This is a genomic window from Sphingobium sp. TomTYG65 (genome assembly GCF_055395525.1).
In genome coordinates, this window is record NZ_AP027330.1 from 1,115,126 (window position 1) to 1,168,915 (window position 53,790).

Below are 53,790 nucleotides of genomic sequence, written 5' to 3' on the forward strand. Positions count from 1 at the left end.
GATGTCGGGTGGCAGTCCGGCCCTGTATCACATCATGTCGCGCAAGACCGGGGAGAATGTCATGACGGCCCCGCTTGCCGCACAGCTTGCGGTCATCATCGCCGATCCGGGTGCCTATGTTCGAGCGCTTTCTTCGAGTGTCGTAGAGCGCGCGCCGGTTTATGTGTTGCAGATTGTGGGGCGCTTTGGATGGAACGCGGTCCTGCTGCCGCTGGCTGCCTATCCCCTGGCGGCTGTGATGGTGGGAGCCGGCGTTTTGAGCGGGTTGGGCGCGAGGATCAGCATCGGCCGTCGGTTGTGGTGGCTGGCCGTTGCGGGCGGCATCGCGCTGCTGATCGAAACGGCCATGTATCTGACGGCGACGCCGCTGGGCGCTGATTTCATCCAGGGCACGCAGGGGCGCTATTTCCTTCCGCTTTTGCCGCTCGCCTTGCTGACGATCATGCCGGAACGGGGTGTTAATATGGCACGGCCGGTCTTTGCAGGTGCGGCGGCGCTGTTGCTTTTGGTGGCGATCGCCACCGCCTATGACAGTTTCTGGGTCCACGGCTTCGTCACTGCCGATGGCATGCCGCCGCATCAGCGGTTAGGCAACGCGCTGCTGCTCCCGTCGCCGCGCTGGTAGCCAATGATAGCAAAGGCATAGCCAGCCCAGGCCGTTGATCCAGCCCGCCAGCACATCGCTTGGCCAGTGAACGCCGAGCCAGACGCGGCTGACGCCAATCAGGGCGATGGCGAGGCCCGCCAACACATAGCCTATGCGTCGGCGCGACAGCATGGCCAGCGCGCCGAACAGCATCATGTTGTAGGCCGCATGGCCGCTCGGGAAGCTGTAGCTGTGGACGATGTCCAGATGCGGCAGAAGATCGGGCCGGGGAGCGGCGAAGATCTGCTTGAGCACGAAGTTCAGCAATGTGCCGCCCGCCATGACGAGCGCGAACCATAGTGCCGAAGGACGCTTGCCCCGCCACAGGAGGATGCCGATTGCGGCCGCAGCGATCACCCAGCGGCCGATATTGCCGCCGATGAGCGAGGCAGCCAACATGACGGGCGTGACGCCGGACAGCTTGTCCCTCGCCACCCCAGCCGCCTTCATCGCCGAGATGTTGACTGCGTCAAACCACCCCGACCGCTGCAGCAACGCGATCAGGAGAACGCCGAGGAGCGCGAGCACGAAAGCCCCCGCGCCCCCGAGCCAGGATCGGCGATCAGATATGTAGCGCGCGCCCATAGGCGGCAAGCACGCTTTCGTGCATCGATTCCGAAATGGTCGGATGCGGGAAGACCGTGTGCATCAGTTCCGCTTCGGTGGTTTCCAGCGTCTTGCCGACGGTAAAGCCCTGGATCATTTCGGTGACTTCAGCGCCGACCATGTGCGCGCCCAGCAGTTCGCCGGTCTTGGCGTCGAACACGGTCTTGGTGAAGCCTTCCGCCTCGCCGAGCGCGATCGCTTTGCCATTGCCGATGAAGGGGAACATGCCGACCTTCACCTCATAGCCCGCTTCCTTCGCCTTGGCTTCGGTAAGGCCGACGCTGGCGATTTGCGGGTGGCAATAGGTGCAGCCTGGAATATTGCGCGGGTCCATGGCGTGCGGATGCTCGCCCGCGATGGCTTCGGCGGCGATCACGCCTTCATGGCTGGCCTTGTGCGCAAGCCATGGCGGCGCGGTGATATCGCCGATCGCCCAAAGGCCATCGACATTGGTGCGGCACATTTCGTCGGTCTTCAGGAAGCCGCGATCGTCCACCGCGACGCCCAGTTCCTTGAGGCCGATATTTTCCGTGTTGGGCACGATGCCGATGGCGACGATGACATGGCTGTAATCGCCGTTGACGACCTTCCCATCCTTGCCCTTGATCGCGGCCTTTACGCCGTTTGCGCCGACTTCCAGCTTTTCAAGGCCAGCGCCGGTCATGATGGTCATACCCTGCCTCTTCAGCGCCTTCTCGAGGAAGGCGGAGACGTCCGCATCCTCGACCGGCACAACGCGGTCCAGCATTTCGACAACGGTGACGTCCGCGCCCATGTCATTGTAGAAGCTTGCAAATTCGATACCGATCGCGCCCGATCCGATGACCAGCAGCTTGGTTGGCATTTCGGGCGGGGTCATGGCGTGGCGGTAGGTCCAGACGCGCTTGCCGTCCGCCTTGGCGAAGGGCAGATCGCGGGCGCGAGCGCCGGTGGCGACGATGATGTTCTTCGCCGTCAGTTCCTCGGTCTTGCCGTCCTTGGTGACGCTGAGCTTGCCCTTTCCAGTGAGCTTGCCCTCGCCCATGTGGACAGTGATCTTGTTCTTCTTCATCAGGTGCGTGACGCCCTGATTGAGCTGCTTGGCGACGCCGCGCGAGCGCTTCACGACCGCGTCGATGTCGGCGCTGATCTTCTCGGCAGCCAGACCATAATCCTTGGCATGCTGCATATAATGATAGATTTCGGCCGAACGCAGCAGCGCCTTGGTCGGGATGCAGCCCCAGTTCAGGCAGATGCCGCCCAGATTTTCGCGTTCGACAATGGCGGTCTTGAGGCCAAGCTGCGAGGCACGGATCGCGGCCACATAGCCGCCAGGGCCAGAACCCAGAACGATGACATCGTAATTCTCAGCCATGATCAGTCTTTCTTGTCAGATTCCGCCGGGAGGGGCGGCACGGAACGGGGCTGGCGATCCTCACCGATCGCCACGAAGGTGAAGGTGGCCTGTGTCACGCGATAGGAACGGTCGTCATGGCGTGTACGGCGCCAAGCCTCTACCGCGATGTTCATCGACGTGCGACCAACGGATTTGAGGGTTGCGAACACCGATACTTCATCGCCGACCACTACCGGGCGCAGAAATGTCATGCCCTCCACAGCGATGGTCACGGCGCGGCCATGACTGTGCCGGGCGGCGACGGAACCAGCCGCCGAGTCCATCAAGCTCATCAACCAGCCGCCGAAAATATCCCCATAGGGGTTGGTATCGGCGGGCATGGCGATGACGCGCACCGCGGGGCTGGCTTCCGGCGGCTGCTCGTCGGTGTAGGCCATCAGGCGAGCATGCCGAGCGGATTTTCGACCAGCTCACGGAAGACTTGCATCAGGCGAGCGCCATCCGCGCCGTCGATCGCCCGATGGTCGAAGCTGCCGGTCGCGGACATGACGGTCGCGATCTGGAGCGAGTCATCGACGACGAAGGGCCGCTTCTCGCCTGCGCCGATCGCCATGATCATCGCCTGAGGCGGGTTGATGACGGCTTCGAACTGCTTGATGCCGAACATGCCCATGTTGGACAGCGACGCGGTGCCGCCCTGATATTCTTCAGGCTTGAGCTTGCCGTCCTTGGCGCGGGCGGCGAGGTCCTTCATCTCGGTCGAGATGGCGGCGACGCCCTTGCTGTCGGCGCCGGTGACGATCGGGGTGATGAGACCGCCGGGAATGGACACGGCGACGGAAATGTCCGCGCGCTTGAACTGAAGCATCTGGTCGCCAGCGAACTGGACGTTGCATGCGGGCACCTGGATGAGGGCGACGCCCAGCGCCTTGATCAGCAGGTCATTGACCGACAGCTTGACGTTGCGGCTGGCGAGGCCCGCGTTCAGTTCGGTACGCAGCTTCAGCAGCTTGTCGAGCTGCACATCGACGGTGAGGTAGATGTGCGGCACCTGCTGCTTGGATTCGGTGAGGCGGCGGGCGATCGTCTTGCGCATGCCGCTGAGCTTGATGACTTCATGGGGGATGCCAAAGTCCTGCGCGGCGTGGGCGACAGGAGCGAGCGCAGCGGGCGCGGCAGCAGCAGCCTGGCTGGGTGCTGCGGCGGGAGCAACGGCGGCGCCCTCAAGGTCCGCCTTGACGATGCGGCCGTTGGGACCCGAGCCGGTGACGCTGGCGAGATCGAGGCCCTTCGCCTCGGCGAGACGACGGGCGAGCGGGCTGGCCTTTACGCGATCGCTGGACTTGGCGGGAGCGGCGTCGGCCCTGGGCGCGGGCGTTTCGGCCTTTGCGGGGACTGGATCGGCCTTGGGCGCCCCGGCAGGCTTGGGTGCGGGCGCGCCGCCACCTGCGGCTGCTGCGGCAAGGTCCTCGCCCTCTTCCGCGATGATTGCGATGACGGTGCCGACCTTCACGCCTTCGGAACCTTCGGAGACCAGGATCTTGGCGATCTTGCCTTCGTCGACAGCCTCAAATTCCATCGTCGCCTTATCGGTCTCAATCTCCGCGAGCAGGTCGCCGGAGGAAACGGTGTCGCCTTCCTTCACAAGCCATTTCGCCAGCGTCCCTTCCTCCATCGTGGGGGACAAGGCGGGCATTTGGATGTTCTTGCTCATGCGTGAAGGCCTCTCTTCTTTTCCCGAGCGGACGGGCAGCGTTGAGAGCCGTTTTCACCCTTTGAACCGAGGGGTCAAGGCTGCGGCTTGCACCAGAGCCGATAATCAGCCACATTTCACCAGACTGGTTCACAATTCACCAAATTGGTTCAAGGATGCAGGGCAAGAGCCGGTTCGCCCGCCAAATCCGGCAAGGAATGTGACAGCCATGCGCACTTATCTGGTTGTAGTGGACGAATCGCCCGAGGCCGAAACGGCCCTGCGCTTCGCAGCGCGGCGTGCCGCCAAAACAGCGGGTTCCATCCGCATCCTGGCGCTCGTGCCTCCTGCGGAGTTCGTGCAATGGGGCGGCGTTCAGGCGACGATGGAGGATGAAGCCCGCCAACGCGCCGAGGCATTAGTGACGAATGCGGCGGGAACGCTGACCGAGGAGTCGGGCATTCGGCCGAGCATCACGGTACGGCAAGGCGATCCAGTCGCGGTGGTCCGCGAGACGCTGGACGAAATGCCCGATGTGGCCGCGCTGGTGCTCGGTGCGGCGGCCAGCGGCCATCCGGGGGCGTTGGTTTCGCACTTTGCGGGCGCCGATGCGGGCAAGCTGCCCTGCCCTATCATGGTCATTCCAGGTGGGCTTGGTATCGAGGCTATCGACCGTCTAAGCTGAGGCGGAAGACAGGGGAGCGCCGTTCCACAAGCTCAAGGCGAACGGGATTTGGATTCGCCTCGATTGGGGGAGGTCTACCGCTTGTGCCGCCCCCGCTTTGCGCCGATGTGGCGGATATTGGCGGGGCGGCCGCGTTTGGCGCCGGGGCGCACCCGATCTTTCTTGAAGCTGGGGCGCTGCGGCGGCGCGTCGGGGAGTTCGAAGCGCAAGCTGCCGTTGACCGGGTCGGCTTCGGCCAGGCGCAGCTGGAGATGCTGCCCAACCGTGTAGCGGTTGCCGCTCTGCACACCTTCAAGCGCCCGGCCAGCCTCGTCGAAGAAGAAGCGCTCATCGCCCATGGTGGAAACGGGGACGAGACCATCCCCGCCGAGACCTTCGACCGTGGCGAAGAAGCCGAAATTCTGAACCCCGGTGATGCGCGCGTCGACCAGTTCGCCGACATGCGCGGCGAGATAGGCGGCGACATAACGGTCGATTGTCTCCCGCTCCGCTTCCATGGCGCGCCGTTCATGCTGGCTGATCATCTCGCCGACGCGGCCCATATTCTCATAATCATCGCCGCTGAGCGAGGTCCGGTCGGGCAGCACGCCACCCTTGGGAGCAGGTAGTTCGAGGGCATAGGCCCCGACCAGCGCGCGATGGACCAACAGGTCGGCGTAGCGGCGGATGGGCGAGGTGAAATGCGCGTAAGAGCCAAGCGCCAAGCCGAAATGCCCCATGTTCTGCGGGGCATAATAAGCCTGGGTCTGGCTGCGCAGTATCTGCTCCATGATCTGCGGCTTTTCCTCCGCCTCTCCGATACGGTCGATCAGGCGGTTGAAGGTGGAGGGCTTGATGACCTGTCCCAGAGCGAAGTCGATGTCGAAGGTGGCGAGATAATCCTTGAGCGCCACCAGCTTTTCACGGCTCGGCGGTTCGTGGACGCGATACATGACAGGCGCCCTCTTCGCCTCCAGCGCCTTGGCGGCGGCGACGTTGGCGGCGATCATATAGTCCTCGATCAGCATATGCGCGTCGAGGCGTTCCCGCACGGCCACGCTGACGATCTTGCCGTTTTCGTCCAGGACGACACGGCGTTCCGGGAGGTCGAGGGCGAGAGGATCGCGTTTGTCGCGGGCTTTGCGGAGGAGTTTCCAGCAGGCCCAGAGGGGTTTCAGGGCGGTTTCGAGAAGCTCGGCCTGGAGCCCTTCCTCCCCCCCATTCCCGTCAATAGCGGCTTGGGCGTGCTCATAGGCGAGGACGGCGGCCACGCGGATGATGGCGCGGGTGAAGCGCCACTCCGTCACCTTACCCTGCGCATTGACGACGAGATGACAGGCCATGGCGGCACGGTCCTGCCCCGCGCGCAGCGAGCACATGTCGGAGGACAGCTGGTGCGGCAACATCGGCACGACGAGGTCGGGGAAATAGACGCTGTTGCCGCGCTTACGGGCTTCCTTGTCGAGCGCGCTGCCGGGACGGACATAATAGCTGACGTCGGCGATCGCGACGACGGCGCGATAGCCGCCGGGATTGGCGGGGTCTTCGTCCGGGGCGGCCCAGACCGCATCGTCATGATCGCGCGCATCGACCGGGTCGATTGCGATGATGGGAAGGTGGCGCAGGTCCTCGCGCTTGTCCTCATGCAGGGCGATCTCTGACGCTGCCACCGCCTCATCTTCCACCTTCTCCGGGAAGACGTGCGGGATGCCATGTTTGTGGATGGCTATCAGGCTGAAGCTGCGGGGAGCGAAGGGATCGCCCAATATGTCGGTGACGCGCGCGCTGATACGCGGCGGACGGCCGACCGGTTCAGCCAGGACAAGGTCGCCGGGCTTTGCATTGCCGGCATCGCTGATCGGCGTATCCTTGCGGATGCGCTTATCCACGGGACGCAGCCACAGCTTGCCGCCCTCGCCCGCTTCGACCACGCCAAGCAGTTCCTCGCTGGCCTTGGCGAGCTTCTTCATCGGGTGAGCGACCCAACCGCGTCCCGCCTCTTCCGTGCGTGCAAGGATGCGATCGCCGATCGTCAGCGCGCCCCTCTTCCCGCGTTCCACCACCCGCAAGCGCGGCGCCGGCTGCCCTTCCGCCTCCCACCGTTCGGGCGTGGCGATGAGGGTCGTGCCATCGACGTCCACGATGCGCAGCACCGTCACCTTGGGTACGCCGCCCATCTTGTGGAAAGCGCGCGCCGGGCCGATGTCGAGCAGCCCCTCGTCCGCCATGTCCTTCAGCAACGCCTTCAGCGCGATCTTTTCCTGCCCCTTGAGGCCAAACGCCTTGGCGATCTCCCGCTTGCCTGCCGGCTGATCGGAGGAAGTGATGAAGTCCATCACCTGGTCGCGGGTCGGAAAGCCGGCGGGCCGGACTTTGTCGGGTTTCTTCTGCTTTTGGGTCGATGCCATGGTTCAGCTATAGGGAGCAGTCCGCCGCCACACCAGATGGACTGGCGGAAGATTTGGTCTCACCCGCCTACTCCGCTAGTTTTCGCGCCCGGTCGCGCCAAGCCTCGGCCAGCACCGGCATACCCGCGAGCGCACGCACCGCATCGGGCTCAGCCTTGTGACCGCCGCCGATCAGCAGGCGGAAGACACGCGCGATCGGCCATTGCGGCAAAGGCCGGTCGAGCAGGTCCATTCGGCACTTCGCCTCCGCCTCTCCTTCGCGCAGAACGCGAAAATAGAGGCCAGACCGTCCGGTTTTCACGATTGTCGCGAGCACATCGCGCGTGCCGAAGCGATGATCGAGCTTCCAGCAGGGCTGACGGCCGTGACTGACCTCCACGATGGCGCTGCCCAGGGAGAAGCGATCGCCAAGGCAGATCTGCTCCTCGGTCATGCCGTGCGACGCGATATTTTCCCCGAACGCGCCCGGCCCGGCGAGCAGCGGATGATCCGGCTTGCGCTCGCGCCACCAGGGGTAATGGTCTTGCGGGTAAAGATGGATCGCCTTGTCCCAGCCGCCATGGTGAACGGGATCGGCCACCGCGTCACCTTCCAGGCCGAGCCAGTTGATCCGGACAACGCCGTCCAGCGGCCGCTTGGCTATGGCGCTATAGTCATTGTCCCGGAAAGGAACCGGCGTCCCGGTCAGCAATGCTTCGACGACAAGATGATCAGCCATGCGGCCCTATGGCAGGAGCGCAGGCGGTTGGCGAGAGGGTGGATTATACTGCCGCGCATGGGGCGGTGGACGCTGAAACAAGTTCAGCATGATGAGCCTGGTCAGTGATGTGGCGCCTTCAGGCGCGGCTGAGTTCAGAGCCCAGCTTCAGCACTTCGCTGCCATTGTCGGTCTGGACGAGATAGGCGGGATTCTTGGCCGATCCGTTGCGCCGGATCAGCGCGCCTTCGATCGTCCGTTCGACATGGCGGTCGAACTTTTCAGCTACGCGGCCACGGCCGATGCCCTGGCCCCAGTTCCACTTCACCCGCATGCCTTTGCGGAAGCTGTCGGTCATTTCTTCCTCTCCTGCGGCACCTTGATGGTGACCGCTTTCCCACCATCGCAGTGACAAAAAGCCCGTTGCCGCATGCGGTTCCCTTGGGTTTTTTGTTCGCCTGGGTTAAGGGGCGGCGGATGGATGTCACTGGCCTTCGCGTCGCGCTCTTTAGCGGCAATTACAATTATGTGCGCGATGGCGCCAATCAGGCGCTCAATCGTTTCGTCGGCTATCTGCTGAGCCAGGGCGCGGCCGTGCGCGTCTATTCGCCGACCATCGCGACCCCTGCATTCGAACCCACGGGCGACCTTGTCAGCGCGCCATCCTTCTCTGTTCCGGGTCGCAGGGAATATCGCATCCCCTATCGCATGTCGGGCGCCGTACGGCGGGACCTGAAGCGCTTTCGTCCAAATCTCGTCCATGTCTCCAGCCCCGATCCGCTTGGTCATCGGGCAGTGAGTTGGGCACGGAGCGGAGGATTGCCCGCAGTCGCATCGGTTCACACGCGGTTCGAGACCTACCCGCGCTATTATGGCCTGGCGTTTCTGGAGCCCGCGATCGAATCCCTGCTGCGCCGTTTCTATCGCCGGTGCGACGCGATCGTCGCTCCATCCGAATCGATGGCGCAACTGCTGCGCGAACAACGGATGAGCTATGACGTGGGCATCTGGACGCGCGGCATCGACCGGCAGATCTTCAATCCCAGCCGGCGCGACCTGACATGGCGGCAGGCGCTTGGCATCGACGATAACGAACCCGTGATTGGCTTTATCGGCCGCCTGGTGATGGAAAAGGGGCTGGACGTCTTTTCCGACACGATCGACCAATTGTCGCTGCGGAATGTGCGGCACAAGGTGCTGATCGTGGGCGAAGGCCCCGCCCGCGAATGGTTCCAAAATCGTCTGCCGAACGCCGTCTTCACCGGTTTTCAGAAGGGCGCAGACCTCGGCCGTGCGGTCGCCAGCATGGATATGCTGTTCAACCCGTCGATCACCGAGACCTTCGGCAATGTGACGCTGGAGGCGATGGCCTGCGCGCTGCCCACTGTTGCGGCGCGGGCGACGGGCAGTGAAAGCCTGGTTACCGACGGTGTGACGGGACGCCTGATTCGTCCCGGTGCGATCGGCGCTTTTGCCGACGCGCTAGCGGCCTATTGCAACGATCCGAACGCGCGTGCCAGCGCGGGCGCGGCCGCCATGGCTGAAGCGGAGCGATATGGCTGGGATCAGGTGAACCAAGCGCTGGTCGACACCTATCTCCGCGTCATTCGCCAGCGATCGCAGGGAGCCTTGCTGCGCTCCAGCCCGGTTCCTTAACGGCGGTGCCTTCCCTATATCGGGGTCGATGGCTGATCTTTTCGCTTCCGACGCAGATATGACCGGCGAGCCTGCGGAAAATGCACCGCTGGCCGATCGGCTGCGCCCTCGCACCCTGTCCGACGTCGTGGGCCAGGATCATCTGACCGGGCCGGAAGGCGCGATCGGTCGGATGGTGGCGGCGGGACGGCTTTCCTCGATCATTTTGTGGGGACCGCCCGGTACAGGCAAGACAACCATCGCGCGCTTGCTGGCGGACGCGGTGGACATGCGCTTCGAACCGATCTCCGCAGTGTTTTCAGGCGTCGCCGACCTTAAGAAAGTTTTCGCCGCGGCCAAGGATCACGCCCGGCGTGGCGGCAAGACGCTGCTGTTCGTGGATGAGATCCATCGGTTCAATCGCGCACAGCAGGACAGCTTCCTGCCCTTTGTGGAGGATGGAACGGTCACGCTGGTCGGCGCGACAACGGAAAATCCGAGCTTTGAACTGAACGCGGCGCTGCTGTCGCGGGCGCAAGTGCTGATCCTGCACCGGCTCGACGCTGCGGCTCTCGACCTGCTGCTGAACCGGGCGGAAGAGCTGACAGGGCGGCCCTTGCCGCTGACCGACGCGGCGCGGGACGCCTTGCTCGCGAGTGCGGATGGCGATGGGCGCTTCCTGCTGAACCAGGTCGAGACGCTTTATTCGATCGACCTGGCGGAACCGCTGGATCCGGCGGGGCTCTCCGCCCTGCTCCACCGGCGCATGGCAGTGTACGACAAAGACCGGGAAGGGCATTACAACCTTATCTCCGCGCTGCATAAATCTCTGCGCGGGTCCGATCCACAGGCGGCGCTCTATTATATGGCGCGGATGCTGACGGCGGGAGAGCAGCCGCTGTACGTGCTGCGGCGTCTGGTCCGCTTTGCCAGCGAGGATATCGGCCTCGCCGACCCGCAAGCGCTGGTGCAATGCCTTGCAGCCAAGGATGCGTATGACTTTCTGGGGAGCCCGGAGGGTGAGTTGGCGATCGTTCAGGCATGCCTCTATTGCGCCACCGCGCCCAAATCCAATGCCGCTTATGGGGCCATGAAGACCGCCTGGAAGTCGGCCCGCGACACAGGATCGCTGGTGCCGCCCAAGAATATCCTGAACGCCCCGACACGGCTCATGAAGTCGATCGGCTATGGCAAGGGCTATCAATATGACCATGATAGCGCCGAAGGTTTTTCAGGGGACAATTATTGGCCTGAGGAGATGGAGCCTCAGAACTTCTACGCGCCCACCGATCGCGGGTTCGAGGCGCGGGTGGCCGAACGCATGGCTTATTGGGACCGGCTGCGAGCAGAGCGCCGCCAAGATTCGTGACTCCGCGCTTCGAACGTTATGCCGCGATTGATTGGTCGGGCGCGAAGGGCGTGCGACACAAGGGGATCGGGGTTGCTCTGTGCGAGCGTGGCGAAGGCGTGCCTAAGCTTGTTCATCCACCCGACGGCGGATTCTGGTCGCGATCGGCCGTTGGCGAATGGCTGGTCACGGCTGCGGCGGAGACGCCCACGTTATTCGGGTTCGATTTCAGCTTCGCCCCGCCATTCATCGCGCGAAATGCCTATTTGCCTGGCGAGGATACGCCAGTGAATGGGCCGGACTTCTGGGCCTATGTCGATCGGGTTTGCGACGATCCTGATCTCGGCGCGGCCAGCCTGTTGCATGTCACGCACCGCCGCCATTTCTATTTCGGAAAAGCGGACGGCGTGAAGGCCGACTATATGCACAATCGGGTATGCGAAGCGCATTATAACGCGGGCGGCGGCGGCAAGCCGTCGACCGTCTATGATGCGATCGGCGCGGCGCAGGTGGCCAAAGCGAGTTTTGCGGGGATGCGATTGCTGCACCTTGTTCGGCCTCATGTGCCCGTCTGGCCCTTCGATCCGCCCTCGCGCGAAAGCTCGCTGGTCGTCGAAATCTATACCAGCATCGCTGCCAGGGCGGCTGGACGGCCGAAGGGGCGGACGAAGATGCGCGATCTCGCCGCGCTAAACGATGCGCTGTTCGCCCTTGGTTCTGCGCCTCACGAAGGATTGCCGCCCGACGATCATGGCTCAGACGCAATCGTGACCGCCGCCTGGCTGCGCAATGCCGCGCCCCGGCCAAGCCTATGGACCCCGGCCCCGCTCAATCCGCAGATTGCCGCAACGGAGGGCTGGACGTTCGGCGTCATCTGATAGTAAGGCGCTTCACCGTCCGTACGGACACGCCGGATTAGCACAGTGGTAGTGCAGCGGTTTTGTAAACCGAAGGTCGCGGGTTCGAATCCTGCATCCGGCACCAGCCTTCCTAAATGAAACCCGCCGCCCTAGGCTAAGCTCATGGCGATGATCTGGCAGAGGCTGCGGGCGTGGACGAAAGGCATGAAGGCCGATATTCTGGCCCTGTGGATTGCAGCGCGCGACAGTAGGACCCCGGCTCTGGCGAAGCTGATCGCAGCACTTGTCGCTGCTTATGCGCTCAGTCCCATCGACCTGATCCCCGATTTTATTCCTGTCGTGGGCTATGTTGATGATCTTCTGATCGTCCCCTTCGGCATCTTCCTGGCCGTCCGGCTTATTCCCCGGCCACTGATGGCGAAATATAGGGTTGAGGCCCGGCGTCGGGCGGAGCGGCCTTCCAGCAAGGCCGGTGCAGCGTGCGTCATCATCCTGTGGTTGGCTGCTGCGGGAGCGATGTGGCTATGGCTCTGGCCGAAAAAATGAGGCTGTTTCCACAAGCCCTCAATGCAAAATGGGGGCCGGCATTGCTGCCGGTCCCCACTTCCGTCGTGTCTCAGGATCCGCTTCCCGTTCAGGATGCGATCATCGGACTCGGCGCGCGATGCTGTCACCTGAAAGGCTTTGCATCGTGTTGGCTCCGGTTGTCCGGCTTGTTCAGCCATATCCCGCAGCCTGTCTTCAAAATTTCGATGCCCAACGTTCGCTTTCGCGCGTACATGACATCGTCCATTGAAGACCATCCGGCTTTTGTTCGATCCTTTCGGTTCCAACATCCGCCTGATGATCGAAACACCCGTCAAATCATTGATTTCTCTTTGATTTGAAGATCCGGATTTCTCCGTTTCGTCGTTCGTTTCGATAGGACGATGGTCTCACCAAAAGCGAGTCGCTCAAAGCGGAATCTGACAAGATGAAGACGACCACAGCCTAAAGCTGTGGATAATTGTGGATATTTTTTCAGGTCCAAATGGATGACATGGAGGCCGCTTGTTCAGCGGCCCTTCCACACGCCCGGGCGCTTTTCGACGAAGGCCGCCATACCCTCGGTCCGGTCCTCCGTTGCAGTCAGCAGCTGGAACAAACGCCTTTCGCTCAGAAGCCCTTGGGCCAGGCCGGTCTCGAACGCGAGGTTCACCATTTCCTTGTTCACCATCGTGGCCATGGGAGGCATTGCGGCGATGGTGGCAGCTGTCTTGAGCGCATCTTCCACTAGGTCCGCAGCCGGAACCACGCGCGATACCAGGCCAGAACGTTCGGCTTCCTCAGCACCCATCATGCGGCCGGTCAGGCACATTTCCATCGCCTTCGCCTTGCCGACCGCTTTGGTCAGGCGCTGCGATCCGCCCATGCCGGGCGCGACGCCAAGCTTGATCTCGGGCTGACCAAACTTGGCGGTATCTGCGGCGATGATGAAGTCCGCCATCATCGCCAGTTCGCAACCGCCCCCAAGGGCAAAACCCGCGACTGCGGCGATCCACGGCTTGCGGGTCGCGACCACATCGCGCTGCCAGCCGGAAAAGAAATCCTCAAGGAAGAAGTCGGCCGCTTCCTTGGTCGCCATTTCCTTGATGTCAGCACCTGCGGCGAACGCCTTTTCGCTGCCCGTCAGTACGAGGCAGAGTTGCGAGGGATCGGCATCATAGGCAGCGAAGGCGGCGCTCAAGTCGGCCAGAACCTGGGTATTCAGCGCGTTCAGCGCCTGCGGCCGGTTCAGAGTCACCAGCGTCACCGCTTCACGCTGCTCAACCAGGATCGTTTCAAAGCTCATCGTCATCTCCCCAAAACTCTGAATGGGCGCGAAAACCCTGTCGGCCTGCTCACCGCCCCATATGCATGAAGTCGCGGTCATAGCTGCGCAGATGCGCGCCGCCATCGACATATAGCGTCTGCCCTGTAACAGCGCTTGCTTGCGCGAGATAGAGGGCGGCTTCGGCGATCTGCTCAGCCAACGGCAGGCGGCCTAATGGCATCGCGGATTGCAGCTTTTTCATCTGCTCCTCGTCATAGTCAGGCGTCGCGATGGTGAGGCCGGGCGCCACGGCATTGACGCGGATATGAGGTGCAAGACTGGAGGCGGACAGGCGGGTGAGCCCCGCCAGCGCGGCCTTCGACAGCGTATAGGCCAACTGGTCGGCATGCGGATGGTCGATCCTCTGGTCGAGGATATTGATGATGCAGCGGTCCGCGACCCCCGCAGGGATCGTCGCGAACGCCTTTGTCAGAAGAGCAGGCGCAGCGCAGTTGACTGCATAATGACGCATCAGGTCGTCCGCCGTGACGCTGTCCAGCCGGTCCTGACCAAATATGGCGGCGCTGTTCACGAGAATGTCGGGCGGGCGACCGAAACGCTCGGCCACCTTGGCGACCAATTCTTCCGCGCTTTCCGGGTCGGAGAAATCGGCGGTGAAACCGTCCCACTCCGTCCCGCTTTCATCGAGGGCGAGGGCGAGGGCGGAGTCCAGCCGCGTATCGTGACTGCCGTGGATAGCGAGCGAATAGCCCGCGCGCGAGAAGCCGGCGGCGATAACGCCACCGAGGCGCCGATGGCCCCCGGTGACGAGTGCCAACCGCTTGTTCGCCAGCGGCAGAGATCCTTCCGTCCGTCCGCGCGCTCCGCCGAGAGGGCGGTAAGCGGGTGCCTCCTCTTCGCTCACGAGTCGATAAGCTTCAGCACTTCCTCGCGACTCTTCTCATCATCGCGGAACACGCCGAGCATGCGGCTGGTCTTCATGAGGACATTGGGGGTGCGCACCCCACGCCCGGTCATGCAGCCATGGGTCGCTTCGATGACAACCGCTACGCCCTGCGGCTTCAGATTCTCCCAGATGCAATTGGCGACTTCGGCAGTCAGCCTTTCCTGCACCTGCAGGCGATTGGCAAAGGCATGCAGCACGCGCGCCAGCTTCGATATGCCCACGACATATTTGCCCGGCAGATAGGCGATGTGACCGCGCCCGATGATCGGCGCCATATGATGTTCGCAGTGCGACTGAAACGGAATGTCCTTCAGCAGCACGATGTCGTCATAGCCGCCCACTTCATGAAAGATGCGGGACAGGTGGTAGGCCGGATCGTCGGTATAGCCGCGGCAATATTCGCGCCAGGCGCGGGCGACACGTTCGGGCGTTTCCAGCAGACCTTCGCGTTCCGGATTGTCCCCCGACCAGCGGATCAGCGTCCGGATGGCCTCTGAAACATTTGCGGGCACGGCTTCCTTGATCGCTTCGCCAACCGCCTCGGCATCGGGATCATAGTCCATGGAAGGCACTACTCCTGTCTGTTTTCGTTCAGCGCGCATATGGCCGCTCTACAAGCGGAACGCCAGTCTCCTTTGCGCATGTTATGGACAGAATTCCGGATGGCTGGCAGATCATCGGCAACAATTATAAATCGGTCCGCTATTCATGCCATTTCCGTCGCCTTTCCCGCCTCAGCCGCGCGCACTCTGACGCATGCGGACCGAGCATATCGCCGCAGTGCTGCTGGCCGCGGGTACGTCGTCGCGCTTCGGCGAAGAAGACAAGCTGGTTGCCGATCTGCGCGGCAAGCCGCTGATCGCCCACACGCTGGAGGCAGTCGCCTCGCTCGCCTTTGCCGAGCTGGTCGCCGTGGCGCGGCCGATCGCCCAGGCTACGGAGATCCACCGCAGGCTGGAGCGGCGCGGTTACAACATCCTGGTCAATGATCATCCCGAAGAGGGATTGGCGAGCAGCATCGTCCTGGCAGTAGAGCATGTCATGCCGATCAAGCGATGCCGGGGCATTCTCATCTGCCTGGGCGACATGCCCTATGTGCCGCAGTCGCATTATAACCGCATATGCCTAGCGGCGGAGGATGTGCGGTCGGTCGTGGCGAGTACGGACGGCTTTTCCTCCTCCCCGCCCGCCTTCATCGGACGCAAGCATTTTCCGGAACTGCTGACATTGCGGGGGGACCAGGGCGCGCGGGCGCTGCTGAGCCGGGGCGTGCAGATCGAGGCTATGGGCAGCGCGCTGCTGGATATCGATACGCCGGATGATCTGCCCGAAGAGTGAGCTTTCAGCTCGACCGGGTAGGATCGGTCATCGGGTCGTCCATTTCGCGCACATCCGGCATCCGGCCGATCGGGAGCGAGCCGGTCTGGCGTTCGAGCATACGGTGAACCACCGGAGGATGTGGTCCGCTGTGCAGGGCCGCAAGAGCGTCCGAATTGGCGGTGTCGGCCATGGTGCGGCGGCGATTGTGGCGAACATAATCGAGCCAGGTCGAAACATGATAGCGCTCGATCCATAATTCGGGATCTGCCAGGTCGCGCAGCAGCGACCAGCCATGTGCGCCATCGCGCCGCCGGATGCGCCGCCTTTCGCTCATCGCGGCGAGGAAGGGGACGATGGAGCCAGCCGGAATCCGATATTCAATCGTGACGACTACGGGGCCGCTGCGGGGTTCGATCGGGACGGCGGTCTGGGGCTCCTGCCAGCGGTTCAGCAGGTCGAGATTTTCGTCACCGGTCTGGGACAAGGGGCGGAAGAAGCCGATCAAGGCGGCGGCAAGCTGCACGCCGGCCGCAACGTGGAGCGAGGTGACGACACCCAGATGCTCGGCGAGCCAGCCGAACAGCCATGCACCAACCGCCATGCCACCGAAGGCCATCATCTGGTAAAGCGCGACGGCGCGCGCCAGAACCCATCGGGGAGCGGACATCTGGACCGATACGTTGAAGGTCGAGAGCGCGATGACCCAACCTGCGCCGCACAGCAGGAAGCCGGCGATCGCCAGTGCGAGCCATCCAGTGGAAGCTGCGACCGCCGTTCCCACCGCCAGCGCCAGCGCGGCGGAACGGACGATCGTTTCGATGTCGAAGCGCCGCCGGAGCCTTCCGGACGACAGCGCGCCCAGCACTGCGCCGATTCCGAACGCGCCGCTCAGCAGACCGAAGGTGAGAGCGCCGCCGCCCAATATGTCTCGCGCAACCAGGGGCATGAGGGCGGACACTGCGCTCGCGCCGATGCCGAAGGCCGCGCCCCGGAACAGAACCAGCTGAATCTTGGGCGACATGGCCACATAGCGGACCCCCGCCCCCATTGCGACGCCGAGCCGCTCGCGTGGCAGAAGCTGCGGCGGGCGTTCCGGCTGCCAGCGGAGCAGAACCACGGCAAGGCCGATATAGCTGAGGGCGTTGGTCAGGAAGGCGGCGGCGGCCCCTGCAGCAGCCACGATGATGCCACCCAAGGCCGGGCCGACGCTGCGCGCCAGGTTGAAGCCCATGCTGTTGAGCGCGACGGCGCTGGGCAATTGGGATCGCGGGACCATATCGCCAACCGACGCTTGCCAAGCCGGGCCGTTGATCGCGGTGGCGCAGCCGACGAGGAAGGTGAAGGCCAGCAGCGACCAAGGCGTCAGCAGTCCGGCCCAGGCAAAAAGGGCCAGGAGCGCGGAGACCAGGAGCATGAAAACCTGGCAGGCGAGCATGACCAACCGCCGGTCGAGATTGTCGGCGACCGCGCCCGCCCAGAGCGAGAGCAGCATGATCGGGAGCGTCGTGGAAGCCGGAACCAGCGCGACCAATTGGGGCGAGCCGGAGAGCGACGTCATCATCCATGCCGCGCCGACGGACTGAATGAGGCCGCCGAAATTGGACGCGAGGCTGGCGAACCATACCGCGCGGAAGATGGGGATGGCGAAAGGCGATGGCGCTGGAGGGGAATCAGCCTCTGACACTGATGATGCTTGAACCCGAATTGGACTTGAGCGTCAAACCCGGTCGAGCGGTAATGGCTCCGAGGGAGCGGAATTCATGAAGGAAATAGCGAGTAGAACGGGTTTTCAGAAAAGCTTGCACTTTACGTAAACGTAAATACATTTGCTGCGCCAGCGGAGAGGAATGACGAAGCGATGGAAGCCTTTATCTACGACGCCGTACGGACGCCGCGCGGCCGGGGCAAGCCCGACGGGTCGCTGCACGAGATTACGCCGGTTCAGCTGGCGACTCAGGTGTTGCAGGCGGTGCGGGACCGGAACGACATCGATACGGCGGACGTGGATGACGTCATCCTGGGCTGCGTCACCCCCATCGGCGAACAGGGCGGCGATATCGCGCGGGCGGCGGTGCTGAATGCCGATTATGCGCAGACCGTGCCGGGCGTGCAGATCAACCGTTTCTGCGCGTCGGGACTGGAAGCGGTGAACATGGCGGCCGCCAAAATCTATTCCGGTGAAGCGGGCCTCGCCATCGGCGGCGGTGTCGAATCGATGAGCCGCGTGCCCATGTCTTCAGACGGCGGCGCGATCGCGATGGACCCGGCCGTCGCCTACAAGACCTATTTCGCGCCACAGGGCATCGGCGCCGATGTGATCGCGACCAAATTCGGGATCAGCCGCGACGATGCGGACGCCTATGCAGTGGAAAGCCAGCGACGGGCCAAGGCAGCATGGGACGAAGGACGCTTCGCCAAGTCGATCGTGCCGGTGCGCGATGTGATCGGCCAAGTCGTACTGGACCATGACGAGCATATGCGGCCGGACGCCACGATGCAGTCACTCGCCGCGCTGAAGCCCAGCTTTGCCGCGCTGGGCGAGGACATGCCGGGCTTCGACACGGTCGCGCTGCTGAAATATCCCGAACTGGAGCGGGTCAACCATGTCCATCATGCCGGAAACAGCTCCGGCATCGTCGACGGCGCGGCGGCGGTGCTGGTCGGCAACAAGGAGATGGGTGAGAAATATGGGCTGAAGCCCCGCGCCCGGATCAGGGCGATGGCGTCGATCGGGTCCGAACCGCTGATCATGCTGACGGGGCCGGAGTTCGTCGCGGGCAAGCTGCTCAACCGGGCGGGCATGAGCAGCCATGACATCGACCTATGGGAGCTGAACGAAGCCTTCGCCAGCGTGGTGCTGCGCTACATGCAGGCGATGGATTTGGACCATGACCGGATCAATGTGAATGGCGGCGCGATCGCGATGGGCCATCCGCTGGGCGCTACGGGCGCGATGGTGCTGGGAACGGCGCTGGATGAATTGGAACGGTCGGGCAAGGGTACGGCGCTGGTGAACCTGTGCGTGGGTGCCGGCATGGGCACCGGGATCATTATCGAGCGGGTTTGAGAGAACAAAACTCCGTTCGGGCCGAGCTTGTCGAAGCTCGTCGCTAACGCCCTTCGACAGGCTCAGGGCGAACGGAGGTGGGAGCCGGGAGACAGAATGATGCAGACCATCAGCTTCGACATTGACGGTGACGGGATCGCCACGCTGACCATCGACGTGCCGGGCCAGTCGATGAACGTGATCGGGCCGGAGTTCCTGGCCGATCTGGACGCCGCGATCACGCGGATTTCGGCGGAAGAAGAGATCAAGGGCGCGGTCATTGCTTCGGGCAAGGACAGCGGCTTCATGGCGGGCATGGACCTTAAATATTTCGGGTCGATGCTGGCGAGCGCGGCGGGGAAGCGCCCTGCCCCGGCGGACATTTATCAGCAGGTTTCTGCGCTCAATCAGCTGTTCCGGCGGCTGGAGACATGCGGGAAGCCGGTGGCGTGCGCGATCGAGGGCACATGCGTCGGCGGCGGGTTCGAACTGGCGCTGGCCTGCCATCGGCGCGTGGTGGGCGACAGTCCCAAGACGCAGTTGGGCCTGCCGGAGATTTTGATCGGACTGTTCCCCGGCGGCGGCGGGTCGCAGCGCCTGCCGCGCCTAATGGGGGTGCAGGCGGCGCTGATGTATATGTTGCAGGGCAAGCTGTTCCGCCCCGCCGAGGCGGCGATGCTGAAGGTCGTAGATGAAGTGGCGCCGCAGGGGACCGCCGTCCAGAAGGCGAAGGAATGGGTGAAGGCCAATCCGTCCGCCAGCAGCCAGCCGTGGGACGTCAAAGGGTTCAAGTTCCCCGGCGGCGCGGGTCAGTTCAATCCTGGCTTCGTGCAGACTATGGTGGGCGCACTGCCCATGACGCTCAAGCAGACGCAACGCAACATGCATGCGCCGGTCGCGCTGCTGTCGGCGGTCTATGAAGGGGCGATGCTGCCGTTCGACCGGGCGATCCAGATCGAGAGCAAATATTTCGCCAAGGTGGCAGCCGACCCTCAGGCCGCCAACATGATCCGCAGCCTGTTCGTCAACAAGAACGCTGCCGAACGCGGGGCGCGGCGGCCGAAGGATCAGCCCAAGGCTCCGACGAAGAAGCTGGCCATGCTGGGCGCGGGCATGATGGGTGCGGGGATCGCGACGGTGGCGGCGCAGGCGGGCATGGAAGTCCTGCTGTTCGACCGTGATCTGGCCTATGCGGAAAAGGGCAAGGCGCATGTCGAGGAACAGCTGAAGAAGCGGCTGGGCAAGGGCATGACGCCGGAGAAGATGGCGGAGACGCTTGGCCGGGTGACGTCGACGACGGACTTCGCGGCGCTTGCCGGGGCGGACTTCGTGATCGAGGCTGTGTTCGAGGATATGGCGATCAAGGCCGAGGTGACGAAGAAGGTCGAAGAGGTGCTGGGCCCCGATGTGATATTCGGGTCCAACACATCGACCCTGCCGATCACCAAGCTGGCTCGCGCCTGGTCGAAGCCGGAAAATTTCATCGGCATCCATTTCTTCTCACCCGTCGAGAAGATGCCGCTGGTGGAGATCATCCTGGGCAAGGAGACAGGCCCGGCCGCGATCGCCAAGGCGTTGGATTTCGTCAGCCAGATCAGGAAAACGCCGATCGTCGTCAATGACTCGCGGGGTTTCTACACATCGCGCTGCTTCGCTACCTATGTGCAGGAAGGCGTGGAGATGGTCGCCGAGGGGATCAACCCGGCGCTGATCGAAAATGCCGGGCGGCAATTGGGCATGCCGGTGGGGCCTTTGGCGGTTGGAGACGAGGTGTCGATCGAACTGGGGCACAAGATCGTCCTGGCAGCGCAGAAGGAACTGGGCGACGCCTATGTGGCGCAGCCTTCAGATGCGGTGATGGCGCGGATGGTGGAGTTGGGCCGGCTCGGGCGGAAGAATGGCAAGGGTTGGTATGACTATCCCGAAGGCGGCAAGAAGCATCTGTGGCCGGGACTGGAGGAGATGTTCCCCCGCGCCGCGATGCAGCCCGATGTGGAAGAGGTGAAGGAGCGGCTGCTTTACCGGCAATTGGTGGAATGTGCGCGCTGCTATGAGGAAGGCGTGCTGGAAACGGTGGAGGATGGCGACCTGGGCGCGATCTTCGGCTGGGGCTTCGCGCCGTGGACCGGCGGGCCGTTCAGCCACATGGACACGGTCGGCATCGGCCATGTGGTGGCGGTGCTGGAGCGGCTGACGGCGCGGCATGGCGACCGCTTTGCGCCGACGGTGCAGTTGCAGGACATGGCGGCTAGTGGGGCGGTGTTTTATGAGACGGGGCCGGTGCGGGAGGCGGCTTGAGGCCAGGTAAGAAGGTCGGTTGTATTAGGGTGGCGTGCTCCTGCGAAGGCAGGAGCCTAAGGCCCACGGCTGAACTAGGCTCCTGCCTTCGCAGGAGCACAGAACAAGTTGGCTTTCCCTAACCCCTTTTCGTCTCGCGGTGCAGCATGAATGGGGTGGGCATTGTGGCTTCAGTGGGTTAGGTCTCCCTCGATCTCAAGAGGGGCCATGCGAGCCTTCGCAGCAGCTCGTGACTCGAAGCAGGACGAAAGAATTTATGAGTGACAAGCCGACGGTTCTGGTGACGGGCGGGGCCGGTTATATTGGTAGCCATGCGGTTCTGGCGCTGCGCGACGCGGGTTATGGCGTCGTGGTGATCGACAATCTGGTGACGGGTTTCCGCTGGGCGGTGCCGGACGATGTGGCCTTTGTCGAAGGCGATATTTCCGATCAACCGCTGGTGCAGAAGACGCTGCGCGATCATGGGGTGAAGGCGGTGATGCACTTCGCCGGATCGGTCGTGGTACCGGAATCGGTCGAAAATCCGCTGAAATATTATCATAACAACAGCGCCAAGACCCGCGACCTGATCGAGAGCGTCGTGACGGTGGGCGTGCCGCATTTCATCTTTTCCTCGACAGCGGCGACCTATGGGATTCCGGAGGAAAGCCCGGTCAAGGAAACGACGCCGCAGCGGCCGATCAATCCCTACGGCATGTCGAAGCTGATGACCGAATATATGCTGCGCGACGTCAGCGCGGCGCATGCGATGAATTTCTGCGCGCTGCGTTATTTCAACGTGGCTGGGGCCGATCCGGCGGGGCGGACGGGCCAATCGACGGCGGGCGCGACGCACCTGATCAAGGTGGCGGTCGAAGCCGCGCTGGGCAAGCGGGAGGCGGTTTCCGTGTTCGGGACCGACTTTGACACGCCCGATGGCACCGGCGTGCGCGACTATATCCATGTCACCGATCTGGCGGCGGCGCATGTGCTGGCGCTGGAGGCTTTGATGGCGAAGCCGGAGCAGAATTATCTGCTCAACTGCGGCTATGGACGCGGCTTTTCGGTGCTGGAGGTGCTGGACGCGGTGGATCGGGTGACGAACCTGAAGATCGACCGGCGGATGGAGGGACGGCGCGCAGGCGATCCCGACGCGCTGATTTCCGACAACCGCGCGATCATGGCGGAATTTCCGTGGAAGCCGCAATATGCCGATCTCGACCAGATCGTCACCCATGCTCTGGCGTGGGAGCGCAAGCTGACGGAGATTCGCGGCGAATGAGCGAGGAGTCGGTTCGCGCCTTCTTTTCCACGCATGCGCCCGATGTCGCCATCATCGACCAGGGAGTGAGCACCGCCACGGTCAACGAGGCGGCAGAGGCCTTGGGCGTCGTCCCGGCGCGCATCGCCAAGACATTGTCTCTGCGGGTCGGCGACGAGGTGGCGCTGGTGGTCGCGCGGGGCGACGCACGGCTCAATAACGGCAAGGCAAAGGCCGCGCTGGGGGCGAAGCCGCGCATGCTGGGACTGGAGGAGGTCGAGGGACTGACCGGCCATCCGGTGGGCGGCGTCTGCCCATTTGGGCTGGCCTCTCCATTGCCCGTCTATTGCGATATATCCTTGCAGGATTTCGAGACGGTTTTTCCGGCTGCCGGTTCGCGGACCACATCGGTGGAGTTGACGCCTGCGCGGCTGGCTGACCTGACCGGGGCGCGCTGGATCGACATTTGCACCCTTCCTGAAGAGAATTGAACGATGCCTATAGAACATCTTTTCATCGATGGCGCATTGGCGGCGGCGGACATGGCGCGGCGGATCGGCGTCATCCTTGGTGAGGCCATTGCGGAGCGTGGCGTGGCGTCGATCGCCCTGTCCGGCGGGCGGTCTCCCCGGCCGGTGCTGGAGGCTTTGTCGGATGCGGCGCTGGATTGGGAGAAGGTGGTCGTCACGCTGGTCGATGAGCGGTGGGTGGCGCCCGATCATGCGGACAGCAATGAACGGCTGGTCCGTGAGACACTGCTCCGGGGCGAGGCGGCGAAGGCGCGCTTTGTGGGGATGAAGAATGAGGCCGCCGATGCCTATGCGGGGCAGGCCGCGTGCGAGGCGGCCTATGCGGCGCTACCTTGGCCGCTGGACATCGTGCTGCTGGGCATGGGTGAGGATGGGCATACCGCTTCGCTCTTTCCCGAGGCGAAGGAGTTGGCCGAGGGGCTTTCCACGAGCGCGCTGACGCTGGCGGTTACGCCGCCTGCCGCGCCGCACCAGCGCATGTCGCTCAGCGCCAGCGCGATCCTGAAGAGCCGGCATATCTTCCTGCAGATTGGCGGGGCGGCGAAGAAGGCGGTGTATGACCGGGCGCTGGCTGGCGGACCGGTCGAGGAACTGCCGATCCGGGTGGCGCTGTGCCAGCATCAGGTGTCGGTGGAGGTCTGGATTTCCGAATGAGCCGCGTCAGTCGCGCGGCTTGTGCTTGGAAATGAGATAGCGCCACACGCCGACCAGGTTGATGAGCAGCAGGGCGATATTCTGATAGCCGATGCCTTCGCTATCCTCCTGAAAGAAACCCCAGCCGATCAGCGCCAGCGAGGACGTCACGAACAGGACGAACGCCCAGCCAGTGATCCGGCGACCGAGATTGAGGGAGACGATGAGAGCGGCGATCGTTGCTGCTCCGGCGCCATAATATTGGAGGGCGTCGAGGATGGTTTCGTTCACAGGGATGCTCAACGCCGCGATTGTGACAAGGTTGCAGGGCGGGTAAGAGGCGCGGCATGATTGCCGACATCGATCCTTTCCACGCCATCGCCATCGGGGTTGAAGCCCACCGGCTGGAAGCGCAGGGGCGCTCCATCCTGCATATGGAATTCGGGCAGCCTTCGACCGGCGCGCCGAGCGCCGCCATCGCCGAGGCGCACCGGATATTGGACAGCGATCCGATGGGCTATTGGGAAAGCCCGGCGCTCAAGGAGCGCATCGCGCTGCTCTATCGGGAGCGCTACGGCGTTTCGGTGGAGGCGGGGCAGATATTGCTGACCTGCGGGGCGTCGCCGGGGCTGGTCCTGGCGCTCAGTTGCCTGTTCGCGCCGGGCGCGAGGGTGGCGACGGCGCGGCCGGGCTATGTGGCCTATCGGAACACGCTGAAGGCGCTCTATCTGGAGCCGGCCGAGGTGGATTGCGGGCCTGCCGAGCGCTATCAGATCAGCGCGGCGGCGCTGGAGGCGATGGAACCTGCGCCGGACGGAGTGATCATCGCGAGCCCGGCCAACCCCACCGGCACGATCATTCCGGCAGACGAGATGGCGCGGATCGCGGAGGTTTGTGCGCGGCGGGGCATCCGGATCGTGTCGGACGAGATTTATCATGGCCTCTCCTACGGCGAGGCGGCCCATTCCATGCTCGAGTTCGCGCCCGACACGGTGGTCGTGAACAGCTTTTCCAAATATTTTTCGATGGCCGGGTGGCGGCTGGGCTGGGTGGTGTTTCCGCCCGAGTTGATCGGTGCGGCGCGGGCGCGGATGGGGAATCTGTTCCTGACGCCCCCATCCCTCGCGCAGCACGCCGGGTTGAAGGCGTTCGAGTGCCTTGACGAGTTGGAGGGGCATGTCGCGAACTATCGGCGGAATCGGGAGCTGTTGCTGGCCGCGCTGCCTGCGCTGGGGCTGAAGGAAATCGCGCCGCCGGACGGTGCCTTCTATATTTACGCCGATGTGGGGCATCTGACGAACGACAGCCTGTCCTTTTGTCAGAAGCTGCTGGAGGAGACCGGGGTGGCGACGGCGCCGGGGATCGATTTTGATCCGGTTGACGGCCACCGGCATATCCGGATCAGCTTTGCGGTATCGACCGATCGGGTAGAGGAAGCGATTTCGCGGCTGATCCCCTGGTTCAAGGCGCAGGCGGTCCGGACCCAATGAAATTTGGGCGGGGGCCGGGCTTCGACTGGCTCAGCCCGAACGGAGGTTGGTGAGCTAACCGATCATCTGCTCCGAAATGGAGGGATTCTTCCACATTAACTGGAATTGTCATGATCAGGCGCTAGGGAGTGACCCGCGACCCGAGGCTTTTACTATGTGAAAGCCCCCCTGGCCCGGCGGTTTTCATGCTGCCGGGCCATTTTCGTCATAGCGATAGGAGGAGATGGTGCGGGCGGTCGGAATCGAACCGACACTCCTTTCGGAACCGGATTTTGAGTCCGGCGCGTCTACCAGTTTCACCACGCCCGCGTGCATGGCTGCTGCCGCCAAATGGCAAAATCAATCGCCAGCGTCCAGACAAAAATCAGCGCGATAGCCGCATATCCATGTCAAGTGGTTGCGGGACCCCGCCAGCGCCGATAGCTTGCTTGCGTAACGAAGCGCGACCGCTATATGGCCGTTTCGTGCAGACCTGAAACCCCAAACGGAAAAGGGCTTCCTTTGACCGATCCGTCTGCCACATTCCTGCTGTTCGGCGCCACGGGCGACCTGGCGCACCGCATGATCTTCCCCTCGCTCTACAATCTGTTGAGCGACGGCCTGCTGCCCGACGATTTCATGATCATCGCGTCGGGGCGCACGGAGTTGGATGATGACGCGTTTCGCGCCGACATCGACAAGGCCCTGCAGAAGTTCGTAGGCGCAGACCGCTATGACGCAGAGGTGGCGGCACGATTGAAGTCGATGATCGGCTATCAGCCGGTCGAGGCGGGCAATGCCGCGCAGTTCAAGAAGTTGGCGGAACGGCTGGAGGGCCGCACCGACCGGGGATTGGCGGTCTATCTGTCAACGCCGCCGTCCCTTTTCGCGCCCACTGCGCAGGGATTGGCGGACGCAGGGCTTATCACGCCGACGACGCGCATCGCCATGGAAAAGCCGATCGGCAAGGACCTGGCCTCTTCCAAGCAAGTGAATGACGGCATCGGCGCGCTGTTCGCCGAAAGCCAGATTTTCCGCGTCGATCACTATCTGGGCAAGGAGACGGTGCAGAACCTGCTCGCCCTGCGCTTTGGCAATGTGATGTTCGAACCGCTGTGGAACGCCACCGCCATCGACCATGTGCAGATCACCGTCGGCGAGACGGTGGGCCTGGAAGGCCGGGTTTCCTATTATGACGGCGTGGGCGCGCTGCGCGACATGGTCCAGAACCATGTGCTGCAGATATTGTCGATCATCGCGATGGAGCCCCCTGCCCGCATGGACCCGACGGCCGTGCGTGACGAGAAGGTGAAGGTGCTGCGGTCGCTACGGCCCATGACGGCGGAAACGGTCAAGACCAACAGCGTGCGGGGGCAATATACGCCGGGCGCCGTCGGCGGGGAGATCGTGACCGGCTATGCCGACGAACTGGGCCAGCCGTCCGACACCGAAACCTTTGTGGCGCTGAAAGCCCATATCGACAATTGGCGTTGGCAGGGCGTGCCGTTCTACCTGCGGACGGGCAAGCGGATGCCGACGCGCCAGTCGGAAATCCAGATCCAGTTCAAGCCGGTGCGCCATTCGATATTCGGCCGCAACGGCGGGCTGGAGCCGAACACGATGATCATCCGCCTGCAGCCGGAGGAATATATCCGCCTGCTGATCATGAGCAAAAGGCCGGGGCTGGAGCGCGAAGTGCATCTGGAGGAGGTGACGCTGGACGTGTCGCTGACCGCGGCTTTTGCAGGCCAGCGCCGCCGCATCGCCTATGAACGGTTGATCCTGGACCTGCTGGCGGGCGACCAGACGCTGTTCGTGCGGCGCGACGAAGTGGAAGCGCAATGGACCTGGATCGATTCGATTATCGACGGGTGGAAGGAAGCGGGCGTGAAGCCTTCACCCTATGCGTCGGGGAACTGGGGGCCGTCTTCGGCCATTGCCCTGACTGAACGAGACGGAGCCAGCTGGCATGACTGAACTTCATCCGGTGATCGCCAAGGTCACCGAACGCATTGTGAAGCGGAGCGCACCGCGCCGCCGCCAATATCTGGACCTGATCGAGCGCGGGCGCGACGCTGGCACCAATCGCGACCAGTTGAGTTGCGGCAACCTGGCCCATGGCTTTGCCGCGACGGGCGAGGACAAGCCGGTGATCCGGTCCGGCAAGGCGATGAACATGGGCATCGTCACGGCCTATAACGACATGCTGTCGGCGCATCAGCCCTATGGCCGCTATCCCGAGGCGATCAAGATCGCCGCGCGCGAAGTGGGCGCGACGGCGCAGGTGGCCGGCGGCGTGCCCGCCATGTGCGACGGCGTGACGCAGGGTCAGGCGGGCATGGACCTGTCGCTCTTTTCCCGCGACACGATCGCGCTGGGGACGGCGATCGCTCTGTCCCATGCAATGTTCGAAGGCGCGCTGATGCTGGGCATTTGCGACAAGATTGTGCCCGGACTGCTCATCGGCGCGCTGCGGTTCGGCCATTTGCCGACGATCTTTGTACCCGCCGGCCCCATGCCTTCGGGGCTCGCCAACAAGGAAAAGGTGCGGATCAGGCAGCTTTATGCCGAGGGGAAGGTCGGCAAGGAAGAACTGCTGGAATCGGAAAGCGCCAGCTATCATGGGGCGGGCACCTGCACCTTCTACGGCACGGCCAATTCGAACCAGATGATGATGGAAGTGATGGGGCTGCACATGCCCTGCGCGTCCTTCGTCAACCCGGGCACGAAGCTGCGCAGCGAATTGACGCGGGCGGCGGTGCACAGGCTGGCGGCGATCGGCTGGGATGGTGATGATTACAGGCCGCTGGGCCATTGCGTCGATGAAAAGGCGATCGTCAACGCCATCATCGGGCTGATGGCGACGGGCGGATCGACCAACCATGCGATCCATATCCCCGCCATGGCGCGAGCGGCGGGCATCCATGTCGATTGGACCGACTTTGCCGAGATTTCGGACGTGGTGCCGCTGCTGGCGCGAGTCTATCCCAATGGCGCAGGCGACGTGAACAACTTCCACACCGCTGGCGGTATGTCGGTGGTGATCCGCGAGTTGCTGGACAATGGCCTGCTGCACCGGGACATCATGACCGTCGCGCGCGCCGATCTGACCGATTATGGCAAGGAACCGGTGCTGGAGGATGAGGCGCTGCAATGGCGCGACGTTCCGACTTCGCGGGATGAGTCGATCCTGCGGCCGGTGTCCAACCCGTTCAGCCCCGATGGCGGCATGCGTCTGCTGGCGGGCAATCTCGGCCGCTGCGTCATGAAGGTGAGCGCGGTGGACAAGGAACGCTGGACGGTCGAGGCGCCTGCCGCGATCTTCCACGATCAGGATGATGTGCTGCGTGCGTTCAAGGCGGGTGAGTTGGAACGCGATGTGGTCGTCGTGATGCGTTTCCAGGGGCCGCGCGCCAATGGCATGCCGGAACTGCACAAGCTGACCCCGGCGCTGGGCGTGCTGCAGGATCGCGGTTTCCGCGTGGCGCTGCTGACGGACGGGCGCATGTCCGGCGCTTCGGGCAAGGTGCCTGCGGCGATCCATCTTTCGCCCGAAGCCCTGGGCGGCGGACCCATTGCGAAGCTGCGCGACGGCGACATGGTGCGTGTTTGCGCGGAGAGCGGCGTCGTGGAGGCCCTGGTCGATGCGGCGGAGTGGGATGCGCGCGAGATGCCTGCGCCCCCGCCCGTGCCCTATGACACCGGGCGAGAGCTGTTTGCGCTGTTCAGGCACCATAGCGACCTCGCCGAACAGGGCGCTTCGCCGGTTCTGGCGGCGATGGAAGCTGAACTATAATCCCCCAACCCGTCATGCCAGCGAAAGCGGGCATCTCAGGCGCCGGGGCGCGGCCCAGCCTAACGAGATCCCAGCGTTCGCTGGGATGACGATCATGACTGGAGAGGTCTTATGACCCACATCATCGCCGCCGACATTGGCGGCACCAACGCGCGTTTCGCCAGGGCCAAGCTGGACGCGCGCAATGTGCCGACGCTGGGCAAGGTGCGCAAATATAAGGTTGCGGACTTTCCGAGCCTGCAAGCCTGCTGGGCGGCCTTTGCCCATGACGAGGGCGGCGATTTGCCCAAGGCGGCGTCGATCGCCTTTGCCACCGCCATCGGTCGCGATGTCATCAAGCTGACCAACAGCAGCTGGATGATCCGGCCCGATACGCTGGATGAAGAGCTGGGCCTCGACCAGATGCGGCTGGTCAATGATTTTGAGGCCGTGGCGCATGCCGTCGCGCGGTTGCCCAACGACAATCTGCCGCTGCTGTTCGGGGAGGATCGCCCTTTCCCCCGCGATGGTGGGGTGACGGTGGTGGGTCCGGGGACCGGCCTTGGCGTGGCGATGATCGCCTTTGACGATGGTGAGCCGCATGTGATCGCGACCGAGGGTGGGCATCTCGACTTTGCGCCGCTCGATCCGCTGGAGGAAAAAATCCTCGCCTATCTGCGCGACAAGTTTCTGCGCGTGTCGACCGAGCGCGTCGTGTCCGGACCGGGGCTCAACAATATCTACAAGGCGATGGCGACCATCGGCCACGACCGGGTCGTGCTGATGGAAGATGCCGAATTGTGGCAGGCGGCGATCGATGGGACGGACGAATTTGCGCGCGCGGCATTCGATCGCCTGTGCCTGTGCTACGGGTCGGTCGCGGGCGATCTGGCGCTGGCGCATGGACCGCATGGCGTGGTGCTGGCGGGCGGGCTGACGCAGCGGATGCGCGACCTGCTGCCGCAGAGCGGGTTCCATCGGCGCTTCACCGCCAAGGGCCGCTTCGAAAGCTTGATGGCGACGGTGCCCATCCGGCTCGCCCTGCATGATGAGATTGGGCTGTACGGCGCGGCCGCGGCCTTTCGGGAGAAGAAATAATGTCGCTCAGCGTTGAACAGGTGATGGAACTGGCCCCGGTGATTCCGGTGCTGGTGGTCGATCGGGTCGAGGATGCGCTGCCGATCGCGCAGGCGCTGGTGAAGGGTGGCCTGCCCGCGCTGGAAGTGACGCTGCGCACGCCCGCCGCGCTGGATGTGATCCGCGAGATGGCCAAGGTGGACGGCGCTGTCGTGGGTGCGGGGACTGTGCTGAACCCGTCGCAGCTGGACGCGGCGATGGAGGCGGGCGCGCGCTTTATCGTCAGTCCGGGGCTGACCGAGCCGTTGGGCAAGGCGGCGATCGCGGCGGGCGTTCCGTTCCTGCCGGGCACTGCGACGGCGGGCGACATCATGCGCGGGCTGGACTTGGGGCTGACCCACTTCAAATTCTTCCCGGCGGAAACGTCTGGCGGGCTTCCGGCGCTCAAGGCGCTGGCCGCGCCGCTGCACTTGGCGCGATTCTGCCCCACAGGCGGGATCACGGCGGAAAGCGCCCCCAAATGGCTGGCCGAACCCTTTGTGAAATGCGTCGGCGGCAGCTGGGTCGTTCCCAAGGGGCCGGTCGATGCGGGCAAGATCGAGGCGCTGGCGCGAGAGGCGGCGGCTCTGCCGCGCTGACGCCATTGCGCGGCGGCATTTCCGGTCCTAGATCAGCGGCATGATGTTCCGCCGGTTGCTGCCCACTATCGCCCTTTTCCTCTCCGGCTGCGCGGGGACGCTGACGGGCTATCCGTCGCTTGCCAAGCGGGCGGTTGAAAATGGGCCGGTGGGCGAGGCTCCGGCTGCTGCTCCGACGCCTGTCGAGGTTGATCCGGCGTTGCAGGCGCAGGTCGATCGGCTGGCGGGGCAATCACAGGCCGGAAGTGCCGCTTTCGACAAGGCGTGGCCGGCGGCGGATCGCACCGTACGGGCGGCGGCTGGGGCGGCGGTGTCGAGCGAGGCTTGGGTGGCGGCACAGCTTGCGGTGAGCGGATTGGAGGCGGCGCGGAACGACAGCGTGTCGGCTCTGGCCAGCCTCGACACGCTCTATGTGGAGCGCAGCAATGCCGTAGCCGAGGGCAAGGCACGAAGCGGAGTCGAACAGATCGACGCGGCGCGGAAGGCTGCGTTGGCGGTGGTCGATTCGCAGAATGACCGGATCGATGCGATCAAGGCGCGGCTGGCTCAGCCTTAGCTATCGTTCCTGACTTCCGCTGGCTGCGAGCGTAGGCGAAAAAAAGTGAGGCGGCTTCTACCCGTTTCTCGACTTCGCTCGAAACACGGATGTGAAGGCTAACCTCCCGCCTTCAGCGCGCCCTTATGCGCCTTCGCATTATGCACGTAGCGATCCACGCCCTCACGCATGTCGATGAGCGCCTCATCGGTCAGGTCGCGCACATATTTGGCGGGGCGACCGGTCCAGAGTTGGCGGTGCGGGACGGTCTTGCCGGGCGACAGCAGCGCGCCCGCCGCCACCATGGCGTCGCTTTCCACGGTGCAGCCGTTCATCACGACCGCGCCAAGGCCCACGAAAGCACGGTCCTTCAAGTCGCAGCCGTGGATCATCGCCATGTGGCCGATCAGGACATCGTCGCCGATGATCGTCGGCCAACCCTGAGGCCGGGCGGCGTCCGGGCCGTCGCAATGGATGACGCTGCCGTCCTGGATATTGGTGCGCGCGCCGATGCGGATCTTGTTCACATCGCCGCGAACCACGCAATTATACCAGATGCTGGCGTCGGGACCGATCTCCACATCGCCGATGATGCGGCAGCCGGGCGCGATGAAGGCGCTGGGGTGGATGACGGGAGTCTTGCCCGCGAAGGTCAGGATGGTGGCGCCGGGATGATCGGGGTGGGCAGCGTGCGGATGATCAGGCATTGCGTCAGGCTCCCAGCAGTCGCGCGGCATGGAGCGCATGATAGGTGAGGACGCCCGAGCAGCCGGCGCGTTTGAACGCGAGCAACGTTTCCAGCACCAGCGCATCGCGGTCCCCTGCCCCCGCGGCAACTGCGGCTTCGATCATCGCATATTCGCCCGACACCTGATAGGCGAAGACGGGCACTTCGAAACGGTCCTTCACCCGGGCGATGATGTCGAGATAGGGCAGGCCCGGCTTTACCATGACGCTGTCGGCCCCTTCCGCCAGGTCGAGCGCAACTTCGCGTAGCGCTTCCTCGCTGTTGGCGGGGTCCATCTGATAGCTTTTCTTGTCGCCTTTCAGCAGCCCGCTGGAACCGACAGCATCGCGGAACGGGCCGTAGAAGGCGCTCGCATATTTGGCGGCATAGGCCATGATCTGGACATTGGCGTGGCCTTCTTCCTCCAGCGCCTCGCGAATAGCGCCGACGCGGCCGTCCATCATGTCGCTGGGCGCGATGATGTCCGCGCCAGCCGCCGCCTGATTGAGTGACTGGCCGATGAGGACGTCGATGGTCGCGTCGTTGACGACATAGCCTGCCTCATCGAGCAGGCCGTCCTGGCCGTGGGCGGTATAGGGGTCGAGCGCCACATCGGTCAGGACGCCGATATCGGGCGCCGCATCCTTGATCGCGCGGATGGCGCGGCACATGAGATTGTCTGGATTAAGCGCTTCGGCGCCGTCGTCACTGCGCCGTTCGGGCTGCGTATTGGGGAATAGCGCCAGGCAAGGAATGCCTGCGTCGCGGGCTTCCTTCGCGCGGGCCGCAATGCCATCCACCGACCAGCGCGACACGCCCGGAAGCGAGCCGATCGGCTCTTCCACCCCCTGCCCTTCGGTGACGAAGAGCGGCCAGATGAGGTCGCTGGGATGAAGGCGAATTTCGGCGTGCATGGCGCGGCTCCAGGCCGCTGCGCGAGTGCGGCGCAGGCGGAGCGCGGGATAGGGGGCATAGCTCATGGACGGGGTGTAGGCCGCCGCGCCGGGGGGATCAAGGTTCCGGCGGCGGGCAACGCATGCTAGGGAGCGAAGGCCATGCGCTGCATCCACCATATCGCGATCATCTGTTCCGATTATCCACGGTCTCGCCATTTCTATGCGCAGATATTGGGCCTGCCCATCATCCGCGAAGTGTGGCGGGAAGAACGGCAATCGTGGAAATGCGATCTGGACGCGGGCAATGCGCAGATCGAGCTTTTCTCCTTCCCCTCGCCTCCGCCCCGCCCTTCGCGTCCGGAGGCGCGCGGCCTACGGCACCTGGCCTTTAGCGTGGAGGAACTGGATCGGGAGATCGCCCGGCTGGAAGAAGCGGGCATCCCCTGCGAAGCCGTTCGCATTGATCCCTATACGGGCCAGCGTTTCACTTTCTTCGCTGATCCTGACGGGTTGCCGCTAGAATTATATGAGGATGCGCGCTGAGCGGAAGCTGGCCTTCTTCGCCAGATCCCAGGAGCCGCCTTCCCGATAATGCCATGCGGCCAGCCCCGCGATCTGGAGCGGGCGCGGGCGAAACTCCGCCTTCAGACTGTCAGCCAGCGCGCGGGCGGCGGAAGGCTCCACCTTATTCTGGACGGTGATGTGGAAACGCGGGCGCGCCTGATCTTGCGGCGTCAGCAGGCCGGTGAAGGCTTCGGCCAGTTCGTCCCATATTTCCAGAAGGCCGTCACTGCGCACATCAAAGGCAACGCCGCGGCCAAGCAGCAGAACGCCATTGACGATAGCGAGAGGCGGCTGAGCGGCGCAGACCTGTTTCATCCGCCCTGCAAGTTCCGGCAGCAGCGACGGGGGCAGATGATGAAACAGCGTGATATGCGCGGGCACGAAATTGCGCTCCGGCGGAAAATGGGCGCGGCGAAGCCCGTCCGCCCAGGCGAAATCCTCCGCACCCATGAGCGCCGTCAGGATGATCGGCGCCCCGCCGCCATTGCGATCAGCCAGCGGGATGATCCTTCAGCCACTCCAGCACCGGCTCGGGCCGGGTTTCGCCATAGGGGTCGTCATCCTCGCCCAGATCGTTGATGCCGGGCTCCTCGAACCAGGCGACGACCTTGCCATCATCGACGACCATCGCATAGCGCCAGCTGCGATCGCCAAAGCCCAGATGATCCTTCTTGACCAACATGCCCATGCGGCGGGTGAAATCACCGGAGCCGTCCGGGAGAAGCTTCACATTCTTGACGCCCAGGTGCTTGCCCCATTGATACATGACGAAGGCATCGTTGACGGAGACGCAATAGACCTCGTCTGCCCCGGCCGCCTTGAAGTCGTCATAGAAGCGTTCGAAGGCCGGGCACTGCTCCGTCGAGCAGGTCGGGGTGAAAGCCCCCGGCAGCGAGAAGACGACAACGCGCTTGCCGTTGAACAGATCGGCGGTCTGAACATCCTGCCATCGGAAGGGGTTCGGGCCGCCGACGCTTTCATCGCGCACGCGGGTCTTGAGCGTCACATCAGGCACGGAACGTCCCAGCATCGTCACATCTCCCTTGGAGGCGCGCGCTTCCACGCGTGCGCCAACATCTATATGCTCGCTCCGCCGCGAAGGGGCAAAGGACATCTGGGGAGGGAAACACGCATGTCCACATCACGATCCTTCATGATCTTCGGGCTTGGCCTGCTGCTGTGGAATTTGATCGGGGTTGCGGCCTTCATCATGCAATATACGGCCGATCTTGCGACGCTGGCGAAGAGCGATTCCTATACGGCACGGATATTTGCCGAGATGCCGGGTTGGGCCTGGGCCGCCTATGCCGTGGCGGTTGGCGCCGGGACGATGGGCGCGGTGATGCTGCTGATGCGCAAGGCTGTGGCGGTGCCTTTGTTCGGACTATCTGTGATCGGGGTGGTCGTGCAGTTCAGCTACAGCTTTTTCGGAACGGACTTGCTGACGGTGAAGGGGCCTGGCGCTGCCGTGTTTCCGGCGGTGATTTTGGCGGTTGCGGTCGGGCAGATGCTGTATGCTGGGAGGATAAGGGCGAAAGGGATGTTGCGGTAGGTTGCCCTTACCTCCGACCTAATCCCAGCGAAGGCTGGAACCTCATGCGATACGGCACGGCCGAGACCTCGCGAGATCCCAGCTTGGGCTCGGATGACGATAGATTTGCGTCCTCCGACCGTACGCCAGCGATTCAAAGCTCCCCGCGCGCCCGGCGGATTTCGAACCATTTGCGGACGTTCTGGTTGTGCTCTTCGAGCGTGTCGGCGAAGATGTGGCCGCCCTTTCCGTCGGCCACGAAATAAAGCGCTTTGGTGTCGGCAGGGTGCAGGACTGCCAGGATCGACAGGCGGCCGGGATTGGCGATCGGCCCTTTCGGCAGGCCGGTCATGGCGTAGGTGTTATAGTCATTCACCGCCGCGATCTCGGACTTTTTGATGCGGCGGCCGAGGGGCTTACCCTTGGTGATCGGGTAGATGATCGTCGGGTCCGCCTGAAGCATCATGCCGGTCCTCAGCCGATTGCCATAGACACCAGCGACTGCGGGCCGTTCGCTGGGGACAGCGGTTTCCTTTTCGACGATGCTGGCGAGGATGATCGCTTCCTTGGGCGACTTGGCGACCGTGTTGGGCGCGCGTTCAGCCCATAATTTGGCGAGCGCGCGGGTCATCGCATCCTGCATGCGCTTCAGGACGACGGCGCGGCTTTCGCCCTTGTCGAAGGCGTAGCTGTCGGGGAGGACGCTGCCTTCCGCCGGTACAGAGATGTCCCCCGTAAGTTGGTCATTGGCCATCAGCCGCTCGTAAACCAATATGGACGGCATGCCTTCCGGAATGGTCACGAGACGGGTCAGCGTCTTGCCGCCCTGCAGGATGGAGAAAATGTCGGAGTTGCTGGCGCCCTTGGGGATCAGGAACTCGCCCGCCTTGATCGATTTGCCGCGCCCGAACACCTTGGTGCGGGTGAGGAAGGCGTCGGCGGAGCGCACGACGCCCGCCTGTTTCAGCAGCACCGCGGCATCTGCGACCGACGCACCTTCCGGTACTATGACGGTAATGTCACGCGGGGCGGGGCCCGCTTCGGTCCAGCCATAGACGAAGCGGAACGCCACGAAGGCGGCGACGGCCAGGCCGATAGCGAGGATGCCAAGCCCGAACCGTCGCACCTTTTTAACCTCAGATCGCCTTCATGATGAGCGAGGCGTTGGTGCCGCCAAAGCCGAAGCTGTTATTCAGCACCGCACGCACCTTGCGCTCCTTGGCGACATGCGGGACCAGGTCCACGCCGACGCAGCTTTCGCTGGGTTCGTCGAGGTTGAGCGTCGGCGGCACGATCTGGTCCCGGATCGCCAGGATGCAGAAAATGCTTTCGACCGCGCCTGCGCCGCCCAGCAGATGGCCGATGGCGGACTTGGTGCTGCTCATCGACATGGTCGAGATATGCTCGCCGAACAGCCGCTTGACCGCACCCAGTTCCAGCTCGTCGCCGAGCGGGGTCGAGGTGCCGTGCGCGTTGACATAGTCGATGTCAGCGAGGCTGAGGCCCGACTTTTTCAGCGCCATTTCCATCGAGCGATAGCCGCCATTGCCCTCCGGATGAGGAGCGGTGACGTGATAGGCGTCGCCCGACAGGCCGTAGCCGATGACTTCGGCGTAGATGTGTGCGCCGCGCTTCTTGGCATGCTCATATTCTTCGAGCACTACCACGCCCGCGCCTTCGCCCATGACGAAGCCGTCGCGGTTGACGTCATAGGGGCGCGAAGCCTTTTCCGGGGTGTCGTTGAAGGCGGTCGAAAGAGCGCGCGCCTGGGCGAAACCGGCGATGCCGATCGGGCAGATCGCGCTTTCCGCGCCGCCCGCCAGCATGACGTCGGCGTCGTCCATCGCGATCATGCGCGCAGCGTCACCGATCGAGTGAGCGCCGGTCGAGCAGGCAGTGACCACTGCGTGGTTCGGGCCCATGAGGCCATATTTGATCGAGACCTGACCGGAGATCAGGTTGATAAGGCGGCCGTGAACGAAGTGCGGCGAAACGCGGCCGGGACCCTTGTTCGCCAGCACCAGCGATTCGCTTTCGATGCCCGGCAGGCCGCCAATGCCCGAACCGATGGAACAGCCCGCGCGCAGACGCTCCTCTTCCGACATATTGTCGAGGCCCGCGTCGCGCAGCGCCTGGCTGGCGGCGGAAATGCCGTACACGATGAAGGGATCCACTTGGCGCTGGATCTTGTGATCGACGTCCAGGTTCGGATCATAGCCATATTCATGATCCGCCGGCTTCACTTCGCAGGCGATGCGGCACTTATATTCGCTGGCGTCGAAGCGCGCGATCGTGGCCGCGCCGGACTTGGACGCGATGATGTTCTTCCACGTGGTTTCGACATCCCCGCCCAGGGGGCTCACCATGCCGAGGCCGGTTACGACGACGCGACGCATATATCTGCTCCGAAAATCTTCATGAACTTGCGCCGTTCCTTAGCTGCTTCCGGGGCGCTTGTGAACGGCGGTCCAGATACGAAAAGGCTCCCCAAGACCTGCTTTCGCCGGACACGAGGAGCCATTCCTTGAAAAAACGCATGCGGCCCGGCCGTATAAGGCGGGCCGTCAAACGCTAATTACTGCTTGCTGTCGATATAGTCGATCGCGTCCTTGACGGTGGCGATCTTCTCGGCCGCATCGTCGGGGATCTCGACGCCGAATTCTTCTTCGAAGGCCATTACCAGCTCAACGATATCCAGGCTGTCTGCGCCCAGATCGTCGATGAAGCTTGCGTCCTCGGTCACCTTTTCGGCTTCGACGCCCAGATGTTCGACGACGATTTTCTTAACGCGATCCGCGGTCTCACTCATGAGTGGTCCTTTTTACTGGGTATCGTTGATGGTTGTGAATATTTGTTAAGGCATGCCCTAGAGGCAAGCCCCGGCAGAGGCAAGAGGCAAGAAACGATCGAAACGCATGATTTCCCCCCATCCCATGTGCTTGGATGGCACAAGATCGCCCGGTTGCAAATGGGAGGGGATGGGAAGACGCTCGAATCGCCGCCGCCTCAGATCATCGCCATGCCACCGTTTACGTGTAGCGTCTGTCCCGTCACATATCCCGCTTCGCGGCTGGCCAAGTAGGCGACCGCCGCGCCAATGTCTTCGCCGTTGCCAAGGTCGCCTGCGGGAATTTTCTGCAGGATTGCGCCCTTCTGCGTGTCATTGAGCGCATCGGTCATGGCGGAACGGATGAAGCCGGGCGCGACGCAGTTCACGGTGATGCCGCGGCTCGCCAGTTCCTGGCCCAGCGACTTGGACATGCCGATGATGCCCGCCTTGGACGCGGCATAGTTGACCTGGCCGGGATTGCCGGTGACGCCGACCACCGAAGTGATCGAGATGATACGGCCGAAGCGGGCCTTCATCATCGGCTTGGCCGCGGCGCGAGCAAGGCGGAAGGCGGCTTCGAGGTTGACGGAGATGACGTCCGACCATTCTTCATCCTTCATGCGCAGCACCAGATTGTCACGGGTGATGCCTGCATTGTTGACGAGAATGTCGATCTTGCCGCCGAGCGCCTCGACAGCCTGAGGCACCAGCGCATCCACGGCGGCGGGATCGCCGAGGTTGCAGATGAGCGTCTTGTGATCGCCGCCCAGCTCAGCGGCGAATGCCTTGAGCTTTTCCTCATTGCTGCCCGAAAGCGCGAGCGTTGCGCCTTGCGCAGCGAGAGCCTTGGCGATGGCGGAACCGATACCGCCCGAAGCGCCAGTCACCAGCGCGGTCATTCCCGTGAGGTCGAACATAATTTCTTGTCCTTATCTTTTCAAAAAGAGGCCAGGGCCGCTTCGATATCATCCATGGTCACAACGCTGCGCACCGTAGCGTCAGGAGCGATGCGCTTTACCATGGGGCCGAGCACCTTCCCGCCCAGTTCGACGAAGTCGGTGACGCCCGCTTCCCACATGGCGGCGACGGATTCGCGCCAGCGGACGCGGCCGGTTACCTGTTCGACAAGGCGCGCCTTGATCTCTTCGGGATCGGCGATCGGCGCGGCGAGGACATTGGCGTAAACGGGAAGCAGCGGGGTCGCGATGGCGGCTTTGGCAAGAGCTTCCTCCATCGCATCGGCTGCGGGCTGCATCAGCGGGCAGTGGAAAGGCGCGGAGACGGGCAGCAGCACGCCGCGCTTGATGCCATGATCCTTCACCAAGGCGACCGCGCGCTCGATTGCGCCGCGGTGCCCGGAGATCACGACCTGCGTTGGATCATTGTCGTTGGCGACGGTGCAGACTTCGCCTTCCGCAGCAGCGTCGGCCAGCGCCTGCGCCTTTTCAATGTCCGCGCCCAGCAGAGCCGCCATTGCGCCCTCTCCCACCGGCACGGCGGCCTGCATCGCCTGGCCCCGCAGCTTCAGGAGCCGCGAGGTCGTTCCGATGTCGAAGGCTTCGGCAGCGCAGAGGGCGCTATATTCGCCAAGGCTGTGACCTGCGACGAAGTCTCCCTTTTCAGCCAGCGAGAAGCCGCCCTCACGCTGCATCACGCGCAGGGTGGCGAGCGCGTTCGCCATGATCGCGGGCTGAGCATTTTCGGTGAGGGTAAGGTCGCTTTCCGGACCTTCTACCATGATGCGGAACAAATGCTGCGACAGGGCGTCATCGACCTCCTGAAACAGTTCCTTCGCGGCCGGGCTCGCATCGGCCAGCGCCTTGCCCATGCCGACAGACTGGCTGCCCTGCCCCGGAAACAGAAATGCCCTCATCATTCACCCCTTGCCGCAAAGCGCCTGAAAAAGCGCCATTTCATGATCGTTACACTTTGAGACACAAATGCCGTTGAGGCATCCGGGCCATTTCGGCAGTCTCCTTATTTGGACTGCCGCCACCCCCTCAGGTCGCGTCCCTTTAACGATGACGGAGTGCAAGGAAAAGGTGCGATATCGCATTGGCTGGATCATAGGGAGTGCGCTGACGCTGTCCGCCTGTGCAGCAGGTCCCGACTACAAGGCCCCGCAGCCTGCCGCGCTTGGCGTACCCGCCAGCTATTACGGCCGGGGCGGCAGCGCGCCCGCCGATCAGGCGGAACTGGCGAGTTGGTGGACGCGCCTTAACGACCCGGCGCTAAACAGCCTGATCGATCAGGCGATCGCCAGCAATCTGGACATTGTCCAGGCGCAGGCACGGCTGCGCCAGGCGCGCGAATCCCTGCGGCAGGCGAACGCAGGCTTTCTGCCGCAAGTGAATGCGTCCGGTTCAGGCGGGCGCAACTATAACAGCGCGGGCGGCGGAACGCGGGTTGTAGATGGCAATGTGGTGTCCAGCGGCTCGGGCAAATGGAGCAGCAGCTATTCGTTGGGGGCCAATGCCAGCTGGCAGATCGATCTGTTCGGTGAGCTTTCCCGATCGGCCGAAGCCGCGCGGGCGGACCTGGCGGCGTCGGGCTACGACCTTGCCAACGTGCGGATGACGATCATCGCCGAACTGGTCACCAACTATGTTCAGGCGCGGCAAGCGCAGGCCCAGCTTCGCATCGCGCGGGAAACGCAGGCGGTGCAGCAGGACAATTATAATATCGCCAGGTGGCGGCTGCAGGCGGGCCTTGTGTCTTCGATCGACGAGCAGCAGGCGCGGGCGCAACTGGCGCAGACCAATGCGACCGTCCCTCAGCTGGAGGCGAGCCTGCGCGGCAGTTTGAACCGCATCGCCGTGCTGACTGGCCAAGCGCCGGGAGAGGCGACCCGCATGCTGGAGACGCCGGCGCCCATTCCGGCTGCCTCCGCCAGCATCGCCACCGGCATCCCCGCCGACACGCTGCGCCAGCGGCCTGACGTGCGCAGCGCGGAACGGGCGCTGGCGGCCGCCACGGCGAGGATCGGGGTTGCGCAGGCGCAGCTTTATCCGTCGCTGGGGATCAGCGGGAATATCGGCACCAACGCCACCTCCTTCAGCAATTTGTTTAACCTGATCACCGGCGGGGTGTTCGCCAATGTCGCGCAGGTAATCTTTGACGGGGGGCGGCTGGCGTCTCAGGTCCGTTCGCAGAAGGCGGCGACCGATGGCGCTTTCGCGGCCTACAAGCAGAGCGTCCTCACCGCGCTGGAAGATGTGGAAAACGCCATGGCGTCACTCACCAGCGCACGCCAGCGTGCAGCGGAGTTTCGCACCGCTTTCGAAGCATCCAACAATGCCGCGATCCTGGCGCGCAGCCAGTATCAGGCGGGGCTGATCGACTTTCAAACGCTGTCCACCAGCGAAACCACCCTGCTGAACGCGCGCAACAGCCTTGCCGCCGCGCAGGCTGATGAGGTCCTGGCCGTCGCCCAGCTTTACAATGCGCTGGGCGGCGGTTGGCAGAACATGGAAAACCGCCCGAATGAGCAATGATGTGAGCAAGGACCAGAATCTGGACGACTTTCTGGGTGCGCGGCCGGAGAAGCCGTGGCGCAAATGGGCGGTCCGCGGCGCGATCGGCGTAGCGCTGCTGATCCTGATCCTGCTGCTCGCCCGCTGCTTTTCGGGGAGCGATCAGCCCAATTATGCGACACGAGAAGTGCGGCGGGGCGACCTGACCGTCACCGTGTCGGCGACCGGCAATCTGAAGCCCATCAACCAGGTCGATGTGGGTTCCGAACAATCAGGCAAGATCACGCGGGTCTATGTCGATGTGAACGATCGGGTGACGAAGGGACAGCGGCTCGCCGAACTGGATACCCGCCGCCTTGTCGATACCATCAACCAGAACCGGGCGCAGGTGGCCGCTTCCCAGGCAAGCGTCGCACAGGCGCAGGCGCAGGTCTCGCTGGCCAAGGCGACGCTGGACCGGCAGCTGAATGTCTTCCGCCTTTCCGGCGGGCGCGTGCCCGCGAAGACCGAGCTGGACGCAGCGCGGGCCGATTATCAATCGGCACTCGGCAATCTGCGCGCGCAGCAGGCTCAAGTGAGCGTAGCTCGCGCGCAGCTTTCGACCGCCCAGACCAACTTGTCCATCGCGCAGATCGTGTCTCCGGTGACGGGCGTCGTTCTGTCGCGCGACATTGAGCCAGGGCAGACCGTCGCCGCTTCGCTCAATGCTCCTGTTCTCTTCACCATCGCCGAGGACCTGACGCAGATGGAAGTCGAAGTGTCGGTCGACGAGGCCGATGTCGGTCAGGTCAAGGAAGGCCAGCCAGCGACCTTCGCCGTCGACGCCTTCCCCGGCAAGAGCTTCCCGGCGCGGGTGACGCGAGTCAATGTCGGCTCGAACGCGTCGAGCAGTTCCTCTTCCTCCGCCTCCTCGGGCAGCGCCAGCACGGCCAGCACCACCGGGACGGTGGTCGCCTATACCGCCGTGCTGGCGGTCGATAATAAGGACGAAACGCTGCGCCCCGGAATGACGGCCACGGCCGATATCGTGACGCAGCAATTGAGCAATGTGCTGCTGGTCCCCAACGCTGCACTGCGCTTCAAGCCGAGCGCCGGTGATAAGGGGGGCGGCATCACCAGTCAGATCGTTCCCGGTCCCCGCCGCTTCCGCCGTGGCAATGCGCGGCAGGTCAGCTTTGGCATAGGCAGTAGCCAGACCGTCTATGTGATCGGCGCGGACGGCAATCCCAAGGCAGTGCAGGTGGTGGTCGGCGCAAGCGACGGCGCGCGTACCGTCATCACCGGCGGCGACCTGAAACCCGGCATGCGCGTCATCACCGGGCAGCTGGCGGCGGGGCAGGAACAGCCCGCCGAGGATAGCGCGAATGGCGGATCAGGCGGCGGTCAACGGCAGGGCCGTGGCGGCGAGGGCCGCGAACCGCGCGGCACCGGCCGCCAAAACGGCACCTGATCCCATGGGCGATCCGATCATCTCCTTGCGAGGCGTGACCAAAATCTATGGGTCAGGGCCGACGGCTTTCCAGGCGCTGAAGGGCATCGACCTCGACATTGCGGAGGGCGATTTTGTCGCCGTCATGGGGCCGTCAGGCTCCGGCAAATCGACGACGATGAACATCCTTGGCTGCCTCGACGTGCCGAGCGGGGGCGAATTCCTGTTCAAAGGGCGTCATGTGGAAACGCTGGACCGCGATCAGCGCGCCTTGCTGCGGCGGCGCTACCTTGGCTTCGTGTTCCAGGGCTTCAATCTGCTTTCGCGCACCACCGCGCTGGAGAATGTGGAGCTTCCCCTGCTTTATAGGGGAGAGGACAAGAAGACGCGTTATGACGCGGGCATGGCGGCGCTGGACAAGGTAGGCCTGAAGGATTGGTGGGACCATACGCCGGCTGAGCTGTCCGGCGGGCAGCAGCAGCGCGTGGCGATCGCCCGCGCCATCGTCACCCATCCTGCCGTGCTGCTGGCCGACGAACCGACCGGCAATCTGGATTCGGAGCGATCCGTGGAGATCATGGAGTTGCTGACGGACCTCAACAGGAACAGCGGCATCACCGTGCTGATGGTGACGCATGAGCCCGACATGGCAGCCTATGCGCGGACGATCGTGCATTTCAAGGACGGGCATGTGGAGCGGGTCGAGGAAGGGGTGAGGAGACTGAATTGCTAGGCACCACCGTCATCCTCGCCTTCCGCGCGATCAACCGGCACAAGCTGCGCAGCTTCCTGACCACGCTGGGCATCATCATTGGCGTGGCGGCGGTCGTTACCATGGTGACGCTGGGCAATGGGGCGACCGCTGCCGTGCGCCAGCAGATCAGTTCGCTGGGCGCGAATGTGCTGCAGCTTCGCCCGGGGCAAGGCTTCGGCCGTGGCGGCGGAGGGCCGCGACCGCCAGACTTCAAACCCGCTGACCTCACCGCGATCGAAAATCAGCTGACCGGCGTGCGCGCGGTTGCGCCGCTGGTGCAGTCGAGCGGAACGGCGATTTATGAAGGGTCGAACTGGTCCACCACCGTCTATGGCACCACTGCGGCTTATTTCGAGGTGCAGAGCTGGAAGGCTGACACGGGCCGCCTGTTCATGCCGGAGGAAGAAGAGGCGGGCAAACCCGTCTGCATCATCGGCAATACGGTGCGAACCAACCTGTTCCAGGGCAGCGACCCGGTCGGCAAGCGGCTGCGCATCAAGGGTGTGTCGTGCCAGGTGATCGGCGCGCTCGCCACGCGCGGGCAAGGCGGCTTTGGCGACCAGGATGACGTGGTCGTCATGCCGATAAAGTTCGTGCAGCGGCGCTTCACCGGCGACCGGGACATCAGCCAGATCATGATCGCGGTGGACGACGCCTATGACACCTCCACAGTGCAGGCGAGCCTGGAGGAACTGGTGCGCGAGCGGCGCAAGATAAAGCCGGGCGCGGAGGATAATTTCAACGTCTTCGACACCAAGCAGATCAGCGACACGCTGACGGGCACCACCACTATCCTCACTCAGATCGTCGCGGCCGTGGCTGCCATTTCCCTGCTGGTCGGCGGGATCGGCATCATGAACATCATGCTGGTTTCGGTGACGGAGCGGACGCGAGAGATCGGCATTCGTCTGGCCATCGGCGCGGTCGCGCGGGAAGTGCTGATGCAATTTCTGGTGGAGGCGATCGTGCTGTCCTGCCTCGGCGGCCTGATCGGGCTGTTCCTCGCCCTCATCGCCTCGGTCGCCATCGCGCCGCTGATGCAGGTGCCCTTCATCTTCGACGTCAAGGTGAACCTGATCGCTTTCCTCTTTTCGGCCGCGATCGGTGTCGTGTTCGGCTATTTCCCGGCGCGGCGGGCGGCGGCGCTCAATCCCATCGACGCGCTGCGACACGAATGAGCGCTGATACAATTTCAGACAGTTAAGCCGCCATCCTGGCACAAGCTTGCGACAAGTCTTGCCTAAATCTGTCTTCAACGCCGCAGCAACGGCGCAACAGATTAAAGCAAAGGAGCAAGTGAGATGATCAAGAAACTGCTGATGAGCCTGGCCGCAACCACGATGGTCGCCAGCCCCATGGTCGCAGCACAGGCGCAGGCCGCGCCGCACCGTGAAGTAACCCGCGTGGTAAAGCATGGCCCGCATGGCCGCACGGTGGTGAAGCAAAAGACGGTGGTGCGGAAGAATGATTATCGCCGCTGGGCCAAGGGTCAGCGCTTCGACCGCCGCTACGCCCGCGATTATCGCGTGATCAACAATTATCGCGACTATCGCCTGAACGCCCCGCCGCGCGGCTATCATTGGGTCCGCTCAGGCAATGACGCGGTCCTGGTCGCGATCACCAGCGGTATCATCGGCGCGGTGATCGGCAGCGCCATCCGTTAATCCGCTCCTCCCATTGGTGGAGCTGCGCCCCGGGGATCTCTCTCCCTCCGGGGCGCTTTCGCATGATCAAGGTTAAACACGAAATCTAAAGCGTTTCCGGGCGATATGGCGGCGTTGGAGCGGCGTCATCGGGAAACATAATGTCCTTATACCAGATCATGTATATCAGCAGCGCTCAAGGGAGCGTCACAGCCGACCAGTGCGCGGCCATCGCTCGCGCGGCGGCAGTCCGGAACCGTTTGGCGGACGTAACCGGCCTGCTGCTGTTCAATAGCCGGCGCTTCATCCAGGTACTTGAAGGTCCGCAGGCGGCGGTGGAGAGCGTCTACGAACGCATCCGGGAGGACGAACGCCATCGGGGCGTCGTGAAACTGCGGGAAGCTGCGATCGTTGCGCGCGAATTTGGCGATTGGGGCATGGCCTATGACGACCCTGCCCAGCCCTCCGCCAGCCTGAAAGACAAGGTCGCCGTTCTGCTTGACCGCGCGGGCGCATCGACCCGCGCGCATTTCATCGGAACGGCGGAGATGCATCGCCGATAAAGACGCGCCGGGCAGGCAGCATCCGCTTGCCTTTCGTGCATGTTTCAGCCATAGGCGCCGCTTCGCACAGCCGTGGGGTGACTCGCGGCGGGTGAATGAATGCTTGAGACGACAGCCGGAGGGGCGTTCCACATGGGGTGGGCGTCAGCGATCGGCCAACAGATGAGGCAATACCCATGGCTCTTTACGAGCATGTGTTCCTTGCGCGCCAGGACCTGGCACAGGCGCAGGTGGACGCGCTGGCGGAAACCGCCACCAAGATCGTCGAGGATAATGCTGGCAAGGTCACCAAGGTCGAGACCTGGGGCCTGCGCAGCCTCGCCTACAAGATCGCCAAGAACCGCAAGGCGCACTATGTGATGCTGAACATCGACGCCCCCGCCGGCGTCGTCGCGGAACTGGAGCGCCAGACCCAGATCAACGAAGACATCATCCGCTACATGACCGTCAAGGTCGATGAGCTGGAAGGTGGCCCCTCGGTCATGATGCGCAAGCAGGAACGCGCTGAGCGCGGTCCGCGCGGCGATCGTGGTGACCGTGGCGATCGCGGCCCGCGCCGTGAGCGCGAAGAAGCCCCGGCTGGCGAATAAGGAGATCTGAACAATGGCACGCCCGTTTTTCCGCCGCCGCAAGAGCTGCCCCTTCGCCGCCAAGGATGCGCCGAAGATCGATTACAAGGACGTCCGTCTGCTGCAGGGCTTCGTGTCCGAGCGCGGCAAGATCGTCCCCAGCCGCATCACGGCTGTGTCCGCCAAGAAGCAGCGTGAGCTGGCCCAGGCCATCAAGCGCGCCCGTCACCTGGGCCTGCTGCCCTACATCGTGAAGTAAGGGAGAAAGACCCATGGAAATCATTCTCCTTGAGCGCATCGAAAAGCTGGGCGCGATCGGCGACGTCGTCACCGTGAAGGACGGTTACGCTCGTAACTTCCTGCTGCCCAACAAGAAGGCTCTGCGTTCGAACGCCGCCAACAAGAAGGTCTTCGAAGCCAACCGCGCGAAGATCGAAGCCGACAACGCCGCCCGCCGTTCGGACGCCGAAAAGGCTGCCGAGGGCGTCAATGGCAAGCAGATCGTCCTGATCCGCCAGTCGTCTAACGCCGGCCACCTCTATGGTTCGGTCGCCGTCCGTGACGTGGTGGAAGCGCTGCACGCCGAAGGCATCACCAACGTCACCAAGGCGATGGTCGTGCTGGAACGCCCGATCAAGACCTTGGGCGTGTTCGACGTCAAGGTCGCGCTACACCCCGAAGTCGTCACCGTCATCACGGTGAACGTCGCCCGCTCGCCCGAAGAGGCCGATCTGCAGGCGCAGGGCGTGGACGTGATGGCTGACCTGTTCGAAAAGGACGAGGCCGGCTTCACCGAAGACTATGATCCGAACGCGGAACCGGGCGAAATCGCCGCGGAAACCGAAGAAGCTCCGGCTGAAGAAGCCTGAGTTTTCGGACCTGACTGCAAAAAGAAAGCCGCCCCTCACCGGGCGGCTTTTTTGTTGTCGCGATGGACGGAAGACCCGGCGGCCGCGGGAATATTCGACAGACGCTTAGTTCGCAACGCTTGCCGCTATGACCCGCCATCCTGAACTTGGTTGAGGAGCCATAGCACCCAAGAGGCCCAAGCATGATCCGGAGACATGGATGCTGGGCCGGAGGCCATTGCAGCTAAATAAGTTCAGCATGACGTTTCAGGATGAGGACGGCAGCAATTGGTTGCCCCGAACAGCCGCCTCAATAGTCGATGCGGATATGCACCTGCGATTTATCAACGCCTGCATACTGGGCGATCTGGCGCTTTGCAGCGTCGATGACCTCATGAAGCTGCTGGCCAGCAAGCGGAGCGTCAGCCGGGACGGATTCGCGTGGCGCGGATGCTGCTTCGCCCAGCACCAGCTGCTGTTCTGTCAGGCCGAACACCTCCGCCAGGATGAGCAGGCTCTTGCGCCGAGGCATCGTCTTGCCCGTTTCCCACGCCCAGAGCGAAGGCTTGCTGAACCCGGTCCGTTCCGACAGCGCGGTACGGCTAAGGCCACGTTCACGGCGCAAGCGACGTAGGCGTTCGGGCAGCATTTCCGGACCACCGCCTTGGACGACATGATCAACCGGCCCGCTATTGCGGCGCATGCTGCTACGCAGCCGGGTCGCACTGACAGCCGCCTGGGGCAGCGCTTCATCGAAACGGCAACCGAATAACGGTTCATCCAGCCAAACAACGCGAGCGGCGACTGTGCCCGCTTCGGGAAGAGTGACCAGCACGACCTGACCAAGCTTCAGTTTCGACGCGGTTTCGACCAGCATGCCCGCCGTCGAAATATCGTGGACCATGACTTCGGCGGGCTCTTCGCCCAACGCTCCCGGCACTTCCAGGCGGATAGGCCAGCGCTCGGTTGCGCGCTTTTCGCCAGATACCGGCGATTGTTCCACGAAGGGGTCGATAGACATACCGCCATGAGTGCCATGACAGAGGTTTCCAACAGGTTAACGACCGCCTAAGTGCTGGTCCGATTTGGGACATGAACGCTATTTCTGCTTTACCCCTTCACCCCCGCGCCAAATCTGTTGGGAAATTGACAGCCCCCTTCCCTCGCCGCCCCAACCTGCTCTATGGCGAAGGCCATATTTCCCAAGGGGAACGACAACTTGATCCTTGACCTTGCCGCCGCCGCTTCGGGCGCTATCCGCTTCGATCAACTGGGGCTCAGCCCGGTTGCACTGGACCTCGGCTTCTTCACGCTCAAATGGTACAGCCTCGCCTATCTGGCGGGCATATTGGTCGGCTACTGGTATTTGCTGAAGCTGGTCGCGCAGCCCGGTTCGCCCATGGCCCGCCGTCATGCCGACGACATGATCTTCTACGCAACGCTGGGCATCATCATCGGCGGGCGGCTCGCCTATGTCTTTTTCTACCAACCGGAAATCCTGCGCAACCCGCTCGATATCTTCAAGCTGTGGAATGGCGGCATGTCCTTCCATGGCGGGGTGATCGGCGTGTCGCTGGGCGTGCTTTACATGGCGCGGAAAGAGAATCTGTCCTGGCTGCGCATCCATGATTATGTCGCCTGCTGCGTCCCCTTCGGCCTGTTCTTCGGCCGGCTCGCCAATTTCGTGAACGGTGAATTGTGGGGCAAGGAAACGGACGTTCCCTGGGCGGTGATCTTCCCGACCGGCGGCCCCTTCCCCCGTCACCCGAGCCAGCTTTACGAAGCCTTTTTCGAAGGCATCGTCCTGTTTCTCATCCTCGCCTTCGCCTTCTGGAAGACGCGGGCGCGGTACAAGCCGGGCCTGCTGGTCGGGCTGTTCCTGTTTTTCTACGGGCTGTTCCGTTTCGGCATCGAATATTATCGCGAAGCCGACGCGCAGCTCATGGAATTCGCCGCGCGCACGGGCCTTCATATGGGCCAATGGCTGTGCGTGCCGATGATCCTGGGCGGCCTCTACCTGATCGTGACGGCGAAGGGCCGCCGCGTCCGCGTCGAACCGATCGCAGGCAGTGCGAGTGTCAGCTGAACCGCTGACGCTGGCTCAGCGCCTCGCGCGCCAGATCGATGCGGGCGGACCGATTTCGGTCGCCCATTATATGGCCGAGGCGAACCAGCATTATTATGGGACCCGCGACCCGCTGGGCGCGGCGGGCGATTTCACTACTGCGCCTGAGATCAGTCAGATGTTCGGCGAATTGATCGGCCTGTGCCTCGCCGATGTGTGGATGCGATCGGGCAGCCGCCCCCATGCGCTCTATGCTGAGCTTGGGCCAGGCCGCGGGACACTCGCCTCCGACGCTCTGCGCGCCATGGGGAGTATCGGCTTCACCCCTAAGCCCCATTTCGTCGAAACCAGTCCCAGCCTGCGCGAGCGTCAGCGCGCCGTCATGCCGATGGTCTTTCACCATGATGCGGTCGGCGACCTGCCGGAAAATGGGCCGCTGCTGGTCGTCGCCAACGAATTTTTCGACGCACTACCCGTCCGCCAGATCGTCCGTAGCGGCGATGAATGGCGGGAACGGGTCGTCGTGCGGTCCGACGAAGCGCAGCCTGACCGTTTCGAGGCGATGCCCGGTTATCGCCGCGTGGAAGCGGGCATTCCCGCCATTGCGGCCGGCGCGCCTGAAGGGGCGATATTGGAGATGCCCCTTGCCGGGACCGCCATCGCGCTCGACCTCGCCCAGTGCATCGCCCGGCAAGGCGGCGCCGCGATCATCATCGACTATGGTTATGAGGGCCCGGCGGTCGGCGACACCTTGCAGGCCGTAAGAGGGCATCAATTCGCCGATCCGTTTCTGGACCCCGGCGAAAGCGACTTAACGACCCATGTCGATTTCACGATGATCGGCAACATGGCCCGACAGGCGGGACTGAGAGTGCTCGGGCCGGTTGGCCAAGGTCAATTCCTGCGCCAGCTGGGCATTGATGCGCGGGCCGATCAGTTGGCGCGTACGGCCCCTGCGCGAGCGGCGGAAGTGGAGGCTGCGCGAGTGCGGCTGACGGCCGACGATGCGATGGGCACGCTGTTCAAGGCAATGGCCTGGGTACACCCGGAATGGGCCGAGCCTGCGGGATTTGAGGCCTAAGCCCCCCAAAAAAAGGCGCTCTGCGTTTCTCGACTTCGCTCGAAACGAACGGAAGGCCCTGGCTCTCCCTCAATCTTCCTGATGATAGCGGCTTAACCGGCGGATGAAGCCGATGAGGCCGGTCTGGCGGCTGCGCTTCATGCGTTCGGCATGCAGGATGGTCTGGACGCGCCGGAAGCAATCCTCCGCATCGACATTGCACAGCACATAATCATAGCCGTCCCAGTGAGCGATTTCGTTGGCCGCGCGCGACATGCGGCCTTCGATCACTTCCTCGCTGTCGGTGGCGCGGCCACGCAGGCGGCGTTCCAATTCCTCCATCGAGGGCGGCAGGATGAACACGCGGACGACGTCGCCGCCGGCGATTTGGTGCAGCTGCTGCGCGCCTTGCCAATCGATATCGAACAGCACGTCCCGGCCGCTCTTCAGCATTGCTTCGACCGGCGCGCGAGGGGTGCCGTAGCGCTGGCCAAAGACATGCGCCCATTCCAGGAACTCGTGATCCGCCGTCATCCGGCGGAACTCTTCCAGATCGACGAAATGATAATCCTTGCCCTCAACCTCACCCGGCCGCATCGGCCGCGTCGTTGCCGACACAGACATGGCAAGGTCCGGCTCTGCCGCCAGAAGCTTGCGCGCGATGGTGGATTTGCCCGCGCCAGAAGGCGAGGAAAGAACGAAGAGCACGCCACGCCGCTTGAAATCGGGCGTCTCGATGGGGATGCTGTCGGCCATGGCCGCTAGTGACGCCGTGGAAAGCATTTGGCAAGAGGCCGCGCAGGGGGATGATCTATTGAGACGCAAGGCTATCCGCAACCGGCGGGGTTTTCTCACGGCGGGGGTCATCGCGCTGGCGACCTGCGCGATGCTGTTCCTGATGGCGCGGCCGCCCATCTGCACCTGCGGCTATGTCGAACTGTGGCACGGCGCGCTCGACAGCGGCAACAGCCAGCATATCGCGGACTGGTACAGTCTGAGCCATGTGATCCATGGCTTCCTCTTCTACGCCGGTGCGTGGGCAGTGATGCGGCGACAACCGATCGGTCCGCCCCTGGCGCTGGCCGTCCTGGTCGAATGCGTGTGGGAGATATTGGAAAACTCGCCGGTCATCATCGACCGCTATCGCGCGGCGACGATCGCGCTGGGCTATAGTGGCGACAGCATTTTGAATTCGATGAGCGACGTCGGCATGATGACGCTGGGCTTCCTGTTCGCCGCTCGCGCGCCGGTGTGGGTCACGGTCTGCGCAGGGATTGCGCTGGAACTGATTGCACTCGCAATGATCCGCGACAATCTGACGCTTAACGTGCTGATGCTGGCTTGGCCGATACAGGCAGTGAAAGTCTGGCAGTCGGCACTTTAGGGCTTGGAAGCACGCGCCTTTCGCGCTTCGGATATCGGCACAGGCTGTCCGCTGAGATCGGGCAGCGCCTTGGCAGCCCGCTTGCTGTCCAGATCCCGTTTGGTTTCATAAGCCTTGCCTGCGAGATAGGCGCCAGTCACGAACAACGCGCCCAGCGGATAGCGCATGATCAGGCGCTTTGCGCCTAGCCCCGCCACCAGACCGACAACGCCCTTCTTGCCCGTGGCCGCCGCCACGCGCGCAGCGACGACCGCCGCACCCAAACGCGCCGTCTTTCGCAGCAGGCCCGCCTTGCGGGGCGGACGGACGACGACGAGGGGCTGATTTGGGGCGATCTTCTTCATATTGCCCTTAATGTATCGCAAGATCGGCGGTTCCACCAGTTCACACCATATTTTCCGGCCGTACCAACCGATCGAAGCTTTCCTCATCGATGAGGCCGAGCGCCAGGCCAGCCTGCTTGAGCGTCAGCCCTTCCGCATGGGCGTATTTCGCGATCTTTGCCGCATTGTCATAGCCAATTTCCGGCGCGAGGGCGGTGACGAGCATGAGGGAACGATCGACCAGTTCGGCAATCCGCTTCTCATTGGCTTCCAGCCCGTCCACACAGCGTTCGGCAAAGCTTTGCATGCCGACGCTCAGCAGATGGATGGACCTCAGCACCGCAGCGCCGATCAGCGGCTTGAAAACATTGAGTTCCAAATGCCCCTGAAGGCCGCCGACCGTCACCGCCTGGTGATTGCCAATGACCTGCGCCGCAACCATCGTCAGCATTTCGCACTGGGTCGGGTTGACCTTGCCGGGCATGATAGAACTGCCCGGTTCATTCGCGGGCAGATCCAGTTCGCCGAGGCCGGAGCGCGGGCCGCTGCCCAGCAGGCGGATATCATTCGCGATCTTCGTCAGCGCTACCGCAAGGGTGGAAAGGGTGGAAGAGAGGTGCACGAGCGGATCGTTGGACGCCAGCGCCTCAAACTTGTTGTCCGCGGTACGAAAGGGCAATCCAGTGATTGCTGCAATTTCCCGTGCCATCGCTATCCCAAAGCCTTCCGGAGCATTGAGCCCGGTGCCGACCGCGGTGCCGCCCTGCGCCAGCGCCATCATGCCGTGCATGACCGCTGGCTCGATCCTCTTGCGGCAACGGTAGAGCTGGTGCGCGTAACCCGAAAATTCCTGGCCCAATGTCAGCGGCGTGGCGTCCTGCAGATGAGTGCGGCCAATCTTGACTACATCGTTCCACGCCTGCGCCTTCGCATCCAGCGCCTGATGAAGACGGTCGAGCGCGGGGAAAAGCTGATCCATGGCGGCTCGCGCGGCGGCGATGTGGAGGGCGGTTGGGAAGCTGTCGTTGGACGATTGTCCCATATTCACATGATCATTGGGATGCACCGGCGACTTGCCGCCGCGTTTGCCGGTCAGCGCTTCGTTGGCGATGCCCGCGATCACTTCATTGACGTTCATGTTCGACTGGGTGCCGCTTCCCGTCTGCCATATGACAAGGGGGAATTGATCGTCATGAACTCCGGCGATCACCTGCGCTGCTGCCGCCTCGATCGCGTCTGCAAGTTCGGGTGCGAGCCCTTCCGTGCGATTGACCCGTGCTGCCGCCTGTTTGACGATGGCGAGTGCATGAACGATGCCGATCGGCATGCGCTCGGTCGCGCCGAAAGGGAAATTTTCGATGCTGCGCTGGGTCTGCGCGCCCCAATAGGCGCTGGCGGGCACCTCTATGGCGCCGATGCTGTCGGTTTCGGTGCGGCTATCCATGCGAAGGCTCCCAACGGGTGAGGTCGGGAGCTAATTTGGGAGGCGGTGCGGCTGTTCGCCAGCTCTTATTTCTTCTTGCCGAAATCCACGGTGACGACGTTGGAGCCGTCTTCGCTCTTCACCTGCGGCGCGTCGTTTTCCGCTTCTTCATGCGGCTCGGGCGATCCGTCGGACTGCACCTGGAATTGGAGCGCGAAATTCACCGCCGGGTCGACGAAGGCCGTGATCGCGGCGAAGGGAATGACGAGATGCGCCGCCACCTGGTTGAAGGTCAGGCTGACCTCAAACCCGTCGCCGCTGACCTTCAGGTCCCAGAATTTATTCTGGAGGACGATGGTCATTTCGTCGGGGAAGCGCTCCACCAGCTGCTTGGGAATAGCGACTCCCGGAGCCTGGGTCTTGAAGGTGATGTAGAAATGATGCGCGCCCGGCAGACCGCCGGAACGCTCGACTTCGCCCAGTACGCGGCCAACG

General features: G+C 63.5%; 59 protein-coding genes and 2 tRNA genes (2 of these 61 only partly in view). 34 read left to right on the forward strand and 27 right to left on the reverse strand.

Translation table 11 applies throughout. The features are described 5' to 3' along the window. Positions 1 to 625, forward strand: the final stretch of a protein-coding gene (locus tag ACZ5Y5_RS05480; protein WP_464810478.1) for a DUF2142 domain-containing protein. Its footprint begins 863 nt before the window's first position; only the last 625 of its 1,488 coding nucleotides appear in the window; the start codon falls outside the window, past its left edge; its stop codon occupies positions 623 to 625. Here ACZ5Y5_RS05480 and ACZ5Y5_RS05485 read toward each other — a convergent pair. Genes ACZ5Y5_RS05485 through ACZ5Y5_RS05500 form a run of 4 tightly spaced genes read right to left on the reverse strand, consistent with a single transcriptional unit; the run spans position 587 to position 4,302 of the window. Next, positions 587 to 1,231, reverse strand: a complete 645-nt coding sequence (locus ACZ5Y5_RS05485) for a phosphatase PAP2 family protein (RefSeq protein ID WP_464810167.1) — start codon at positions 1,229 to 1,231, stop codon at positions 587 to 589. The two genes, ACZ5Y5_RS05480 and ACZ5Y5_RS05485, sit on opposite strands and share 39 nt — an antisense overlap. Further along, on the reverse strand, positions 1,209 to 2,606 hold the full coding sequence (gene lpdA / locus ACZ5Y5_RS05490; RefSeq protein WP_464810168.1) for a dihydrolipoyl dehydrogenase: 1,398 nt from the start codon (positions 2,604 to 2,606) through the stop codon (positions 1,209 to 1,211). Before lpdA ends, ACZ5Y5_RS05485 begins: the two co-directional genes overlap by 23 nt. Positions 2,607 to 2,608: 2 nt before the next feature. Further along, positions 2,609 to 3,025: an acyl-CoA thioesterase gene (locus ACZ5Y5_RS05495; RefSeq protein ID WP_464810169.1), complete on the reverse strand. Its 417-nt coding sequence runs from the start codon at positions 3,023 to 3,025 to the stop codon at positions 2,609 to 2,611. Next, positions 3,025 to 4,302, reverse strand: a complete 1,278-nt coding sequence (locus ACZ5Y5_RS05500; protein WP_464810170.1) for a pyruvate dehydrogenase complex dihydrolipoamide acetyltransferase — start codon at positions 4,300 to 4,302, stop codon at positions 3,025 to 3,027. Before ACZ5Y5_RS05500 ends, ACZ5Y5_RS05495 begins: the two co-directional genes overlap by 1 nt. Positions 4,303 to 4,510: 208 nt before the next feature. Here ACZ5Y5_RS05500 and ACZ5Y5_RS05505 point away from each other — a divergent pair, with 208 nt between their 5' ends. Next, complete coding sequence (locus ACZ5Y5_RS05505) at positions 4,511 to 4,966, forward strand: universal stress protein (RefSeq protein ID WP_464810171.1); 456 nt, start codon at positions 4,511 to 4,513, stop codon at positions 4,964 to 4,966. A 74-nt stretch (positions 4,967 to 5,040) separates the two neighbouring features. On the opposite strand, the gene rnr is transcribed toward ACZ5Y5_RS05505, so the two are convergent. The 3 genes from rnr to ACZ5Y5_RS05520 all read right to left on the reverse strand — a co-directional run bounded on the left by rnr (position 5,041) and on the right by ACZ5Y5_RS05520 (position 8,408). Next, positions 5,041 to 7,353, reverse strand: a complete 2,313-nt coding sequence (gene rnr, locus ACZ5Y5_RS05510; protein WP_464810172.1) for a ribonuclease R — start codon at positions 7,351 to 7,353, stop codon at positions 5,041 to 5,043. Positions 7,354 to 7,420: 67 nt separating this feature from the next. Continuing rightward, entirely contained in the window at positions 7,421 to 8,071 is a 651-nt protein-coding gene (locus ACZ5Y5_RS05515) for an MOSC domain-containing protein (RefSeq protein ID WP_464810173.1), read from the reverse strand. A gap of 118 nt (positions 8,072 to 8,189) precedes the next feature. Beyond that, on the reverse strand, positions 8,190 to 8,408 hold the full coding sequence (locus ACZ5Y5_RS05520; RefSeq protein ID WP_464810174.1) for a hypervirulence associated TUDOR domain-containing protein: 219 nt from the start codon (positions 8,406 to 8,408) through the stop codon (positions 8,190 to 8,192). Between the two features lie 119 nt (positions 8,409 to 8,527). Here ACZ5Y5_RS05520 and ACZ5Y5_RS05525 point away from each other — a divergent pair, with 119 nt between their 5' ends. The 6 genes from ACZ5Y5_RS05525 to ACZ5Y5_RS05550 all read left to right on the forward strand — a co-directional run bounded on the left by ACZ5Y5_RS05525 (position 8,528) and on the right by ACZ5Y5_RS05550 (position 12,780). Beyond that, positions 8,528 to 9,706 carry a glycosyltransferase family 4 protein gene (locus ACZ5Y5_RS05525; protein WP_464810175.1) on the forward strand — a complete coding sequence of 393 codons (1,179 nt, stop codon included), beginning with the start codon at positions 8,528 to 8,530 and terminating at the stop codon, positions 9,704 to 9,706. A 28-nt stretch (positions 9,707 to 9,734) separates the two neighbouring features. Beyond that, complete coding sequence (locus tag ACZ5Y5_RS05530) at positions 9,735 to 11,054, forward strand: replication-associated recombination protein A (protein ID WP_464810176.1); 1,320 nt, start codon at positions 9,735 to 9,737, stop codon at positions 11,052 to 11,054. Further along, positions 11,051 to 11,911 carry a hypothetical protein gene (locus tag ACZ5Y5_RS05535; RefSeq protein WP_464810177.1) on the forward strand — a complete coding sequence of 287 codons (861 nt, stop codon included), beginning with the start codon at positions 11,051 to 11,053 and terminating at the stop codon, positions 11,909 to 11,911. Before ACZ5Y5_RS05530 ends, ACZ5Y5_RS05535 begins: the two co-directional genes overlap by 4 nt. Positions 11,912 to 11,942: 31 nt before the next feature. Then, positions 11,943 to 12,017 (forward strand) — tRNA-Thr (locus ACZ5Y5_RS05540). Positions 12,018 to 12,055: 38 nt separating this feature from the next. After that, a complete protein-coding gene (locus tag ACZ5Y5_RS05545) occupies positions 12,056 to 12,439 on the forward strand; it encodes a YkvA family protein (RefSeq protein ID WP_464810178.1) in 384 nt (127 codons plus the stop codon). Next, the gene (locus ACZ5Y5_RS05550) at positions 12,418 to 12,780 is read left to right on the forward strand and encodes a hypothetical protein (protein ID WP_464810179.1); all 363 of its coding nucleotides are present in this window, start codon (positions 12,418 to 12,420) and stop codon (positions 12,778 to 12,780) included. Before ACZ5Y5_RS05545 ends, ACZ5Y5_RS05550 begins: the two co-directional genes overlap by 22 nt. Before the next feature lie 167 nt (positions 12,781 to 12,947). Here the strand turns inward: ACZ5Y5_RS05550 and ACZ5Y5_RS05555 are convergent, their stop codons facing one another. Genes ACZ5Y5_RS05555 through folE form a run of 3 tightly spaced genes read right to left on the reverse strand, consistent with a single transcriptional unit; the run spans position 12,948 to position 15,215 of the window. Further along, entirely contained in the window at positions 12,948 to 13,724 is a 777-nt protein-coding gene (locus ACZ5Y5_RS05555) for an enoyl-CoA hydratase-related protein (protein WP_464810180.1), read from the reverse strand. Between the two features lie 49 nt (positions 13,725 to 13,773). After that, positions 13,774 to 14,610 carry an SDR family oxidoreductase gene (locus ACZ5Y5_RS05560; RefSeq protein WP_464810181.1) on the reverse strand — a complete coding sequence of 279 codons (837 nt, stop codon included), beginning with the start codon at positions 14,608 to 14,610 and terminating at the stop codon, positions 13,774 to 13,776. After that, positions 14,607 to 15,215, reverse strand: coding sequence for a GTP cyclohydrolase I FolE (gene folE / locus ACZ5Y5_RS05565; RefSeq protein WP_464810182.1), 609 nt, complete (start codon positions 15,213 to 15,215; stop codon positions 14,607 to 14,609). The genes ACZ5Y5_RS05560 and folE overlap by 4 nt, the downstream gene beginning before the upstream one ends. Positions 15,216 to 15,408: 193 nt before the next feature. Here folE and ACZ5Y5_RS05570 point away from each other — a divergent pair, with 193 nt between their 5' ends. Beyond that, complete coding sequence (locus ACZ5Y5_RS05570) at positions 15,409 to 15,990, forward strand: nucleotidyltransferase family protein (RefSeq protein ID WP_464810183.1); 582 nt, start codon at positions 15,409 to 15,411, stop codon at positions 15,988 to 15,990. A gap of 4 nt (positions 15,991 to 15,994) precedes the next feature. Here ACZ5Y5_RS05570 and ACZ5Y5_RS05575 read toward each other — a convergent pair whose 3' ends face one another. Next, complete coding sequence (locus ACZ5Y5_RS05575) at positions 15,995 to 17,656, reverse strand: MFS transporter (protein WP_464810184.1); 1,662 nt, start codon at positions 17,654 to 17,656, stop codon at positions 15,995 to 15,997. 174 nt (positions 17,657 to 17,830) lie between these two features. Between ACZ5Y5_RS05575 and ACZ5Y5_RS05580 the strand changes: the two genes are divergently transcribed. From ACZ5Y5_RS05580 to pgl, 5 genes are all read left to right on the forward strand, one after another. Next, on the forward strand, positions 17,831 to 19,039 hold the full coding sequence (locus tag ACZ5Y5_RS05580) for an acetyl-CoA C-acetyltransferase (RefSeq protein ID WP_464810185.1): 1,209 nt from the start codon (positions 17,831 to 17,833) through the stop codon (positions 19,037 to 19,039). A 99-nt stretch (positions 19,040 to 19,138) separates the two neighbouring features. Next, positions 19,139 to 21,316, forward strand: a complete 2,178-nt coding sequence (locus ACZ5Y5_RS05585; protein WP_464810186.1) for a 3-hydroxyacyl-CoA dehydrogenase NAD-binding domain-containing protein — start codon at positions 19,139 to 19,141, stop codon at positions 21,314 to 21,316. Positions 21,317 to 21,572: 256 nt separating this feature from the next. Beyond that, on the forward strand, positions 21,573 to 22,577 hold the full coding sequence (galE, locus tag ACZ5Y5_RS05590; RefSeq protein ID WP_464810187.1) for a UDP-glucose 4-epimerase GalE: 1,005 nt from the start codon (positions 21,573 to 21,575) through the stop codon (positions 22,575 to 22,577). Further along, entirely contained in the window at positions 22,574 to 23,047 is a 474-nt protein-coding gene (locus tag ACZ5Y5_RS05595) for a YbaK/EbsC family protein (RefSeq protein ID WP_464810188.1), read from the forward strand. The genes galE and ACZ5Y5_RS05595 overlap by 4 nt, the downstream gene beginning before the upstream one ends. A 3-nt stretch (positions 23,048 to 23,050) precedes the next feature. Further along, the gene (gene pgl, locus ACZ5Y5_RS05600; protein ID WP_464810189.1) at positions 23,051 to 23,740 is read left to right on the forward strand and encodes a 6-phosphogluconolactonase; all 690 of its coding nucleotides are present in this window, start codon (positions 23,051 to 23,053) and stop codon (positions 23,738 to 23,740) included. A gap of 6 nt (positions 23,741 to 23,746) precedes the next feature. Here pgl and ACZ5Y5_RS05605 read toward each other — a convergent pair whose 3' ends face one another. After that, complete coding sequence (locus tag ACZ5Y5_RS05605; protein ID WP_464810190.1) at positions 23,747 to 24,010, reverse strand: hypothetical protein; 264 nt, start codon at positions 24,008 to 24,010, stop codon at positions 23,747 to 23,749. Positions 24,011 to 24,066: 56 nt separating this feature from the next. On the opposite strand from ACZ5Y5_RS05605, the gene ACZ5Y5_RS05610 reads away from it, so the two are divergent. Further along, on the forward strand, positions 24,067 to 25,209 hold the full coding sequence (locus ACZ5Y5_RS05610; protein WP_464810191.1) for an aminotransferase class I/II-fold pyridoxal phosphate-dependent enzyme: 1,143 nt from the start codon (positions 24,067 to 24,069) through the stop codon (positions 25,207 to 25,209). 224 nt (positions 25,210 to 25,433) lie between these two features. Here ACZ5Y5_RS05610 and ACZ5Y5_RS05615 read toward each other — a convergent pair. Next, positions 25,434 to 25,518: transfer RNA gene (locus ACZ5Y5_RS05615), tRNA-Leu, on the reverse strand. Between the two features lie 192 nt (positions 25,519 to 25,710). Between ACZ5Y5_RS05615 and zwf the strand changes: the two genes are divergently transcribed. The 5 genes from zwf to ACZ5Y5_RS05640 all read left to right on the forward strand — a co-directional run bounded on the left by zwf (position 25,711) and on the right by ACZ5Y5_RS05640 (position 31,234). Beyond that, positions 25,711 to 27,165, forward strand: a complete 1,455-nt coding sequence (gene zwf / locus ACZ5Y5_RS05620; RefSeq protein WP_464810192.1) for a glucose-6-phosphate dehydrogenase — start codon at positions 25,711 to 25,713, stop codon at positions 27,163 to 27,165. Further along, positions 27,158 to 28,984, forward strand: a complete 1,827-nt coding sequence (gene edd / locus ACZ5Y5_RS05625) for a phosphogluconate dehydratase (protein ID WP_464810193.1) — start codon at positions 27,158 to 27,160, stop codon at positions 28,982 to 28,984. Before zwf ends, edd begins: the two co-directional genes overlap by 8 nt. 111 nt (positions 28,985 to 29,095) lie before the next feature. Continuing rightward, positions 29,096 to 30,061, forward strand: coding sequence for a glucokinase (gene glk / locus ACZ5Y5_RS05630; RefSeq protein ID WP_464810194.1), 966 nt, complete (start codon positions 29,096 to 29,098; stop codon positions 30,059 to 30,061). Next, entirely contained in the window at positions 30,061 to 30,678 is a 618-nt protein-coding gene (gene eda, locus ACZ5Y5_RS05635) for a bifunctional 4-hydroxy-2-oxoglutarate aldolase/2-dehydro-3-deoxy-phosphogluconate aldolase (RefSeq protein ID WP_464810195.1), read from the forward strand. Before glk ends, eda begins: the two co-directional genes overlap by 1 nt. A gap of 40 nt (positions 30,679 to 30,718) precedes the next feature. Continuing rightward, complete coding sequence (locus ACZ5Y5_RS05640; protein ID WP_464810196.1) at positions 30,719 to 31,234, forward strand: hypothetical protein; 516 nt, start codon at positions 30,719 to 30,721, stop codon at positions 31,232 to 31,234. A gap of 98 nt (positions 31,235 to 31,332) precedes the next feature. Here ACZ5Y5_RS05640 and ACZ5Y5_RS05645 read toward each other — a convergent pair whose 3' ends face one another. Next, on the reverse strand, positions 31,333 to 31,920 hold the full coding sequence (locus ACZ5Y5_RS05645; RefSeq protein WP_464810197.1) for a gamma carbonic anhydrase family protein: 588 nt from the start codon (positions 31,918 to 31,920) through the stop codon (positions 31,333 to 31,335). Between the two features lie 4 nt (positions 31,921 to 31,924). Further along, positions 31,925 to 32,920: a porphobilinogen synthase gene (hemB, locus tag ACZ5Y5_RS05650; RefSeq protein ID WP_464810198.1), complete on the reverse strand. Its 996-nt coding sequence runs from the start codon at positions 32,918 to 32,920 to the stop codon at positions 31,925 to 31,927. Between the two features lie 75 nt (positions 32,921 to 32,995). Between hemB and gloA2 the strand changes: the two genes are divergently transcribed. Continuing rightward, positions 32,996 to 33,379, forward strand: coding sequence for an SMU1112c/YaeR family gloxylase I-like metalloprotein (gene gloA2 / locus ACZ5Y5_RS05655; protein WP_464810199.1), 384 nt, complete (start codon positions 32,996 to 32,998; stop codon positions 33,377 to 33,379). Here the strand turns inward: gloA2 and ACZ5Y5_RS05660 are convergent. Both ACZ5Y5_RS05660 and ACZ5Y5_RS05665 read right to left on the reverse strand, forming a co-directional pair. Then, the gene (locus ACZ5Y5_RS05660; RefSeq protein ID WP_464810200.1) at positions 33,359 to 33,850 is read right to left on the reverse strand and encodes a 2'-5' RNA ligase family protein; all 492 of its coding nucleotides are present in this window, start codon (positions 33,848 to 33,850) and stop codon (positions 33,359 to 33,361) included. The genes gloA2 and ACZ5Y5_RS05660 overlap by 21 nt on opposite strands. A gap of 40 nt (positions 33,851 to 33,890) precedes the next feature. Further along, complete coding sequence (locus tag ACZ5Y5_RS05665) at positions 33,891 to 34,430, reverse strand: redoxin family protein (protein ID WP_464810201.1); 540 nt, start codon at positions 34,428 to 34,430, stop codon at positions 33,891 to 33,893. 102 nt (positions 34,431 to 34,532) lie between these two features. Between ACZ5Y5_RS05665 and ACZ5Y5_RS05670 the strand changes: the two genes are divergently transcribed. Next, positions 34,533 to 34,952, forward strand: a complete 420-nt coding sequence (locus ACZ5Y5_RS05670) for a sugar transporter (protein ID WP_464810202.1) — start codon at positions 34,533 to 34,535, stop codon at positions 34,950 to 34,952. 133 nt (positions 34,953 to 35,085) lie between these two features. On the opposite strand, the gene mltG is transcribed toward ACZ5Y5_RS05670, so the two are convergent. The 5 genes from mltG to fabD form a co-directional block, all read right to left on the reverse strand. Beyond that, positions 35,086 to 36,057, reverse strand: coding sequence for an endolytic transglycosylase MltG (mltG, locus tag ACZ5Y5_RS05675; protein ID WP_464810203.1), 972 nt, complete (start codon positions 36,055 to 36,057; stop codon positions 35,086 to 35,088). A gap of 10 nt (positions 36,058 to 36,067) precedes the next feature. Then, positions 36,068 to 37,327 (reverse strand): beta-ketoacyl-ACP synthase II, encoded by a 1,260-nt coding sequence (gene fabF, locus ACZ5Y5_RS05680; protein ID WP_464810204.1) that lies wholly within the window; start codon positions 37,325 to 37,327, stop codon positions 36,068 to 36,070. 179 nt (positions 37,328 to 37,506) lie between these two features. Further along, complete coding sequence (locus ACZ5Y5_RS05685) at positions 37,507 to 37,740, reverse strand: acyl carrier protein (RefSeq protein WP_007689016.1); 234 nt, start codon at positions 37,738 to 37,740, stop codon at positions 37,507 to 37,509. Between the two features lie 197 nt (positions 37,741 to 37,937). Next, the gene (gene fabG / locus ACZ5Y5_RS05690; protein WP_464810205.1) at positions 37,938 to 38,678 is read right to left on the reverse strand and encodes a 3-oxoacyl-[acyl-carrier-protein] reductase; all 741 of its coding nucleotides are present in this window, start codon (positions 38,676 to 38,678) and stop codon (positions 37,938 to 37,940) included. 20 nt (positions 38,679 to 38,698) lie between these two features. Next, a complete protein-coding gene (gene fabD, locus ACZ5Y5_RS05695) occupies positions 38,699 to 39,634 on the reverse strand; it encodes an ACP S-malonyltransferase (protein WP_464810206.1) in 936 nt (311 codons plus the stop codon). Between the two features lie 148 nt (positions 39,635 to 39,782). Here fabD and ACZ5Y5_RS05700 point away from each other — a divergent pair, with 148 nt between their 5' ends. The 9 genes from ACZ5Y5_RS05700 (at position 39,783) to rplI (ending at position 47,061) form a co-directional block, all read left to right on the forward strand. After that, positions 39,783 to 41,255 (forward strand): efflux transporter outer membrane subunit, encoded by a 1,473-nt coding sequence (locus ACZ5Y5_RS05700; protein WP_464810207.1) that lies wholly within the window; start codon positions 39,783 to 39,785, stop codon positions 41,253 to 41,255. Beyond that, positions 41,245 to 42,684, forward strand: a complete 1,440-nt coding sequence (locus ACZ5Y5_RS05705) for an efflux RND transporter periplasmic adaptor subunit (RefSeq protein ID WP_464810208.1) — start codon at positions 41,245 to 41,247, stop codon at positions 42,682 to 42,684. Before ACZ5Y5_RS05700 ends, ACZ5Y5_RS05705 begins: the two co-directional genes overlap by 11 nt. Before the next feature lie 4 nt (positions 42,685 to 42,688). Then, positions 42,689 to 43,396 (forward strand): ABC transporter ATP-binding protein, encoded by a 708-nt coding sequence (locus ACZ5Y5_RS05710; RefSeq protein WP_464810479.1) that lies wholly within the window; start codon positions 42,689 to 42,691, stop codon positions 43,394 to 43,396. Continuing rightward, the gene (locus tag ACZ5Y5_RS05715) at positions 43,390 to 44,595 is read left to right on the forward strand and encodes an ABC transporter permease (protein WP_464810209.1); all 1,206 of its coding nucleotides are present in this window, start codon (positions 43,390 to 43,392) and stop codon (positions 44,593 to 44,595) included. Before ACZ5Y5_RS05710 ends, ACZ5Y5_RS05715 begins: the two co-directional genes overlap by 7 nt. 123 nt (positions 44,596 to 44,718) lie before the next feature. Then, complete coding sequence (locus tag ACZ5Y5_RS05720; RefSeq protein WP_464810210.1) at positions 44,719 to 45,081, forward strand: RcnB family protein; 363 nt, start codon at positions 44,719 to 44,721, stop codon at positions 45,079 to 45,081. A gap of 140 nt (positions 45,082 to 45,221) precedes the next feature. Then, positions 45,222 to 45,623, forward strand: coding sequence for a BLUF domain-containing protein (locus ACZ5Y5_RS05725; RefSeq protein ID WP_464810211.1), 402 nt, complete (start codon positions 45,222 to 45,224; stop codon positions 45,621 to 45,623). A gap of 176 nt (positions 45,624 to 45,799) precedes the next feature. Further along, on the forward strand, positions 45,800 to 46,213 hold the full coding sequence (rpsF, locus tag ACZ5Y5_RS05730) for a 30S ribosomal protein S6 (protein ID WP_464810212.1): 414 nt from the start codon (positions 45,800 to 45,802) through the stop codon (positions 46,211 to 46,213). Between the two features lie 13 nt (positions 46,214 to 46,226). After that, positions 46,227 to 46,451, forward strand: a complete 225-nt coding sequence (gene rpsR / locus ACZ5Y5_RS05735; protein ID WP_004212076.1) for a 30S ribosomal protein S18 — start codon at positions 46,227 to 46,229, stop codon at positions 46,449 to 46,451. Between the two features lie 13 nt (positions 46,452 to 46,464). Further along, a complete protein-coding gene (gene rplI, locus ACZ5Y5_RS05740; protein WP_464810213.1) occupies positions 46,465 to 47,061 on the forward strand; it encodes a 50S ribosomal protein L9 in 597 nt (198 codons plus the stop codon). A 289-nt stretch (positions 47,062 to 47,350) separates the two neighbouring features. On the opposite strand, the gene ACZ5Y5_RS05745 is transcribed toward rplI, so the two are convergent. Continuing rightward, a complete protein-coding gene (locus tag ACZ5Y5_RS05745) occupies positions 47,351 to 48,061 on the reverse strand; it encodes a helix-turn-helix domain-containing protein (protein WP_464810214.1) in 711 nt (236 codons plus the stop codon). A 162-nt stretch (positions 48,062 to 48,223) separates the two neighbouring features. Here ACZ5Y5_RS05745 and lgt point away from each other — a divergent pair, with 162 nt between their 5' ends. Continuing rightward, the gene (lgt, locus tag ACZ5Y5_RS05750; protein ID WP_464810215.1) at positions 48,224 to 49,126 is read left to right on the forward strand and encodes a prolipoprotein diacylglyceryl transferase; all 903 of its coding nucleotides are present in this window, start codon (positions 48,224 to 48,226) and stop codon (positions 49,124 to 49,126) included. Continuing rightward, entirely contained in the window at positions 49,116 to 50,186 is a 1,071-nt protein-coding gene (locus ACZ5Y5_RS05755) for a class I SAM-dependent methyltransferase (protein ID WP_464810216.1), read from the forward strand. Before lgt ends, ACZ5Y5_RS05755 begins: the two co-directional genes overlap by 11 nt. A gap of 69 nt (positions 50,187 to 50,255) precedes the next feature. On the opposite strand, the gene gmk is transcribed toward ACZ5Y5_RS05755, so the two are convergent. Then, a complete protein-coding gene (gene gmk / locus ACZ5Y5_RS05760) occupies positions 50,256 to 50,921 on the reverse strand; it encodes a guanylate kinase (RefSeq protein WP_464810217.1) in 666 nt (221 codons plus the stop codon). On the opposite strand from gmk, the gene ACZ5Y5_RS05765 reads away from it, so the two are divergent. Continuing rightward, positions 50,920 to 51,549, forward strand: a complete 630-nt coding sequence (locus tag ACZ5Y5_RS05765) for a DUF2585 domain-containing protein (RefSeq protein ID WP_464810218.1) — start codon at positions 50,920 to 50,922, stop codon at positions 51,547 to 51,549. The two genes, gmk and ACZ5Y5_RS05765, sit on opposite strands and share 2 nt — an antisense overlap. On the opposite strand, the gene ACZ5Y5_RS05770 is transcribed toward ACZ5Y5_RS05765, so the two are convergent. From ACZ5Y5_RS05770 to ACZ5Y5_RS05780, 3 genes are all read right to left on the reverse strand, one after another. Then, the gene (locus tag ACZ5Y5_RS05770; protein WP_464810219.1) at positions 51,546 to 51,893 is read right to left on the reverse strand and encodes a hypothetical protein; all 348 of its coding nucleotides are present in this window, start codon (positions 51,891 to 51,893) and stop codon (positions 51,546 to 51,548) included. The two genes, ACZ5Y5_RS05765 and ACZ5Y5_RS05770, sit on opposite strands and share 4 nt — an antisense overlap. Positions 51,894 to 51,933: 40 nt before the next feature. Then, on the reverse strand, positions 51,934 to 53,316 hold the full coding sequence (gene fumC, locus ACZ5Y5_RS05775) for a class II fumarate hydratase (protein ID WP_464810220.1): 1,383 nt from the start codon (positions 53,314 to 53,316) through the stop codon (positions 51,934 to 51,936). 65 nt (positions 53,317 to 53,381) lie between these two features. Further along, a protein-coding gene (locus ACZ5Y5_RS05780) for an SspB family protein (RefSeq protein ID WP_464810221.1) crosses the window boundary here: on the reverse strand, positions 53,382 to 53,790 show its 3' portion. The gene runs 68 nt beyond the window's last position; only the last 409 of its 477 coding nucleotides appear in the window; the start codon falls outside the window, past its right edge; its stop codon occupies positions 53,382 to 53,384.

Excerpts from the sequence above, each read along its gene's own strand:
- ACZ5Y5_RS05485 (WP_464810167.1), bottom strand. The coding sequence starts at position 1,231 with ATGGGCGCGCGCTACATATCTGATCGCCGATCCTGGCTCGGGGGCGCG.
- lpdA (WP_464810168.1), bottom strand. The coding sequence starts at position 2,606 with ATGGCTGAGAATTACGATGTCATCGTTCTGGGTTCTGGCCCTGGCGGC.
- ACZ5Y5_RS05495 (WP_464810169.1), bottom strand. The coding sequence starts at position 3,025 with ATGGCCTACACCGACGAGCAGCCGCCGGAAGCCAGCCCCGCGGTGCGC.
- ACZ5Y5_RS05500 (WP_464810170.1), bottom strand. The coding sequence starts at position 4,302 with ATGAGCAAGAACATCCAAATGCCCGCCTTGTCCCCCACGATGGAGGAA.
- ACZ5Y5_RS05505 (WP_464810171.1), top strand. The coding sequence starts at position 4,511 with ATGCGCACTTATCTGGTTGTAGTGGACGAATCGCCCGAGGCCGAAACG.
- rnr (WP_464810172.1), bottom strand. The coding sequence starts at position 7,353 with ATGGCATCGACCCAAAAGCAGAAGAAACCCGACAAAGTCCGGCCCGCC.
- ACZ5Y5_RS05515 (WP_464810173.1), bottom strand. The coding sequence starts at position 8,071 with ATGGCTGATCATCTTGTCGTCGAAGCATTGCTGACCGGGACGCCGGTT.
- ACZ5Y5_RS05520 (WP_464810174.1), bottom strand. The coding sequence starts at position 8,408 with ATGACCGACAGCTTCCGCAAAGGCATGCGGGTGAAGTGGAACTGGGGC.
- ACZ5Y5_RS05525 (WP_464810175.1), top strand. The coding sequence starts at position 8,528 with ATGGATGTCACTGGCCTTCGCGTCGCGCTCTTTAGCGGCAATTACAAT.
- ACZ5Y5_RS05530 (WP_464810176.1), top strand. The coding sequence starts at position 9,735 with ATGGCTGATCTTTTCGCTTCCGACGCAGATATGACCGGCGAGCCTGCG.
- ACZ5Y5_RS05545 (WP_464810178.1), top strand. The coding sequence starts at position 12,056 with ATGGCGATGATCTGGCAGAGGCTGCGGGCGTGGACGAAAGGCATGAAG.
- ACZ5Y5_RS05550 (WP_464810179.1), top strand. The coding sequence starts at position 12,418 with ATGGCTCTGGCCGAAAAAATGAGGCTGTTTCCACAAGCCCTCAATGCA.
- ACZ5Y5_RS05555 (WP_464810180.1), bottom strand. The coding sequence starts at position 13,724 with ATGAGCTTTGAAACGATCCTGGTTGAGCAGCGTGAAGCGGTGACGCTG.
- folE (WP_464810182.1), bottom strand. The coding sequence starts at position 15,215 with ATGGACTATGATCCCGATGCCGAGGCGGTTGGCGAAGCGATCAAGGAA.
- ACZ5Y5_RS05570 (WP_464810183.1), top strand. The coding sequence starts at position 15,409 with ATGCGGACCGAGCATATCGCCGCAGTGCTGCTGGCCGCGGGTACGTCG.
- ACZ5Y5_RS05580 (WP_464810185.1), top strand. The coding sequence starts at position 17,831 with ATGGAAGCCTTTATCTACGACGCCGTACGGACGCCGCGCGGCCGGGGC.
- ACZ5Y5_RS05585 (WP_464810186.1), top strand. The coding sequence starts at position 19,139 with ATGCAGACCATCAGCTTCGACATTGACGGTGACGGGATCGCCACGCTG.
- galE (WP_464810187.1), top strand. The coding sequence starts at position 21,573 with ATGAGTGACAAGCCGACGGTTCTGGTGACGGGCGGGGCCGGTTATATT.
- ACZ5Y5_RS05595 (WP_464810188.1), top strand. The coding sequence starts at position 22,574 with ATGAGCGAGGAGTCGGTTCGCGCCTTCTTTTCCACGCATGCGCCCGAT.
- pgl (WP_464810189.1), top strand. The coding sequence starts at position 23,051 with ATGCCTATAGAACATCTTTTCATCGATGGCGCATTGGCGGCGGCGGAC.
- ACZ5Y5_RS05610 (WP_464810191.1), top strand. The coding sequence starts at position 24,067 with ATGATTGCCGACATCGATCCTTTCCACGCCATCGCCATCGGGGTTGAA.
- edd (WP_464810193.1), top strand. The coding sequence starts at position 27,158 with ATGACTGAACTTCATCCGGTGATCGCCAAGGTCACCGAACGCATTGTG.
- glk (WP_464810194.1), top strand. The coding sequence starts at position 29,096 with ATGACCCACATCATCGCCGCCGACATTGGCGGCACCAACGCGCGTTTC.
- eda (WP_464810195.1), top strand. The coding sequence starts at position 30,061 with ATGTCGCTCAGCGTTGAACAGGTGATGGAACTGGCCCCGGTGATTCCG.
- ACZ5Y5_RS05640 (WP_464810196.1), top strand. The coding sequence starts at position 30,719 with ATGATGTTCCGCCGGTTGCTGCCCACTATCGCCCTTTTCCTCTCCGGC.
- ACZ5Y5_RS05645 (WP_464810197.1), bottom strand. The coding sequence starts at position 31,920 with ATGCCTGATCATCCGCACGCTGCCCACCCCGATCATCCCGGCGCCACC.
- hemB (WP_464810198.1), bottom strand. The coding sequence starts at position 32,920 with ATGAGCTATGCCCCCTATCCCGCGCTCCGCCTGCGCCGCACTCGCGCA.
- gloA2 (WP_464810199.1), top strand. The coding sequence starts at position 32,996 with ATGCGCTGCATCCACCATATCGCGATCATCTGTTCCGATTATCCACGG.
- ACZ5Y5_RS05660 (WP_464810200.1), bottom strand. The coding sequence starts at position 33,850 with ATGGGTGCGGAGGATTTCGCCTGGGCGGACGGGCTTCGCCGCGCCCAT.
- ACZ5Y5_RS05665 (WP_464810201.1), bottom strand. The coding sequence starts at position 34,430 with ATGCTGGGACGTTCCGTGCCTGATGTGACGCTCAAGACCCGCGTGCGC.
- ACZ5Y5_RS05670 (WP_464810202.1), top strand. The coding sequence starts at position 34,533 with ATGTCCACATCACGATCCTTCATGATCTTCGGGCTTGGCCTGCTGCTG.
- fabF (WP_464810204.1), bottom strand. The coding sequence starts at position 37,327 with ATGCGTCGCGTCGTCGTAACCGGCCTCGGCATGGTGAGCCCCCTGGGC.
- ACZ5Y5_RS05685 (WP_007689016.1), bottom strand. The coding sequence starts at position 37,740 with ATGAGTGAGACCGCGGATCGCGTTAAGAAAATCGTCGTCGAACATCTG.
- fabG (WP_464810205.1), bottom strand. The coding sequence starts at position 38,678 with ATGTTCGACCTCACGGGAATGACCGCGCTGGTGACTGGCGCTTCGGGC.
- fabD (WP_464810206.1), bottom strand. The coding sequence starts at position 39,634 with ATGAGGGCATTTCTGTTTCCGGGGCAGGGCAGCCAGTCTGTCGGCATG.
- ACZ5Y5_RS05700 (WP_464810207.1), top strand. The coding sequence starts at position 39,783 with ATGACGGAGTGCAAGGAAAAGGTGCGATATCGCATTGGCTGGATCATA.
- ACZ5Y5_RS05705 (WP_464810208.1), top strand. The coding sequence starts at position 41,245 with ATGAGCAATGATGTGAGCAAGGACCAGAATCTGGACGACTTTCTGGGT.
- ACZ5Y5_RS05710 (WP_464810479.1), top strand. The coding sequence starts at position 42,689 with ATGGGCGATCCGATCATCTCCTTGCGAGGCGTGACCAAAATCTATGGG.
- ACZ5Y5_RS05720 (WP_464810210.1), top strand. The coding sequence starts at position 44,719 with ATGATCAAGAAACTGCTGATGAGCCTGGCCGCAACCACGATGGTCGCC.
- ACZ5Y5_RS05725 (WP_464810211.1), top strand. The coding sequence starts at position 45,222 with ATGTCCTTATACCAGATCATGTATATCAGCAGCGCTCAAGGGAGCGTC.
- rpsF (WP_464810212.1), top strand. The coding sequence starts at position 45,800 with ATGGCTCTTTACGAGCATGTGTTCCTTGCGCGCCAGGACCTGGCACAG.
- rpsR (WP_004212076.1), top strand. The coding sequence starts at position 46,227 with ATGGCACGCCCGTTTTTCCGCCGCCGCAAGAGCTGCCCCTTCGCCGCC.
- rplI (WP_464810213.1), top strand. The coding sequence starts at position 46,465 with ATGGAAATCATTCTCCTTGAGCGCATCGAAAAGCTGGGCGCGATCGGC.
- ACZ5Y5_RS05745 (WP_464810214.1), bottom strand. The coding sequence starts at position 48,061 with ATGTCTATCGACCCCTTCGTGGAACAATCGCCGGTATCTGGCGAAAAG.
- lgt (WP_464810215.1), top strand. The coding sequence starts at position 48,224 with ATGGCGAAGGCCATATTTCCCAAGGGGAACGACAACTTGATCCTTGAC.
- ACZ5Y5_RS05765 (WP_464810218.1), top strand. The coding sequence starts at position 50,920 with ATGGCCGCTAGTGACGCCGTGGAAAGCATTTGGCAAGAGGCCGCGCAG.
- gmk (WP_464810217.1), bottom strand. The coding sequence starts at position 50,921 with ATGGCCGACAGCATCCCCATCGAGACGCCCGATTTCAAGCGGCGTGGC.
- ACZ5Y5_RS05770 (WP_464810219.1), bottom strand. The coding sequence starts at position 51,893 with ATGAAGAAGATCGCCCCAAATCAGCCCCTCGTCGTCGTCCGTCCGCCC.
- fumC (WP_464810220.1), bottom strand. The coding sequence starts at position 53,316 with ATGGATAGCCGCACCGAAACCGACAGCATCGGCGCCATAGAGGTGCCC.